Raw genomic sequence first — 57,671 nt, forward strand, 5'->3', positions numbered from 1 at the left:
TAATTTGTCTCGTCATACCTCGCTCTTCTACAGCTATTCGGTTTATCGTATGCCGAAGAACCGCTATCCTCACAGTATGGTCTACTCTAAGGATGGTACTTATACGAACAACTTGAATGTGGGTGTGATGTATGACTTCGATGGAACGGAACAACTCTTCGATGCTGCCAAGCAGTCTAAGTTCTTCTTCGAGTATGCTTTCGGTCCCTCTTATACGGGACGCACCTCTCTCGGTTTCAGAAACACGCGTGGCTTTGATGCCAATGTCGCTTTGGGTTGGTGGTTCTCTTCCGCTTTCGCTTTGCGTTCCGGTTTCCATGTAACCAATGCCGATTGGGCATCGAGCAGCTATGCCGGTCATTCCACCAAGTTGCTGGTGGGTACGCGTGGTGCCGCTTTCGACCTCTTGGTTAACCCCTTTGGCTTTGTGAGAGAATATAACTGGGAGCCTCGCTTCGGTGTAAACCTCTTGGGTGGTTACGAATTCGGCCATGCTAAGCGTACTGTGGACGGTTTTGTCAATTCTTATGAAGGGAACTACTCTGCTTTCCGTGTAGGGGCTCAGTTCTGGGCTCGCCTTTCCAATGGGCTTCGCTTCACGGTTGAACCGATTTACGCTCCTGTCACACAACATGGAAACGGTGGTATCGATTATAACGAATATGCTTTAAAAATGGGCTTCTCCATGTTGTTGAAGAATAAAGAGGAGCGCGTTTATGAAGAAGTTGACGAAGCCAATCGCAAGAACATTGCAACAAAGGGCTACTTCCTTGGTGCAGGTCTTGGTTGGAACAGCACGGTTTGGGATTGGCGCTTCACTGGTCACCAGCATGACCTCTTGAAGAATGCGACCATCTTTGGTGGTTATCACTTCAACACGTTGCACGGTGTACGTCTGCAAGCCGATTGGATGAAAGAAAAGGTTGCTTATCCCGGTCACAGTGATTTGACCGACTTGAATTATAACAACTATCTCTTATCACTCGACTATCAGCTCAACCTCTACAACCTCATGGCCGGATATGACCCTGCACGCCGTTGGAATGCCTATCTCTATGCAGGACCGACGTTGTTGATGGGTGATGGCGGAACAAAGGTTGCTGCCAATGTGGGTGGAATGTTCACTTATAATGTGACGCCGTCTTTGGGCTTGTTCTACAGCCATACAGTTTACCGTATGCCGAAGAACCGTTATCCCCACAGTATGATTTACTCTGAGAACGGAACCTACACCAACAACTTGAACATCGGTTTGATGTACACATTCGATGCACTCAGGAAACTCTTTGGTCAAGGTGAACCGAGTGATGATGAAGTCCGTCGCAGTCCGCTCTTCTTCGAGTATGGCTTTGGTCCGGCTTTCATGAGTAAAACACCGCTTGGAGCTTCTAAGACAACGGGCTTCGATGCCAAGGTTGCTTTGGGTTGGTGGGCCAATTCAGCCATTGGGTTGCGTGGTGGCTTCCGTGTCACCAATGCCAACTGGGACGAAGGCACTTATGCCTCCTATCCGGTCACCTATCTCATCGGTACACGTGGCTTCATGGCCGACCTCATGATCAATCCATTGGGCTTCAAGCCTAACTACAATTGGGATTCCGCTTTTGGATTGAGCCTCTTTGCAGGCTATGAATTCGGTCATTCAAAGAAGACCGTTGCAGGCTTTGTTGACTCTTATGAGGGCGGCTATACGGCATTCCGTGTGGGCGGACAGCTTTGGGCTAAGTTGACCAATGACTTGCGTCTGACACTCGAACCAACCTACACGCCGTTGAAGCTGAAGAATATCACTGACAACCGCCACAATCGTTTCGCTCTCCAAATGGGTATCTCGTTGTTGATGCGTAACAAAGCTGACAGAGACTATGACGAAAAAGATATTGAAGGTCGTCATAACCTGCCGCTCGAAGGTCTCTTTGTCGGTGCAGGCTTCGGTTGGAACAACACGCTTTGGCAGTGGAAGTTCTCTGAACAGAAGAGCGATTTACTCAAGAATGCCATGGCCTTTGCTGGTTACAACTTCACCACAGTTCATGCATTGCGTTTGCAGGGTGAGTGGATGAAGGAGAAGATGGTTTATCCCCATGTGTATGACCTCACGACGTTGAACTTTACCAACTACTTGGTTTCGCTCGACTATCAGGTGAACCTCTTCAATGCGATGACAGGCTACGACCCTGCACGCCGTTGGAATGTCTATCTCTATGCCGGTCCTACGTTGTTGTTGGGCGATGGTGGCACGAAGGCAGCCATGAACTTCGGTGGTCAGTTCAGCTACAGTGTTGCACGTAACCTGTCTCTGTTCTACAGTCACACGGTTTATCGCATGCCCGAGGGTCGTTACCCTCACAGCCTGCCTTATACCAAGAGCGGAACATTTACGAACAACATCAACATTGGTGTGATGTATAACTTCAATAGCTTCAGCAAGTAAGTTAAGTTGGCAAGTTGACGGGTAAATAAAGTTTACGAGTTGATTGCAATGCACCCATAAATTTATGCAAGCAACTTGTCTACCCGTCAACTTGTTTACTTATCAACCATATTTCGTAATAAGCAAGGAGGCGTGAGTCTGTTTGTGTTATTACTTTTTCGAGCCCTGTCTCCCGATGTGTGTGTGGGAGGGGGCTCTTTTTATGCTCTGCCGCTCTGAAGGAGGGAGAATGCGTTAGCAAGTAGTTTATTTAGGTTCGAGATACGTTTAGCATGAAGCAAAATAAGAGACCATTAATAAAAATAACGATTTCCTAAGCCTTTCTTCATACTTTGAGACCTCTGCAAAACCTACCACATTTTCAATTTTCATCTCTATAACCTTAAATGAGTGCATATTTATAAGCAACTGATACCATAGAAGATTACTTTAGTGCAAAATAGACCCTTTCTTTGGCGTATTTTCCCCTTATCTGATACAATTTGACACAATAATCCCAGGTGTTCGGTATAAGTTGTAGGCAATGGATTCCATAATATGCTGCGCATGTGTTTTTGAAAGTCCGACGTATCTTGCTATTCCAGTACCAAATCATCTATGCATAGAACCAAAGGTGCGTTCTACTTTGTAGCGTGTCTTACTCATAGTAATGTTGATACGTTGCTGCCTTTCAGTAATTTCATGTCCTCTTGTTCCCTTATGCATGATGCGACTTTTAAGTTTCATACGTTTGAGGGTTTTTTATTCTCAATTAAAGAGTCAACCAATAAAAAAAATGAAATTTCAGAGTAAATAACTACATTTGCAGTTGTGCACTTTTGTTTGACAACATACAAGCAAGTTTTTCTCTCTTTTATAACTTTTTTTTATATCTTTGCAAGCGACTCTAAAAAAGTTATTCTTATGAAACACCAAGAATTATCATTCTTCAAATTACTAAAAAAATACTTCAATATCAATGCTGACAAGGAAGATGAACAGACTACGATTGAGAATGTGGAAAGTTCCATTAGCTTCCATGGAGCACAGCTATGGATATTGATTTTTGCTATCTTCATTGCTTCTTTGGGATTAAATGTCAATTCTACGGCAGTTATCATTGGTGCCATGCTGATTTCTCCCTTAATGGGACCTATCATCGGTATTGGATTGGCTGTTGGTATTTATGATATTGGATTGTTGAAACGTTCGGCAATTAATTATCTGATAGCTACGGTTATCAGTGTGCTCACAGCCACCATTTATTTTTTAATTACACCTTTGAACGAAGCACAATCAGAATTATTGGCACGAACTTCTCCATCGCTCTATGATGTGCTGATTGCTCTTTTAGGTGGAGCTGCCGGATTCATAGCATTGGCTACAAAAGGTAAAGGTAATGTTATTCCGGGCGTAGCAATTGCCACAGCACTCATGCCACCACTGTGTACAGCTGGATATGGAATTGCAGTTGGAAATTTATCCTATTTCTTTGGGGCTTTCTATCTATTCTTTATCAATACCGTTTTTATTTGTCTGGCAACTTTCGTTGGAACCAGAATGATCAAATTCAGGCAGACCACCATCATTGATGCCGAAAAGATAGTCAAGGTTAAAAGATTTATTATGGCTGTCGTGGTATTGACCATGCTCCCTGCTGCATATATGACCATGCTTATCATTAAACAGAGCATTACTAAAAATAATCTAAGGAGCTTTGTAAGGGAAGAACTGACGTTTAAAGGTACACATATTTTATCACAGAATATCAATGAGCATGACAAAATGCTCAATATAGTTGCTTTGGGGAAAATAATTTCGCATGATACCATCAAGAAAGCAAGCAAGAAGCTATCCAAGTATCAGTTGGCCGACTACAAGCTTAATATTATTCAGGGAGACCAATCCGACAGCCTATTACTCATGAATAAAGAACTTTCGACAGTCACAATGTCAAGGGAAGCTAATGACAAAAAAATAATAGAACAATCACAACAAATTCATGAGTTGGAAAAACAATTGGAAACCTATACACGTTACGAGTCTTTAAGTTCTGAAGTTTCCGGTGAGATGAAACAACTTTTTCCTTCTGTTAGTCAAATCAGCATCTCAAATATCAAGGAATTTGAGACAGATTCAGCCAATCACAAAAGATATATAGTTGTAATTATAAACAGTAAGTTAAGATTTAGTAGTTCAAACAGACAAAGACTACAACTCTGGCTTAAGGAACGTTGTAAAGCAGATAGTCTCAGATTGATAATAACTCCATAATCATATCTTACATTATCGAGACCTCTACAAACCCTACCACCCTCTCAATTTTCACCCATATACTCTTAGAAGAATGAATATTTTTGACCAAAAGATGCCGTTGGAGGTTACTTTTTGAGTAGATAACAATCTTTATCGGTGTATTTTCATGTTATCTGATACAATTTGACACAATAATCCCCGGCGTTCGGTATAAGTTGTAGGCAATGGATTCCATAATATGCTGCGCATGTGTTTTTGAAAGTCCGACGTATCTTGCTATTCCAGCACCAAACCATCTATGCATAGAAGCAAAGGTACGTTCTACTTTGTAGCGTGTCTTACTTATCGCAACGTTGATGCGCTGCTGCCTTTCTGTAATTTCATGTCCTCTTGTTCCCTTATGCATGATACGACTTTTAAGCTTCATACGTTTGAGGGTTTCTTTGTTCTCCATCGAGTCATATCCTTTATCGGCATAAACAAGTGCTTTCCGTGGCAATTCAGCTTTCTTCAGGGGTGTTTCTAAGTGTTTCATATCACTTTCATTGGCAGCTGTCGTTTCCTCGGCAAGCACCATTCCGTTTTCATCCGTTACCGTGTGACGCTTGCAACGCCATTGCATTTAACTTTCCTTTTGGTTTGGCGTTTGCTCATGTTGAGCATTTAACTTTCCTTTTGGTTTGACGTTTGCAACGCCGGTGCAAGCCTCCCGCCAGTTGTCGTGGCGTCCGACTAAGCGAAAAAAAGTATCTACGTTAGGCTTGACAACTTCTTTGAGCATGGCTTTCTCCGAAGCCTCTATGTGTTCTTCCTCTTTTCTGTCCTCGACGACCTCATAGCTCTTACCTCCACGGGGGCGGCGGGGAGTATTCGTAATGCTGGCATCAATAATGGCACCACGCTTAACAATGATTCCTTTAGCTTCCAATTGCCTGTTAAACTCCGCAAGAAGCGTATCATACAAATCCGCTTCAACAAGAATGTTGCGAAAACGGCACACAGTAGTACTATCAGGGACGATATCTTCCATGCCAAGACCTGCAAAACGGCTGAAAGACAGGCGGTCGTTAACCTGATCTTCAACTTCTCCGTCACTCAGACCATACCAGGTGCGGAGTAATTCAATCTTGAATAAAACAAGGCTGTCATAGCTGGGCCGACCGGTAGACTTATAGCCTTTTGTATAAGCCACCTCTATTATAGCACGAATAGGTGCCCAGTCAATGACGGTGTTTATTTGTGAAAAGAATGTCTGCTTGACCTTTCTTTGTCCAAGGAACAGGTCAGCAAAACTGGGAGAGGATAACTTCTGTTTCATACGATAAAGGTACAAAAATATTTAAGAAAATTATGGGAAGAGTTTTGCAGAGGTCTCATATTGTTATTTTCCTGATGCGGGAGTCTTTTTATTCAACCTCTTGAACACATCCTTAAAATATTTGGCCCGTTGAGTTTCTTTTGCTTGTGGAGCTGGAGCCTTTTCTCTACTAAACCAGAAGGCATTAAGACCTTCCGGACTTTCCAGACTCCATCCTTGCCACTCGCGGAAAGCATGGAAGCACCAAGAGAAATTATTCTTCTCGAAGATATCTATAACATCTTTAAACCAATTGATAGCCGAATTTACAGGTGCCCATGTGATGACACTGAATTCACCGATCAAGACAGGAACTTTATATTCAGAGGCAAAATTTGTCAGGGGCTTGAGTTCAGCTTCTAAGGTTGCTTTGTTACAATAAGTTTCTTCCTTTTCCCACCAATGGTTTTTGGCCTTTCCCGGGTATTCTCTTTTGAAAGAGGCAATGGCTTCTTCATGAGTCATTGTTTTGGAATTGTATTCTCCTTTATATAATACTCCCTGACAAGCAAAGGTTTCAGGGCAATAGAAATGAAGACTGTATACCACCCGCTTGTCTTTCTGAATAATCTTTTTCTTTTCTTTTTGGAAGGTTTCTGCCACCAGACCGGGTTGGAAAACAATCCATACGTTTTTGTTAACAGTGCGAATTGCTGTTATGATATCGGGTACCATAGCCAACCATTCCTGCACCGCAGCTCTGCCTTTCTCGCTGGGCTCGTTGAAAAGATCATATCCCCATATCTCATTTTCGTATTCTTTTTTTGTAAAATGCTGTGCAATGTTCTTCCACATCCGGATAAGAGCATCTTTCATTTCCGGATGATTTGCCCAAAAACCACGCTGGTTGTGGTCGTCTAATGTTGGTACTTTTCCGTTTACATAGATAGGAGGCTCATGCAAGTCTAGAATAACTTTTACATTTACACTTTGTGCAGCACGTACTTTTTCTTCTACCAAATTCAGATATTCCGGCAAGGTTGCCCATAAATCTTTTCCCTTTTTCAAAGCATAAGTTGCTGGGTTAAGTTGCAATCTTATGACGTTGGCGCCCCAAGTACTCAAATCTTTGATTGTTTGTGGGTGTAGTCCGTTAGCAGTCTGAACCATGAAGCCTCGCACTCTTGGAGGGGACGTTACTACTACCGGTGGGTTAGGGGGATTTGGGTTGGGATTAGGTGCAGGAGGTGTGTCTGGGGTATTCTTATCACCGCAAGCAAATAGGATTGGCAACATAAACAACAATGCAATAATTTTTTTCATAATTACAGTTTTAAGTTAATAATTAAAGTATGAACAATGCTATGTTCTTCCTCATAATTTTAGTTCTAAGTATTGTTAATTAAAATGAGACTATAACCGTATTCTGTTCAACAGTCATATTAATTTTGATTAGCCTTTTACTAGTATATTAACGTGAGTTCGACGAATTCTCGTTATGTTAATAGCATCTTGAACATGAACGATAGCCTTCACTTCGTGCAGAACTTAAAGATGTGCGAGAGTAGTTTCCACGCCACAATGCAGGACAAGATGTTCGTGAATGGTAACAAGAACCTGTAGGAGTGATGTATACAACCCGACCTACTTTAACAGAGCGGGTAGATCTTTTCTTATGGACACTTGGCTTACGGGCTTTCGAACGCTTACAAGCTTTCCTCCCCTTATACTTCATTTGCGTCTGCAAACTAATGTTTTCTACGCGGGTTGTAGATGTAGTTTCATACGTAAAACTACTTGTGCCTATTAGTGTTGCCACGAAGAGAAGAATAGAAAATAGATGTCTCATAATTTTGTTTATATTTGTTATTAATAACGTGAGTTTGATGAATTATAAGTGTCTATAAATTTGGTGATTAGCGAAATTTGTTGTAATTTTAAGGTGTTGATATATAGAATTACAAACAAAAATCGCTATGATCTCCGAAGACAAAATTACTGAAATATTTTGTATGGCAGACGACTTCTGCAAGTTTTTTGACGCTATGATAGCAAAATATACGCTAAAACCTACCGGGAAAAGAAAATATCATCGCAGTTCTACGATGTCAAAGGCCGAAGTCATGCTGATAATGATTCTTTTCCACGACTCCGGTTATCGCTGCTTTAAACATTTCTATCTTGAAAAAGTATGCAAGCATCTTCATCATCTGTTTTCCAAAAGTTGTTTCTTATAACCGTTTAGTAGAATTGGAAAGGGAGGTAGCCGTACCCTTAACCTTGTTTATCAAGAAGGTCCTCTTGGGCAAATGCACGGGCATAAGCTTTGTTGACAGTACACCATTGCGTGTCTGCAAGAACCAGAGAATACATATTCACAAAGTTTTCAAAGGCATAGCCCAAAGAGGAAAATGCGCTATGGGTTGGTTTTTCGGTTTCAAATTGCATTTGATTTGCAATGAGAAAGGAGAGCTTCTCAACTTTATGATAACGCTGGGAGATGTTGATGACCGTAAGCCTTTGGAGTACAAAGCATTCGTAGATTTTATATATGGTAAGCTAATCGGTGACAAGGGGTACATCAGCAAGAACCTCTTTCAAAGGCTTTTCGTTGACGGAATACAACTTATTACCAAATTGAAAACTAACATGAAAGGAGCTTTAATGAGTGTTTCAGACAGACTTTTACTCAGAAAAAGAGCCATTATAGAAACTGTGAATGATGAACTTAAGAACATTGCACAAGTGGAACACTCCAGACATAGATGCTTTGACAATTTCATCGTCAACTTATTAGGGGCAATTGCAGCCTATTGCCTATTTCCAAAGAAGCCGTGCATTAATGTACAAAGGACCATTGATACACAGCTTGCATTGTTCTGAATTCGTCGAACTCACGTTAAAATATTTGTAAATCTTCAAATCCGCAACTAAGCCCTTGAACGTCCTTATTGCGTTTACACGTCCTCTCATTACTGAATTTGCAGATAATTTGAACTTGAAGCCCCACTTCTGCCTACAATATCCCCTTACCCCACAATGTGCCTTGAGGCAATACACAATATCATTCCCATAAGTTGTAGGCATTATCCAAAATCAGTCTGGAAAACATCTGCGTAAGCATTATTACAGGTATAGATATTCAGCACATACCGCCTTGATGTCCTGATCCACTTGGCTGGTACAGAGATAAACCTGAAGACAAACGCTTTTATGCGACTTGTTGCATTGAGTCCGAACTTCTTTACGTCAAGTCTTTGAATAATGGCCTTGTAAAAGTTACGGATAAGTGCTGTAAGAAGAAGGAACACTGTGTTCTCTGCCATGAAGGATTTGGGCAATCTGTCCCACCCGAAACCATTGTTCATATCATCGAAGATACGTTCCTTTTCTCCACGAAGGTTATAGAACTCGACAATTTCTCTTACGGAAGAATCATAGTCGTTAGTCAGAATACAACGGTATGTGTATTCTCCTTCCCAAAAATCCTGCACACCATCCATCCGTTTCTGTCTTTGAATCACAAGTCGATATGCCTTACCTTTCCACTTCTCAACAAGGATAGAGTTCAATTCAAACTCAATGCCATTGATTTCCTCTGTTTTCCAGCCTTTGAGAGCAAAGGTGTCATTGTAGATCGAACTGCATCGGTTAGCACGGATATAGAAGGACTTGCAGTGTTTTTCTATTTCCTCCACGATTTCCTCGGAACATGATCTACAATCAGCCCTGAAGCGATTGATAGTGAGCCCATTCTGTTCAAATCTCTCAAAGAACCTCTTCAGCGTGTCCTTCTGATGGAAACGAACATTTGTGTTACCATCGCTATTCTCTATACCGACTATCAAATCGCCAATAACCGCCACGCCAGGGCGATAACCAAGGAACTTCTTGTATGTAGGCTTTGCATCATACTTCTCTGTCTCTATGAACTGATGGTCGAAATAAACATCATACATCTCACCCTCTTTCAGTTGGCCAGAAGCAAATATACAATTGAGCAATAAAGTATTGAGAGTGTCAGCCGTATTGAAATCGTAGGTCTTGCCCATATCTGATGTGTATGAAATGTTTTCTTGCGTCAACTCCTTTATCGCTCTGAGGATAGTATCAGAGCTACAAGTGCGAAGTGTCGGATGAAGCGAGAGGTGGTTCATCAAATGAGTAGTGACATCCTCAATACATGAACCGCCACAGAAGTAGATACTCATAAGAGAACGGATGATTTCGCTGTACTGATAACCGAACGATCTACACCTTAGACCGAGGGTTGAGTCGATTACAGATGATAATGTGGAGTCAAATTGCTCCATGATTGAAAATAATCCCCCAAAAGGAGTGAGTCTCTCAGATTTAATTTGTATCTTCGCCATGTCTATCGTCGGATTCTCTTGTTTTTTTTGCAACACTAAGATAAGTGAAAATTCTGACATGGCAAAATCCTGAGCGACTTTTTGTTGCTCAGGTGCTTAAAAAGTTTAATTTATAATAGTGTTGCGGAATTAAAGTAAATTAGAAATTTATTATATACATTTGTGCTTGGGTGCTGGTTTTGTTCGTCACCTGTTATTGTAATAAACCATTTAATAAGTTTCCAGATATATGAATTATAGTCTTCCATTCTTTCGTTTATCCGCAGTTCTTACATTTGTTTTTAATGCATTCATAATGAAAGCAGAAGCCCCTGATACGGTATTGCTTCCCCATGTTATTCAATATTGCATTTCTCATGAAGACCTTATAAACAATCGTTGGTCGGAGCTTCAGGTGGACGGACCAGCCTTTGTAAAAGATGCGAATGGTGAAAAAAAGGCGACCACAGAGCTATATTTTTTATTACAAAAGAAGTCTGTAAGAAAGGAAATTGGGAAAAAGGCGCTTGCTGTTAAATGCGATAGTACGTTTATGCTTAATTTACGGTCTCTTCGTATTGGTTTGGTAGGAGCTATGGGGCGTGATTTTGCACGGGCATATCCTTTAAAAGACGGGCGATATGTCATAACTTACTATGACGTATCAAAAATGGGAGGAGTTTCCAGTATGGGTGTTATGGGAGGACTCATGGGGGCGACAATGATGTTGGCGGCTATTGAGAATATTCGCAGTAATTACGTTTGTTATCTTTTCACACCGGGGGTAAACAAAGTCGTGAGAATAAAGAATGATGTGTTGAAAGAGCTTCTTGTGGGGCATGATGATTTGTTTGATGAATACAGTAAAATCGACAGATATGAACGCAACTTTGAGGGCATAATCTTGCCATTACTAAAACGAGCTAATCTTTTTCGGTAAAATCCCAAACAGATATAGAGCTAATGACTGTTTGTCGTTACCAACAGCCTCTGATGAGTTATGCTGTTAGTGTTTGATAATTGAACCGGTTTTTATGTTTTCACAACAGGTTAAAATCCCTTAATTGTTTGACGAAAAATGAAAAGTCAAACAGAAGTTTAAATAAATTAACAAATGAGAACCTTGATAATCAGTCGGTTAGTCTTCCTAAGAACAAAGAACAAGAACAAGAGAAAAGAAAGACGACGATAGAAAGAAACTGAAAGCGTCGCCGCCGTCGTCGTCATTTTTTCTCAAGATGGTTTTTTATTTCCGTCGTCGTCGCCGGTTTATTTTTAGGGCGTAAAGTGCGTTGTTGGTCAGTCGGTTTGCAAAATAAATTGGAAAGGACTTGCAATCGCTTGCAAAATTTTGTATCTTTGCATAGGGCAGGATAGAAAAACACATTCATGGGTTCGCATGTTATTTCGCTTGGGGGAAGCGGTATAAGGCTTGGGCAAATTTGAATGTCGGGGCAAGCAAGACAATATGGCCCATATTGGCGTGCAAAATGGCTGGAACAACGGCGTAAAATGGGTGAAATAACAGCATAATATGGGTGAGGTTGTAAGTCAATATGGCCGGGATTGCGAGTAGGGACGCACGGCCCGTGCGTCCGTTCGAGGTGAAGGGAGACTTAAATGCATGGTAGTTTGAACGGACGCACGAGCCGTGCGTCCCTACATGCACATAAGCAATCAACTTGTTCACCCGTTTACTCGCCAACTGTCAACTGAAACAAGAAGCGGACACACGAACTGCACATCCCTACATGCACATAAGCAATCAACTTGTTCACCCGTTTACTCGCCAACAGTCAACTGAAACAAGAAGCGGACACACGAACTGCACATCCCTACATGCACATAAGCAATCAACTTGTTCACCCGTTTACTCGCCAACAGTCAACTGAAACAAGGAGCGGACGAACGGACCGCACGTCCCTACATGCATTCGATCCGTGTGTCCTATCAGTCATTTCACAGCGCAATATGGGCAGCTTTGGCAAGGTCCGGAGGGGGAGGAGCGCGTCACTCCACCTTGTACACAACGGCAGAGAACCCATCGAGCCGTAGTTCGTCACCCGTGTTAGCTTGTTTCACAGCTGTCTTTCCCGTTTCGAGCAGCTTGTGCAATGTCCCTGTGTGCGGAATGACAGCCTTCGTTTTGAACCGTGCGGGGTTGATAGCGACGACAATGGTTTCACCTTGGTTGGAACATTGATACACAAGCGGGTAGTTCTGTCCGTCTTTGTTCAGCAATGTCCACTCGCCATTGCCACGAAGTGCCGCCTGTTGGTGGCGCAAAGCGGTCAGTCGGCGCGTGTAATGAAGCAGCGAAGCAGGGTCTTTCAGCTGTGCTTCCACCGTGATGCGTCCGTTTTCGGTATCGACGGGCAGGTAAAGTTGCGCGGGTGTGCAAGAAGAGAAGCCTGCCGTTTCGCCCTTTGTCCATTGCATGGGTGTGCGTGTGCCGGCCCGATTGTTGCTTCCTTCCTTATTAGGCAAGTCCATTTGATACTTCATTCCGATTTCATCGCCATAATAAATAAAGGGAACCCCGGGCATGGTCAGGAAGAAGGTCATGGCCACTTTCAGCTGTTCGGGGGTGTTGCGCGTACCGATATTGGGGCGTTGGAAATCGTGATTGGCCGTTGGCAGGGCGATATAGCCCAACGATTTGGTGGCGTTATAAGCGCGTTCGTAGTTCTCGGCAAACTCCTTCGGGCTGCCTTTGCCGTCGCGGTCGAAATAGCAGAAGCGGTATTCTTTCTCATTCTCGGGCTTATAACCACGCTTTCCCCATGGCGTATCGCGCGAAAAGAACAGCGATCCATAGCCCTTGAGCCCAAACTGCATCATAAAATCGACGTTAAAACCTGCGGGAATGGCCTGTTCGGGATTGCTCCATTCAGAGATGAACACGCAGTGCGGATAATGCTTGTCCTTCCACGCACGCATCTCGTTCCACAGTTTCGATACCGCCTTCTTTCCTTTATCGTTCTTAATCAAGGAAGAAGCCATGTCTACCCTGAAGCCATCTATACCCTTGTCGAACCAAAAGGCGATGATGTTCTTCAGCTCTCTTCGCACTGCTTGCGGACCGGGTGCATCAACGGGCTGTTCCCAAGGATGAGCCGGGTCGGGATTGGCGAAACCGTAATTGAGTGCAGGCTGGCATTCAAAGAAGTTCTTTTCGTAATACTTCCCACGGGGCGCATTGGCTTCGACATAACGCCCGTAAGTGCTTGATGCGGGGTTTGCTGCTTGATGGCGCACAACAATCTTTTGCTGCTCTTTCGGGCTGATGCTGTCCGTCCAAATGTAATAGTCGGCATAGCGACTATTGCGGTCGCCCGTGGAACAGTCCCTGAACCAAGGCGATTTATCACTCGTGTGGCCTGCAACAAGGTCAAGACACACCTTTATACCACGGCGATGGGCCTCGTCTATCAGCTTAACCATATCGGTGTTGGTGCCAAAGCGCGGGTCGATTTTGTAAAAGTCAATCACGTCATAACCGCCATCGAACCAGCCCGACTCAAATACCGGGTTCAGCCAAATGGCCGTGATGCCGAGCGATTTAATATAATCGAGCTTCGAAACGATGCCAGGAAGGTCGCCTATGCCATTGCCATCGGAGTCCATATACGAGCTGGGATAAATCTGATAAAAGATGGCATTGTCCAGCCATTGCGGATTGTTTGCCACTTGTGCATGGGCTGCAAAGGACATGAAAGAGGCCAATGCCGCCGCGATGATAGTTTTTTTGTTCATGTGTTAAGTGTTGTTTGTCGTAAGAAATTATTTAGGATGGTTTGCGGTTTTGGTATAGACGTTCCCATAAGGGTCGGTTGCCCGCACGCTGATTTGCTTCCATGACTGGTTCTTTGGGTAATATACGAACATATGATCGTTGTTCTCCTCAGGTTCGGCCGACGGCCGTTTCTCCCAACTGTTGCTATATTGCAAGGTTCTCACGGCCTCGGGGTCGAGCCATTTGGTGTTATTGGTCAGGGGTGTCCATGCACCATCGTCTTCTTTCAGCTCTACGGTCCAGTCGGTGTGCCAGTTGAATACGTTTACCAATACCCTTTCCATGTCGGTTACCAAGGGACGGGCGTCAAACGGCGTTTTGATCGGCTCGTTGACACGCCCCCATCGGAAGGTGGCATCTCCGGGAACATAGACCTCTATCTGATAATTTCGGTCGGTATCACTGCCCATATAATACTCGTTCGTCAGTTCGTTGCCTTCAAATTCCAGTACGGCAAAGCCGCGCGGACTACCATCATTGCAGATTTTTCCATTCCAAAAGGCACCCATCACAGCCCCAAACGTGGTCTCGCGTATGTTGGGTGCGATGGTGGTGGTAAAGTTGTTATGGGTGTGTCCCGAAAGGATTTCGACCCGATGGTAGTCTTTCACCAAGTCGTATAAGGCCTTGTTGTTAGACACATGCGTTCCCGATGTCCTGCGTGAAGTGGGGATATGCACGCCAATGAGGATAGACTTATCCTTATCCACATAGGCCAAATCCTTTTTAAGCCAGTCGAGTTGCTGTTGCGTAATGGTGCCACTGTAATCATTTCGGCCATGAACACCGCTGTAAAGTATGTCATCGAGGGCCACAATATGCCAATCGCCGATGTTGCACGAATAATAAGTAGGGCCGAGAGCATCGCGATATTCCTTGTCCGATTCAGTGTCGTTCTTCACCTTTTCGTTGTGGTCGTGGTTGCCTATGACCGAAAATGTGGGGACTCCCGTGCGGGTCACCTGCTCGATATAGGTAGGATAAAGCGCCGGAACATTCCAAACAATGTCGCCCAAGGATATGCCATACACCGGACCGGACAGCGATTGAGCATACGAACTGATATTGCCCATCACCTCTTCGCGCAGTCGGCGTATGTCTTCTGCATCGCCTATTTGCACGTCGGCAAGGGTCAAGAGTTTGAATTTGGACAGTTTCGGACGCGCTTTCAAGTCGAAATTCATCTGAATAACAGCATCGGTGAAGGTCAATGTCTTATAAATTTTCGGCATTTTGTTCTCTATAGGTATCTCACAATCGGCTGGAACAGACACGAACACATGCTGCCTACCCACGGAACGCATTTGATATTCGCCCTTTTCGTCGGTGACAACAACATTCACTCCATCGCTCACAACGACGCCCGAACGAGGTTTTCCGTCAACAGTGACATAGCCCACAACGTTCATTCCGGGTTTATGACGAATGGTCAATTCACTGTTTTCCAATCCGGAACGCACTGCCACATTATTGTCTGCACACGAGAAGAGTCCCAATAGCAGCAGGATGGCATATATATATCTTATATTCTTGTACATAGGTCAATGATATGATGAATAATTATACTGAGATTCCCGTTTAATATCCGGGATTCTGTTTCAACTTCTTGTTTGCTACAAAGGCCTCGGCCGGAAGAGGAAACAAGTTTTTGGTGGCATCTGAAGCGGTATGCGCCCACCAGTCTTCGGTAGACCAAAGCCCCAAGCGTATAAGGTCGGTACGCCTTCTGCCCTCGCCCAAGAATTCTATCATCCACTCGTCTGCCAAACGATAGACATCAAAGTCATCGGGGACGGGATTGGGGTCGACATTATGATTGAAGTTGCGTTTGCGAACGGTGTTAATCAGTTGGGCCGCTTCGGCTTTTTTACCGGTTCGCCAATAGCATTCAGCTAGCATGTAATAGATTTCCGTAAGGCGGATAACAGGGCAATCGGGATTCCAAAGCAGGTTGATGTCCGTTTGGTTTGGAATAGGTGCTTTTACCAATCTGATGCCCGAATCTTCTGACCCGGCCAGCATGTCGGAATGCGTTCCCTTCACGTTGATATAGTCTTGGAAAGTCAAAGGCTGTCCCGATTTATCGGTCACGCCCACCACATGCTGCCCCGTTTGCGGATTGGTCTGGTCACCTACGCAAAACATTCCGCGATAACGTTTACCTCCTAAGTAGACATAAGGTTGCTTACGCAGGTCGGCATCGTTGAATTTCTCGTAAGTGTTACCCAACTTCCAGCGTGTGTACACTCCCGAATGGGCGTTCTCGCGCGATGGTGTCAGACAGAAACCGTTAAAGCAAGACGCAGGGAATGACACGTTGAAGTAGACTCGTGAATTACCATGGTAGAAGTAGCGGTAATACCAATTCCACTCTACCTTCGAGTTCTCTGAAGGTACGTTCCAAATGGCTTCGGGCGATTTATCGTTATCAAAGCCGTGTGGTCCATACCAAGTGTTGTCTAATGCGTATGTGCCGTAAGTTCCTGCAAGCAAGTCCTTACAAATTTTCGCACAAGCCTCGAAGTGCTCTTCGCCTATGTAGCTTTTGGCGTTGAAATATAGCTGGGCCAGCATCGCAGCTGCAGCACCTTGCTTGATGTAACCATCTTGGCTTTGATTTAGCGATGTTCGCTTGGTGAGGTGCGGAATGGCCTTTTGCAGAAGTTGCTCTATATATTCGAAGGTTTGCTTGGCCGTCGAGCGCCCCACAACGCCATCGTTCACCGAGCGATAAATGGGCATTCCTCCAAAGTAGTCGAGTCCGCGCATGTAGAAATAAGCGATGATGGCATTAAGCTGATTGAGCTGGTCTTGTTTTGCCTGTTCGTTCATACCGATAGCCGTGTAGTTTACTGCGCTAAGGTCTTCATAGGCCTCGAGTGCACGGGCTATTCCACCCACAGTTCCATTATAGGTGTTGGTGATGAAACGGTCGGTTGGTGCCCAGGTATGTTCTTGTAAACGAATGTATTCTCCGTTATTGTAGAAATCACTGCCACGAGTCGGGCACGTCATTTCATCAGATGTCAACTCCTGCAGATACCATCTGTCGGCCCCTATATACCATTTCCAGTGCGTAAAGGGGCGAGAAAGAATGGCGTATGTATTCTCTGGGCGCGTGATAAAGGTATCCGGAGTCACGCTGGAATAGAATTTCTCGCTCAGGTCGCATGCGCTGAGCAAGGAAGAGCAGATGATGATAAGGATACTTTTTGCTTTCATATTCGATATATAAAAAAAAGTTAGAATGTTAACTGCATGCCAAGCGTGCAATGAATGGTTTGCGGATAGGTGGTGTACGAACTACGTACGTATTCAAAACCGGGGAAAAGACCGTTGATGTTCACCTCCGGATTGTAGCCGTTATAGTTGGTGAAGCAAGCCACATCGCGCAATGTGAGATAAAAACGCGCACGCGATACATACTTATTAAATTTCGAAGCTTTGAGCGTATAGCCCAAAGTGATGGCATCAATCTTTAAGAACGTACCATCTGAGAGGAAATAGTCTGACGTAATACGTGTGTCGTTGATTTCCTTATTGTCAGTGTAGGCTATGCGTAGCACGTTATCAGACGATGCACTCTTTAATCCATGATAGAGATTGAGCTGGCTAAACACGTCGAACTTTATCCACGAACGCAACGATATTCCAAAATCGAAAGCACCATAAGTAAAATTATTGTCCCAAAAGAGTATTAATTTCGGAATGGCATTGCCCACATAATGCTTGTTGGCATCAACCAGATTATTCACGCCACCATTGCGTGCCGGGACTACATTACCGTCTTTGTCGTAGATAAGCCACTTACCGTTTGCATCCAGACCGGCATATTTGAAGAGCCAAAACTGGCCTATCCGCGCATTGTTCACTATCTTTGAGGCATAGCCCATCGACTGCGGGAAAGCATCGCCATAGAGATAAGACTCCGAGTCGCCAAGGTTCTTAATCCTCGTGGTGTTATGTGATGCACGGATTGTTGATGTCCAATTGAACTTTTTACCGACAAACACATTGCCGGAGAGTTCGGCTTCCCAACCCGTATTGGTGAGCGTGCCTACGTTTTTCATAATCGTTGGATAGACCATTGGCGGCATCGACGCGGGAACTTCAAAGAGCATGTCATCAACACGACGATGATAGTAATCGAATTTTCCGTAGATGCGATTGCCAAACAGAGAGAAATCGAGTCCCACGTCAAACTCTTTCTTTTCTTCCCATTTCAGATCGGGGTTGATGTTACGTGTAGAACCGTAGCCCGGTTGCCATATCCCGTTTGTGGGCCATAGGTCATTACTCTTATAAGTACGGACGGTATAGCCATTTCCAAAATCATTATTGCCCGTCACACCATAACCAACCCTTAGCTTTAAATCGTTTATAAATGTTACATTTTGCATGAATTTCTCCTTGCTGATGCGCCAACCGGCCGACACAGACCAGAAGTTTCCCCATCTGTTATTCTTGCCAAACCTTGAACTTCCTTCACGTCGATAGCTCAGGGTTGCCATATAAAGGTCGTTATAACCATAATTGGCCCGACCGAAGAACGACAGCAATCGCTCGCGAGGTTGCTTATGCGACCCCATACTTGCATAGCCATCGCTGAGATCAGTACCGGCACTCATATCCCAAGGACCAATACCGTCGACCGTGAAGTTGGCGTTACTCATACTGAAGCTCTCACCGTTCGTTTCATAAAAGCTCCATCCTAACACACCGTCAACACGATGTGTGTTGTTGAACTCATGAATATACGAAGCATAGCTTTCGAAGGTTTTGTTCCACGTTTTAGAAAAAGAATGATCGGCCTTGCCACGCTTATTCGAAGTGATACTCCAAAGATGGTCTTGTGAATAATAGTTATAGCTTTGGTATTCGCGCTGGTCTATGGCCATTGTTCCTTGAACAGAGAGACCTTCAAGGAGGTTAATCTTGAGGGTTGCATCACCCAACAGCCACTTGTCTGTTCCCTTATAGTCTTGCAATTCTATGTCGGCAACAGGATTCCATGTCGTACCGGAGAAACCAAGAGTGTTGACATTGTACTTCGTAGGACGGTTAGGATCCATCAAAGGTATCGTCGGATTAAGCATAAGGGCCTCTTGAAAGGAGTTAGAACTGTTACGTCTGTCACGGTCGGTTTGCCGTACTTGCAACTTCATTGTCAGTTCGGCTTTGCCATCAAACAACCGGTATCGACCGTTCAATCGTGCCGAATAATCGGTGCGGCCATCACCAATCACAATACCTTTCATGTCTTGATACATCAGTGAAGAATAGAGTTGCAATGCCTTGTTTCCACCACTTGCAGTCAAAGTATGCCGTTGCGAGAAAGGTGTATCACGTGTAAGCGACTTATACCAATCGGTGTCGTAGCCATAGTCTTGCCCCAGACCATACTCTATATATTCTTTAGACGACAGCATATCGAGGTGTTTGCGCACGCCTTCTACCGACAATTCACTATTGTATGTTACTTTCACCTTGCCTTCTTGGGCTTGTTTCGTGGTGACAAGTATCACACCAGCTGCAGCGCGCGTACCATAAATGGCACCTGCCGAAGCATCTTTCAATACATCGATTGATTCAACATCTTCTTGATTAATGGCCCGAAGGTCTCCGCCAGGAATACCGTCGATAATCACCAACGGACCTTTCCCTGCATTGACCGAAGCTACGCCACGTAACTGATAACCATTAGAGGCATTCGGACTGGCACTGCCCGATATGGTGAGCCCCGACACTTTCCCTTGCAAGGCTGTGGCAATGGTGGAGCCACCTAAACCCGAGATAAGGTTATCTCCTTTGATGGATGTGATAGAAGAAGTAACGCGTTTCTTCTCCATGGTACCATAACCCACCACAACAACATCCTTCAACATCTTGGCATCTTCCACCAATATCACCTTGAACGAACGCTTTTTCTCCACTTTAAACGTTTGGGATGCAAAGCCGACATAACTTACTTGAAACTTGCCTTTATCGTCTATTTCCATACTGAAAAGGCCGTCTACGTTGGTTGTAACACCATTTGTCGTGCCCATTTCCACAACCGACGCACCCATGATAGGCTCTCCTTTCTCGTCGGTCACGGTCCCAGAGATTTTCACACGGTCGGCAAATGCACTTATAGATAACAGGCATAGCCACACGATACATATTATTTTATGGAGGCTCATCGTTTGAGTTGTTTTATATTTTGCCATAGTTTTCTTATCCATTTATGTTTACGCGAGTCAGTTTGATGTTATCCAAGAACCAACGGTGATAGCCCGAAGTCTTCCATTGCGTAGAACGAATGATTATTTTCGTGCTTGCCGTGACCCCTTTGATAGTCACTTTGTGGCTATTCCATTGCCAATTCTTCGTTTTATCAGCATTGTTTATGGGTACGAACGCAGCACTTAACAAGGGCGTCTCGCCACCAACGACCCTACCGTCGCCTTCTATCTCTACGGTAATGGTAACGTTATCGGTACCGTTTTTAGCAATATCGAAAGACAATTCTACGTTTGCCATCTTGCCTGTTGCTATTGAAGACAGCAGATTATGGAGCATAACGCCCGTCTGATTATTCTTTCTGCCCATCTTGATATATCCATCGGCTACATACAAACAATTACCAGTCGGGTTAACATCATTGAGCTTTTTCTCGAATTCGGCTTTCACCGCGGTGAACTCCGCCCCATGAACAGGAATGGTCTTAGACTGAGAGCCGTCCACGCTTCCCACTTGGTCTTGACATAAATTGGGATATAACAGAGCCACTTGATGTGCCCAATCGAAACTTTCCTGAAAGTAAACGTGTCCCACAGGCTTATCGTCGGGTTGCAATCCTTGTTCTCCGTCTTGCGACAATGCAATGGATCCCTCCACACCATGTGCCGAGACCAATATCACTTCGCCATTACGCGGCTTCCCCGAATTGGCAGCTGCCGTTATGCGCATTACCGTATTCCCTGCCAGACCCTGCGTGGGCGAACAGGTAATCCACGTAGGCTTCGCTTTCACCGTCCATGCTTCCACTGCCAAAATGTTGATAACAGGTTGCATGCCATCGATGGTTGTGATGCCTGCTTTTGCCAATTGCAACGACGTTGCAGAAAGCTTCAAAGCCTCGGCTCCCTGCGTAACCCGCACCTTCTGCGATATCTCGCCGGCCTGAATCACAATCGTAGCCGTGCGTTGTACCTTGGCCAGGTTAGCTTCTACGGTGAGTGTAATCTCCGCTTTGCCTGCTTCGCCCTCCATTATTGATGGAGTTATCCAACGCTCTTGCTCTGTTAGCACCATCTTCCATGGATAATTGCTTTTCAGTTTCAACACGGGCGACATACCCTTATCGGTCAGCCCCAAAATATTCAACGAAAATTCTTGGGGCGTTAGCTGCAGGTTCTCCTTCAGACGATGCTGGAATACTGAAACTTGTTCGGGCTTGCCGTTGGCTAATTCCAATTCGATGTAGCCCACTCTGTCATGTCCCGTTAGGTTCTTGGTCCCGGTAACGCTAATCGTTATACGCCCCCTACTGCCTTGGGTATGACTGACCTGCACCCAATCGGGCTTCGAAACGATTTGCCAATTGTCGTTGGCTCCCAATTCGAACATACCCGGTTGCCCTGCTTTTGTCAAACCATCGTACTGCAATTCGATATCGCTTTCTGAAGCCGAGATGAAAGCATCCATATTCGTTTCAGACGAACAACCCGACCATACGCTAACCAATAGGGCCAGGCAAACATGCAATAGGGCGTATTTTATATGCTGTGTTTTCTTCATTTGGTGTTCTAATTTAAGCTTTACTTTTTGAATTCTTTCAATTTTATGTCGTCAAGAAACCAACGGCAATACTTATTTTTACCACCTCCTGCCGTATGAATGGCAAGCCGTGTCGTCGCACTGAACCCATAGACCTTCACTTCCATTGGATTCCAAGCCCATGTGTTGTTGGGATACATCACTTCACTACGCTTCACATTGGGGTCGTCGGCCGAAAGAGAGCCTGTACCTTCCGTTATTTCCACGACGAGAGGAACGATATCCGGGCCACTGCCATCTGAACAAGTGGCAAACGTGAGTGAGGCATTGGCCGTATCGGTCATTGATAAGGCCGGTAGAACGACACCACTGTCATAATATCCGTTCGAATTGAAGTGAATGTAATGTGCATAAGCGCTGATGCAATTCTTTGCCGCATTCCAATCGGTTAATCCTGTGGCGGCCCATGCGGCTTTCAGCTTTTCATCGGTTACACTTGTGCGATTACTATTGCCTGCCCCGGCCGCAACGGGGTCGGAGTTAGGTTTCGCAAAGGGCTTGGCCCAGTCGAAGTTCTCTGAATAAAAGGTACGTAACTTGGCTTCCTCGGCCGGATCTTGAAGGGTCTGCCTCACCATAACCGTTTCTTGTAATCCATGACTTTCTACTGTGAAGTTCCCAACACGAATGCTGTTGCTCTGATTTTCATCGGCCACAATGGTCACAATGGCCCATCCTGCACCTTGCGGCCTGTCTACACGCAACCACGTTTGGTTACTCGTGATTCCATAGCCCTTGTTGGCCGTCACTTGAAAGGTGGCCTGACTGCCATCGGCAAGTGTTCCGGTCTTGGCTATCTCTATCACTGCAGGCGTAACTTTAAGCCTTGGCACGGCTTCGTCGGCCTTATCGTCCATGCTACAAGCAACGATGGACAAGCCACACAACAATAACACACCCAGTCGTGCAAGTGTAGACACATGACGTGTTGGACTTGAACATACAAAGGCTGCCTTTTTCGTTTTCCAGTTTTTCATCTCATTATTTTTAGGTTTTAAACGATCAATAGCTTGTTTGCCGCTTCATATCTGAAAGCGACATACAAAGATGGTAAAAAAACAGCGGTTTTAAAACCCCTTATCCATAAAAAGTAAACACATAACGATGCTGAAAAGCAACAACCCTTTTATATTCAAGCTTTTATAAAAAGCCATCATTGTTAAAAATATAAATGCCATGTAAACACCAACCGGGTCAATTTGGCCTACATTCTACCTATTTCTCGCAGGCGTTGTGCGAACAATTCCTTATCAATAAGCGTGGCAGCACGAAACCTTGCGCGGTAATTATAGATGGTATGGATAGAGCAATGCAAGAACTCGGCTATCTTTCTGCTGTCGTCAATGCCCAATCGTATGAGTGCAAATATGCGCAGTTCGGTCGTCAATCGGGCTTTGTCTTTTCTGAAAACACGGGCTTCGGGCACGAGCATCGCATTGAACTCGTCGATAAAACGAGGGAAAAGTGAAAGGAAAGTGGCGTCGAACTGAGCATAAAGTTCGTTCAGTTCGCGGGTTTTAAGCTCGGTTGTCCGGGTTTGTTCGTACAGTTCTTTCTGTTTACCGTTCTTCAATTGGCGGTTCACCTCCTGCCGGAACTTATCCAACTTGTTCACATATGTGTTGCAACTATTCAGGAAACGGCCGATATACTCCTCTTTAATGCGATTGGCATCGTTCAGACTTTGGTTGGCAGTTTGCAGGCTTGCATTGAGCTGATGCAGCCGTTTTTTTTGCCGATAAAGATAGAAAAACAGCAAAAGAAGCAATAAGAACAACACGCCCATGGCACATAATGCCATGCTGAGGTAGGTGTTAGACCTTCGTATCTGCTGCTGATAGTTGTTGTCGATCATTGACAAGAGGGGCGAAAAGGTCCACGTTCGTCTACGAGTGTTGAAGTGTTTGTTGCATTGCCATGCAAAATGTACGTATCGAAATGACCGTTCTTTCTCGCCTTTCTTTTGCAGATAACGCGACAAGAACAGCAACGAGGCTTGGTCCATCACACCATTGCGCACATCAATAATAGCCGACTTGATGAGGCACGGAATGGCTTCGGCCTCGCGATGGGTTTGATGGTATATCTGATAACGGTAGAAATAAACGATGGCAACCTGATGCGAGCTCGCAGGTATGGCCTTCAACCAAGCGTCGTTCAGGCGCAGTGCCCGTGCAAAGTCGCCCGCCCCGATGGCCATTTTCTCTTCAGTCATTCGGTAATCATCGTCGTTTGGTGTTCCGTATGCAAACAATGCGTCGCGATGGCTGTGTGCCTTTTCGGAATAAAGCCGTTTGGTATCGGCCAAATTCGAATGGTTTGCCATCTCTTCGTAGGCAAAATAGCAGGCTTTGTGGTAGTGATAGCGTTCTTTGGGCGTGCGAACCGATAGCGGAGGTATATCGTTGAGCAACGTAATGGCCTCTGCATAATAGCCCACACGGGCGCAACACTCGGCGATAAGTTCGTTACACAGACTTGCACGGGCTATGTCTCCACCCTTCGAAGCAATAGCCACACATCGCCTGAGATAATGAATGGCCGAGTCGTTCTGATAGGCCTTGTTCTCTACGTACAGTGCAAAGGCTGCCGCATACTGCTGTTCGGGGCGTCGTGCCCGATGATATGCATCGCGCAGCCGCTGCAACTTGCATTCTTTGGCAGCGACAACAGAAGGCGACTCGGCTATGGCTTGGTCGAGTTCGCGATACAATTGCGAAAGGTTGTCTGCTCTTCCGCCCGTGCAAAGGGCAAGAAGCAGCAGCATAAAGGATATTCTATACGTTATGAATGTCATGGGTAAAGGGGCATACACAGGGAATTATGGCCTTAACACCGGCAATATCAGCTTCGAAGCATGCGTGGCATCATGGAAGATACGCACCGTCGTCGGCACGAAATCGCCCGGCCTGCAGCGATAGATATTCACGAACTGCTGCGGATTGCGGTCGGCCAAGGGGAACCACGAGCTTTGTATTTGCACCATGATGCGGTGACCTTTCGGGAATGTATGTGCCACATCAGCCAGAGAGAACATGATGCTTGCCATCTTATTTGGCGCAAAAGGCTCGGGCTTTGTGAAGCTGTTGCGATAGCGTCCACGCATGATGTCGCCCCTGACGAGCATCTCATAGCCCGCTTGTTTGCTGTCTTCGTCGGGAAACACGTCAATCAGCTTGACAATATAGTCGGCATCGGTGGTCGATATGCTGGTACTTAGGTCTATTTCTATCGGTCCGCACAGGGTTAAAGCTTCTGTCAAGGGCGACGTGGAGAAGCAAATCACGTCGTTGCGACGCGACGCGAAACGTTGGTCTTCCACCATATAGGCGGCATCTCTGTTCCTATCAATCCGGTTGGTATAAGGAACGGGGTGCGCAGGGTCCGACAGATACTGGGTGTACGACAGCTTCTCGCGTGGCTTTTCAAAGCGCAATGCACCGCCTTTGTGCAGATATATCGGTGTTAGAACAGTCTTCTCGGCAGGCAGTTTGGCAAAGGTGCGCCAGCTATTCTCACCGGTAAAGAACAGCGTTACGGGCGGAAAGTCCATCGTTCCCACATGGTCGAGGTAGTAATCGAAGAAGCGTTGCTGCATGGAGCGAAACCGTTCGCTCAGGTCTTCATGACCAAACGACATCTCTCCCAGCCTGTTTGCCCCCTTGGCATGCCAGCCTCCGTGCCTCCAAGGCCCAATCAACAAGTATAGCGGGGCCTTTTGGCGTGCAGCCAAAGCCTTATAGCTGCCCCATGTGCCGTAAAGGTCTTCGGCATCAAACTGTCCGCCGACCACCATCACGGGTATATCGATTGCCTTGTATGCTTGGATTGGACTCCTCTGCTGCCACCATTCATCGTAATCGGGGTGCTTGAGCATGGCATTCCAAAAGGGCAACGAGTCGCGTTGCAAGGCCGACAGCCCGCCAATGGTTGCCGTGCGGAGGAAAAACGAATACTCATCGGTGAAATAATAGGGTTTCAAGCCCTCCACTTTCTGTGAAGGTTTGGAGCGATAACGCCCGAATCCCCAAAGAAAACGAAAGGCATCCGTCAGCATCAGTGCCCCGTTATGGTGTACATCGTCGCCCATGAACCAGTCACCGATAGGTGCTTCGGGACACACGGCCTTGATGGCCGGATGCTTACAAAGGGCAGCGGTGAGCGCATAATAGCCCAAATAGGAATTGCCCGTGAGCCCTATCGAACCGTTATTCCATGTGTTTTTGACCAACCACTCGGCCGTATCGTAGGCGTCGGTGACATCGTTGGCACGCTCTCCGGGCTGCAACACTACCGGACGCACATTTTCGTATTCGCCCTCGCTCATGTATCTTCCGCGCACATCTTGCTGAACGATGATGTATTGCCGGGTCACATAATGTGCCAATTCCCCCTCGATTGCGCCGCTGAAAGACTCTCCATAGGGTCTGCAACCATAGGGGGTGCGAAACATGAGTATAGGGTGTCGCCGCGAGTTGTCCTTTGGTTCATACACGGCCGTATAGAGTTTCGCGCCGTCGCGCATGGCAATCATCACCTCGCGCTTGGTATATGTCTCGGCAACCTGCCCTTTCACATGAAGCGTCATGCTTAGTATTGCGAAACATAACGCGGTGTATCTCAATGAAATCCGTTTCACTTTCATTATTTTATGCTTTCAATCGATGCAAAAATACAAAAAAACAAACATATAAAGAAATTCCTCAAGCGGGATTATAGCAGGTCAATGCGAAATCACCTGCATGGACCCTCTTTTTCAATCTCAGCCATTTTGCCTTGCAATATGGCTGGAATTTGAGATGTGAGTGGCAGATATGGCGGGGTAGGGACGCACGGTTCGTGCGTCCGTTCCGGGTGAATGCCAAGCGAATGTATACGGCTGTTTGAGCGGACACATGAGCCTTGCATCCCTGCATTCGCTCAAATGATTTTTGTGTTTTCCCTATTGATAATCAATAACTTGCACTTTGTATTCCAATCTCTGCCATATTACCGCGCAACCTCAGCCATTTTACCGTGCAATATGGCTGAGGTTGCACGGTGAAATGGCTGGAATAGGCCGGCGATGTGATGCGTCTTGCGGCACAGAACGGAAAAAGGAGGGGCTATATGGCCCCTCCCTGCATGCAAAGGTTGCGGATTTCGCAATCTGTTGCACATTGACATGAAAAGTATTTACTGCTTTCCTTTGATTGCCGTCACGCTAATGGCACCCAACAGCAGGCAAGCGGCGGCCACAAACATCATGTTGGTCTGGTTCGATCCTACCAATGTGAGAATGCTACCACCGCAGATTGCCGCGATGATTTGGGGCATACAGATAGTTCCGTTGAACAATCCAAGGTAGGCACCCATGTGCCCATAGCCCTGAAGGGCATTGGTAACGAAGGTGAAAGGCATGGCCAACATGGCCGCCCAAGCGCAACCGATGAGCACGAAAGCAATGAACTGAACATACGGATGACTGATGAATGGCACCAAGGCGAAGCCGATTCCGCCGAGCACAAGGCTCAAACCATAACCCAATTTCCGGTTTTTGAACTGCGGAAGCACCATGGCCCAGATTACACTTCCGATGGCTTGGACGGCATAAAGAATGCCGACCCAGTTTCCGGCCACCTGATATGCCTTGGTGGATGTGGCTTCGGGCGACATCATGTCAACGCCCCAACAAGTGTCGGCAATGGCTCCGTTGGTGTAGGTCCACATATACATGAAGGCAGCCCAACAGAAGAACTGCACCAATCCCACGCGCCAGAAGGTGGCAGGTGCCTTTTTCAACAGGGTAATCCAGTTGCTTTTCTCCTCCAATTCGGGCTCTTCGGCCTCGTCAACGCTGTTGTATTGAGCATATTCCTCGGGGTTCCACTCCTTCACTTTGACCGTGGTATAGAGCACACATAGTATCAATATGGCCGCTCCGATATAGAAAGACCAAATCACGGAGTCTGGAACAACGCCCGGAGCTGCCGTGATTGCCACGCCAATGGCAGTGAAGAAGTAGGGGAAAACGAAGCCCGCTACACTGCCGGCATTGCAAAGAAAGCTCTGAATACTGTAGGCCAAGGCCTTTTGTTTTTCGTTGACCATGTCGCCGACAAGCATCTTAAAGGGTTGCATGGCCATGTTGATGCTGGTGTCAAGGAACATCAGTGAGACCAGACCAAAGGTCATTGCGGCACTCAATCCCAGTCCGAATGAACCGGCATTTGGCAGCAGACACATCACGAGTACGGCGATAGCGGCTCCTATGAACAAATAAGGTACGCGACGACCGAAGCGACACCACATCTTGTCGCTCAGTGTTCCGACCACGGGTTGCACGAGAATACCCATCAACGGTGGCAGAATCCAGAAGTAACTCAGGCTGTGTGGGTCGGCACCGAGCGTGGCAAAGATGCGCGAAATGTTTGCACTTTGCAGGGCGTAGGCTATCTGTACGCCGAAAAAACCGAAGCTGAGGTTCCACAATCCCCAGAACTTCATGTCGGGTTTTTGTTTACTTTGAACGTTGAACATTGGTGTTTGAACTTTGAAGATTGATGTTTGAACTTTTATTCGCTTTGAACTTTGAACATTGACCTTTATGACATGTTGCCTTTGTTTTTAGATTTATATATTTCCTTTCCATATTTTTATTCCTTTCTTTTATTCAAGTCATATCATAAGGTTCAATGTTCAAAGGTCAAACTTCAAAGATTAAAGGTCAAGGTTCAAAGTCATCGCGTTGTTCCCCGCACGATCAGGCGAGTTCTTACCACGCGTTTTTCGACTTTGTCTGAAGGAATCGAGCCTTCGACCTGACCAATCAAGATGTTCGCGGCCTCCTCTCCAACGACGAAACCGCGCTGCTCTACGGTCGTAAGCATGGGGTCGCAGGCTATCGCCCTCTCCCCGTTTGTAAAGCCACAGATGCTGATATCCCGCGGAATATCGAAGCCCATGCGCTTCGCTGTGTAGAGGATTCCGATGGCTGTGTCGTCATTCACGGCGAAGAAAGCATCGGGATGGTCATCTTCGTTCAGCAATTCGGGCGTGATTTGTTCGGCATCTGCACGGTTGTCACAGTGTTTGATGAACCGCTCTTCGGGCTTTAATCCGTTGTTCACCAAGGCATCATGATAGCCGTTATAGCGGTTTTTCGTAATCTCGAGCTTCATGGGAGTGCCGTAGAAAGCTATCTTTTTGCACCCCGTTCCAATGAGATGGTTCACCGCAGTATAGGCACCCATGTAGTCATCTACAACCACTCTGCTGCAATTAATGCCTGTACAAATGCGGTCATAGAACACAACTGGCACGCCACGATCCATGAGATTGCTGAAGTGTTCGTATTTGGTTGTGTTCTTGGCTTGCGAAACGATGATGCCACAAGCTTTGTTTTCAGAGAACGATTTGCATATTTCTACCTCGCGTTCATACCTTTCATTGCTCTGTGCCACCATGATTCTGTATCCCCGGGCAGATGCTTCTTCTTCGATACCGCTAAGGATTGAGGAGAAATAAAAATGCGTTAACTGAGGTATAATGACTCCGATAAGCTTCACAGGTTTCGTGCGACTGTTGCGCAAACTCTCTGCAATGACGTTGGGAAAGAAGTTATGTTCTTGTGCAAAAGCCTTGATTCTTGTACGCTTTTCCATGCTGATGCGTGGGCTGTCTTTAAGCGCACGAGACACCGTAGCCACAGAAACGCCAAGCTCCCGAGCTATGTCTTTCATTGTTATAGGCGCAGATTCTTTCATGGTTCACGTCAGTTATGCAGCAAAGATATGCAAAACTACTAAATTTTATTTTAGAAAACAACATTTAATTTGCAAAAGATTGCGCAAACGTTTGCATTTATTAAAGAGCAGATTTAACGTTAAAATATTACAACGTAAGGTGAAGTGAACTACTTTTGTAGCATCAACCTTGGTGCAATATAGCATGGCATGAACACGAAAACCTAAGCAAATACGACACAAAAGGGTTGACCTAAATGACGAAAACTGAACCAATATATTAACGTTAACTTAACAATCAAAGCAAATGATGAAGCAGGTAAAATTCAAATTGCCGCTAAGGGGCTGGGCCATCGCTGGTGGTTTGTTCCTTTCGGCAGCGGTCTTTGCACAGTCAGGAACTGTCAAAGGTCATGTCAAAGATGCTTCCGGAGAGCCTATCATCGGTGCCACGATCATGGCAAATGGTAAGCCTGTGGGCGTGACCGACCTCGATGGAAACTACACAATCAATGTTCCTAAGGGCACAGAAATCACAGTTACCTATGTAGGAATGGCTCCTAAGAAGGTGACTGCGGCTGAAAACCTTACGATAACTCTCGAAGATGACAACAAAACCTTGAACGAAGTGGTGGTCATCGGCTATGGTGTTGCGAAGAAATCAGACCTGACCGGCTCTGTGTCGGCATTGAAACCCGACAGCAAGAACAAGGGTCTCGTGGTGAACCCGCAGGACATGATCTCGGGAAAAGTGGCCGGTGTGAGCGTCACCAGCAATGACGGAACGCCCGGTGGCGCAGCAACGATGCGCATTCGTGGCGGCTCTTCGCTGAATGCTTCCAACGATCCGTTGATCGTTATCGACAATGTTCCTATTGATAATACGGAAGTGAAGGGTGTCTCGAATATCCTTTCGAGCATCAACCCGCAGGACATTGAGAGCTTCAATGTGCTGAAAGACGCATCGGCAACGGCCATCTATGGTTCGCGTGGCTCGAATGGTGTCATCATTATCACCACGAAAAAGGGGCGGAAAGGGCAGGCTCCGCAGGTTTCCTACAGCGGGAGCTTCACCTTGAGCACCCATAAGAAGACCTTAGACGTGATGGATGCCGATGAATACCGCACGTTTGTGCGCAATCTATTCGGCGAAAACAGCGACCCATATAAGGCACTTGGCACGGCAAACACCGATTGGCAAAAGGAGATTTTGCGCACCGGTTTGGGCCATGACCACAATGTCACGGTGTCAGGTTCGGCCTTTGATGTGCCCTATCGCGTGTCGGTTGGCTACACCAAGCAGCAAGGTATTGTCAAAACCTCAAGTTTTGAACGTGTCACAGGAGCCGTAAACCTGAACCCGTCTTTCCTGAATGACCACCTGACATTGAACCTTAATGGTAAGGGAATGTATGCCCATAGCGTGTTTGCCGACAAGGCTGCCATCTCCAACGCGGTCAGAATGGACCCGACGCAAGACCCTTATCGCTACACATCAGCCTATCATCGTGCGCTATTTGGCAACGATATGGCAAAGACATTGAATAACTTCGGCGGCTATTTCGAGTGGACAACGAGTGGAATCGACGACGATAAAGATGCTTGGCCATTCTCTTTCAACAGTACCGGCCCGCTGATGAACCCGCTTGCCGTGCTGAATACGCGCCGAGAAAGTGCTTATAGCCGCGAGTTTATCGGTAGTGCTGACATTGATTATAAGGTACATGGCTTCGAAGACTTGCGCTTGCATGCCACCTTAGGAGCCGACGTTGCAAAGGGAACGCAGCACAGAAACGCATCTCCGGCATCGCCTCAATTCATCTATTACGGCAGTTATGGCTATGAAACCATCTTGAAGCGCAACCTCTCTTTGAGCATGTATGCCCAATATTTCCATGATTTTAACGATAAACTCAAGAACCATTTCGACATCATGGGCGGCTATGAGTGGCAGCATTTCTATAATACCAAAGACAACGATTACATCGGTTACTACTCATCGACCATCACAACGAACGATAAGAACGGTAAACCATTGCGCAATACTGCCCGTCCTCACACGCCTTATGAGTTTGCAACAGAGAACTATCTGGTGTCTTTCTTCGGCAGAGCCAACTGGAGTTTGATGGATCGTTACTACATAACGGCCACCGTTCGCGATGATGGTTCGTCACGATTCAAAGACCATTGGTCCGTATTCCCGTCGTTTGCGTTTGCATGGAAGGTCAACCAAGAGAATTGGTTGAAGCCGGCAAGCTGGCTGTCCGACCTTAAATTGCGATTGGGTTGGGGTAAAACCGGTCAGCAAGATGTAAAGAGTGACTATGCTTGGATACCCACTTACTCGATCAATACGGGCACAGATAGCTTCTATCCGCTGGTGGGTGACGGTACTCTTTACCGTCCGAATAACTTCACACCCGACCTGAAATGGGAGACAACCACAACGTATAACGTCGGCATTGACTGGGGCATTATGGACCAAAGACTAAGCGGTACGTTGGATTGGTACTACAGAAAGACGACCGATTTGCTGAACTATGCCCCCGTGATGGTGCTGTCTTCCTTCCGAAATCAGGCTTGGCAAAACATCGGCGACCTGTCGAATACGGGCTTCGAAGCCACGGTTAGCTGGAAAGCCATACAGACAAAGGACTGGTTTTGGACCTTGGATTACAACCTAACTTACAACAAGAACAAGATAACCAACCTGTCCGGAGTGAGCAGCGACGGCTCTCCTGTGCCCAATACCGACATAAAAATAGGTACGGACAAGAACCTTGAATACAATCAAGTGGGCCATCCGGCCAACTCATTCTATGTCTATCAGCAGGTGTACGACAAGAACGGGAACCCCATCGAGGGCGCAGTTGTCGACCGAAACCGTGACGGAAAAATCACCGATGCCGACAGATACTTCTACAAGAGCCCTGCGGCTCCGGTCATCATGGGCTTGTCTTCACGCCTTGAATACAAGAGATGGGACCTCGGTTTCGGTCTGCGTGCCAGCATCGGAAACTATGTTTACAACGGCGTTGCACAGAGTTTCAAGAACGTAAGCGCCAATGGTATTTGGTCACAAAGCCGATTGGTCAACACAACTTCGGCTGCTGTGGCACGCGGTTTCATCACCGACGACACCAAAAACACCGTTACCGACTACTGGGTAAAGAATGCAAGCTTCCTGAAATGCGATAATATCACCCTTGGATATAGCTTTAACCTCTTTAAGACAGGCAGCTACAAAGGCATTAATGGCCGTCTTTATGCCACGGCAAGCAATGTTTTCACCATAACCAAGTACGACGGACTCGACCCCGAAGTCTATAATGGCTATGATGATAACATGTATCCGCGTGCTTTCTCAATGATTTTCGGTGTCAACCTGAACTTCTAACCCTAAAAATAAAGTCATGAATAAATATCTTAAACATATCATTCCCTCGGCAATCCTGTTGCTTTCGTCAGGGATAACGGTCTCTTGTGTGGGCGATTTGGACGTTACTCCCATCGATCCCAACGTCAAACCGGAAGTGAGTGCAGCCGCACTTTTCAATAAATGTTATGCAAATCTCGGTGTTGCAGGGAATGGCGGAGCCAACGGAGACTGTGATATCGACGGCTTAGATGGCGGTACCACCGGGTTTATCCGGCAGATGTGGAACTCCAACGAACTGACGACCGACGAGGCAATGTGCCACTGGAGCGATGCCGGTGTCGAGCAATTCGACTATAATACCTATGATGCCAGCCACCCGATGCTCAATGGTTACTTCGCACGTTTAACCACCGGAATCACCTATTGCAACGACTATCTGGCCAAAGAAAGCGATTATAATGCTGCCATGACAGCCGAAATACGCTTTGTCCGCGCCTTGGAATACTATCTGTTGATGGATGCTTTCGGGAATATTCCATTTGCCGAAACCCTCACAACGCCTACGATGAAGACGCGTGCAGAGGCTTACGACTGGATAGTCAAGGAACTTCTTGCCATCGAACCGGCCCTTTCGGCCGCACAACCCAAGAAGTCTTCCGACGCTAACTACGGGCGGGTTGACAAGGCTGCAGCGTGGATGCTGCTCGCACGGCTATACTTGAACGCTCAAGTTTACACCGGAACGCCGCAATGGGCCAAGGCTGCCGAGTATGCAAAGAAGGTGATGGACTCTCCTTATCGGCTCAACACAGTCGGCAAAAATGGCTGGAGTGCCTATCAAATGCTGTTCATGGGCGACAATGGAGAGACCGATGCAGCCTATGAAAGCATCTTCTCTGTCCTGCAAGACGGTCTGACCACCACCTCATGGGGCACGACAACCTTCCTGACGGCGTCTGCTTTCGATGACAATATGCACGCCAATCCCCACGACGCAAGTGCTGTTAACGGACTGAGCGGACAGAACTGGGGTGGCAATCGCTGCCGTACTGACTTGCTGAAACGCTTCTTTCCCAACAACGATGCACCCAATTTGGCCTGCACAGACATGCCAGCTGCGGCCCATGATGACCGTGCCATCTTCGACGGAAAGGACAGAACGCTCGACAACGGAAAGGGAGTTAACGGCAAATTCACTGATGGTTTCGCCACAGCCAAGTTCGTTAACTTCAAGACCGACGGCTCCGCTGGCCACGATTTGACCTTCTCCGACGCCGATTTCTTCTTCTTCAGAAAGGCCGAAGCCTATCTTATTTATGCTGAGGCAACAGCTCGCAGCAACGGAAACCGACTGACTCCTGACGGTATTGCAGCCGTGAACACCCTGCGTGCACGTGCCAATGCCGAGACAAAGACAAGCTACACGCTCTCCGATTTGTGCGACGAATGGAGCCGGGAGTTCTACTTCGAAGGTATCCGCAGGCCCACTTTGATTCGCTTCGGACGCTTCGGTGGCGACGTAAACTACAACTGGAGCTACAAAGGAGGCATCAAAGAGGGACGCAATTTCCCTGCAAGCAAGAACATATTTGCCATTCCTTCGGCCTATGTAAAGGGTGCTATCAAACAGAACCCCGACTATTAAATGTCATGATTGAATAGGAATAAAACGACAGAACAATGAAAAATATCATAAAATCTTCAGTCTTGTTGTTGTTCAGCCTGCTGGCTTTGGCCGCATGCAGCGACGACCGTGACTCGAATCCCACGGTACAATCGCCGACAACATTCAGTTTGAACACGCCTGTCTACGCGTCTTCAACCATCGATTTGGCCTCGTCTTCGGCCATCAACTTCTCGTGGTCGCAGCCCGATTACGGTTTCCCTGCCGTGGCAAACTACCAGATTGAGTTCTCATTGAACAACTCTTGGAAGGTTTCCACCACGAAGGCACGGGCCGATAAGAGCGGAAAAACGATTGCAGACTACACGACTATCGAAGATGTTTATAACATTTGCAAGGCCCAAGTGAATGCCGCAAAGATTGCACGGGGCCTTGAAATGATTGCAAGATGGGAAGAGGGGAAAGTCCCCGCCACCCAAAAAGTCTATGCACGCTGCGTGGCTTCGTATGCCGGAGACACCATTTCGTCGAACGTTGTTACCCTCACCGTCGCTCCATATTACGTGGAAGTGAAAGACCATGCACCCGTTTTGTGGTACATGACGGGTAATTGTATCGCCAACGGAAAATGGGGAAATAGCGAAGATGCAGTCGGTGTGTCGATGATTCCACTGCTTCCTCTGGCCGGAGAAGAGTATGATGTGAACACAGGAACAGGCACTATAGGCTACACAGGCTACTTCCCTGCAAACGCAGAATTCAAGATTATCGAGAAACTTGGCAGCTGGGACAAAGGCATTTGCAGCGATGGTTCACCGTTAGGTACCAAATATCGTGACGGAGGAAGCGACCCTGGGAACATCAAGATTGACCAAGCAGGTTACTATTCCATCACGTTGAACACCAAAACCCACGCGTGCACGATTAAGAAACTCACCGCAACGACGATGCCTCTTTATGCAAAGATGGCCATGCCGGGCAGCTATCAGCCGGGCAGCGGCTGGGATCCGACGGCCAATTTTATGAGGAAATGCACCACGGCCGCAGGTGTTGAGAACCACGATTGGACGGCAACCGTCACACTGGACACTGGCCATCAGCTGCAATTTGCAGCCAACGGGGCACTGACCGACACGTGGAGTGCGAGCGACTTCCCCTATGGAACGGGCGTGAAAGGCGGCACCGCACGTATCACGGTCATCGAACCGGGCAAATATACCGTATTCTTCAACGATATCACCGGGCAATATTATTTCTTGAAGTAAGTTTTATCAAACGTCGGGGGAGGGCAACCTTTGCCGCTTCCCCGGCCAAATAGCATCCGAATATGAAAAAAACATTTGTCTTGATGGGGCTGGCCGTGACTGCACTGACGGCTTGTTCCGACGATTATACCGACTGGGCTGCACCGCAGTCCAACCCGCAAGAGCCCGCAAGAACGGTCTCGTTTGCTGCCACTGCGGCTGCCGCTATCGACTATAACAGCGTAAAGAGCGACTCCGTTCAGCTGTTCAAGCCCTCCATAACGGCCTCTTCTGCACAGAAATCCCGCGGCTATCAGAGCCGCAACCAAGAGTTCAAGCCTTCCATAACGGCCTCTTCTGCCGTTGCTGTTCAGCGTTTGGCGGCCACTATTCACAATGCCGCAAAGACCAAACAGCGCGTGATTGAGGCCAATGCCGCGGGCAAAGTGAGTGCCAATGACCTGAAAACCGCCGTCATCGCCCTGTATGGTAAGAGCGATGTTGTGCGCGATGTGCCCGTCACGGTGGCCGATACTATCCGCGTAGCCGAGGGAGAAAGCTTCACGAAAACGGCCGACATCACCTGTAAAATCAATCTGGTGAAGAACGCATTCCCTGAATTCTTCTATGAAATCGGGGCCGAAAGCGGTTGGAACACGGCGCATGCGCTGCGCGGTCCCGACTTCGATGGCAACTTTGAAGGCTATGCTTATCTCAACGGAGCATTCAAATTCCGTCCCAATACAGCCAATAACAGCAACGACCTTGAGTATGTTTCGCCCGGCAAGATTGCTGATAATGCGTCGGGAATAAGCTGCCCCAACCCCGGAGCTGGGTTCTACAAGATGAACATTGTGCTGGAGAAAGGCGCGAAAAAAGGCACATATTCGCTCACGAAAATCAACACGGTGTCGCTCATCGGCGACTTCAGTAACGACGGATGGAGCACGGATATCGACCTTACTTACAATGTTTCGACCGGTGTTTGGGAGCGCGATAACGTGCAACTTGGCAAGAGTGGTGCGCTGAAACTGCGGGCCAACCACGATTGGAGCCTCTCTTGGGGCGGCAATGACAGCCCAGAAGCGTTTGATGACTTGACGTCCAACAACGGTAAAAACCTCAATGTTGCGGCCGGAACCTACAAAGTTCAGCTCACCCTTTCCTATGAAGGAGCCTGCAAAGTGGTTTTCACGAAGAAATAACCACGGCTCGATAAGCCGTTAAACCAAGCTTAAACGGTCCTCGGAACCACTTTCCGAGGACCGTTTTGCATAGATAAAAGTAGGGACGTACGGCTCGTGCGTCCGCCCATGTTATGGTTCCCAGTTGACAAGTAAACAGGTTTGACAAGTTAATTGTTGTGCAGTATGTAGGGACGCACGGCTCGTGCGTCCGCTCCAATGCCCTGTTTCCCGGTCGATTGTCTTCCACTCGTCCCCTTGTTCACTCATCTTACGTGTCAACCGTGTTGAGCGGACGCACGGTTCGTGCGTCCCTACTTTCCAATCTCAGCCATATTGTACGGTAAAATGGGTGAGATTGGACGCTAAAATGGGCCATATTGCGCGACAATAGGGCTGAGATTGGAAAGCTGGGTGCAAGTAGTTGATTTTCAATAGCTCTTGAATGGGATTGAAAAGCGGACTGTTTACAATCGTTTACTGCCCACTTGTCCACTCGTAACCCCGCCTGCTTGTCAACCATGTTGAGCGGACGTACGAGCCGTGCGTCTCTACATTTCCAACACATGCCACCCGTTTTTGCGGAATACATCACTTCGTTTGGCGGGAAATATCCATGACAACGGCTCCTTTTGACATTTTTTCAAGAATAAAAGAACCCAAATGTTTGGTTGTTCGGATATTTACTTTTACCTTTGCATCACATGCTTTGCGGGAATAGCTCAGTTGGTAGAGCACGACCTTGCCAAGGTCGGGGTCGCGGGTCCGAGTCCCGTTTTCCGCTCATTTCAATCATTTAGCACCCAAGCCGCAATGGTGGAATTGGTAGACACGAGGGACTTAAAATCCCTTGGCCAGTAATGGCTGTGCGGGTTCGAGTCCCGCTCGCGGCACATTTCCTTTAATTTAATTCACATTTATGCGCACAAATCACATTCTTACGCTATTCGGTTGCTCGTTGTTTCTGATGACATCGTGCTCGAAATTAGGCAAACTGTCTGCCGATAACTTTTCCGTTACGCCCAATCCGCTTGAGGTGACCGGCGGAAAGGTCACGGCTACCGTCGAAGGTCAGTTCCCCGAGAAATACATGAACAAGAAAGCCACGGTTACCGTGGTGCCCGAACTCCACTATGCGGGCGGACAAGTGGCCAAGGGACAGCCCATGACCTTCCAAGGTGAAAAGGTTATGGGCAACAACAAGACCATTTCCTATCGTCTCGGTGGCCGTTATACGATGAAGACCACGTTCGATTACGTGCCCGCAATGCAGAAGAGCGACATGTATCTGGCCTTCGACGCCTATCTCGGTAAGTCGAAAGTCGAGGTGCCCGCGGTCAAAGTGGCTACGGGAGTGATTGCCACTGCCGAGCTTTATCGCGAGGCTATCCGGCATGAAGGAGCTTGTTTGGCCCTCGATTCGTTCCAAAGAGTGATCGACAAGAAGCAAGAAGCCAACGTGAAGTTCCTCATCAACCAAGCCAATCTGCGCAGCAGCGAACTCAAAAACAACAGTGTGCAGGAGTTCGTCAGCATGCTCAAGCGCATCAATGCCGACCGCGAAAAGCTGGCTATCAAGAATGTTGAGGTGCAAGCCTACGCTTCTCCGGAAGGCGGTTTCGCCTTTAATGACAAGTTGGCCGGCAAGCGTCAGGACGTCAGTGAGGGCTATGTGAAACAGCAACTCAAGGGAACAAAGCTCAAAACCGACATCGATGCCCACTATACGGCACAGGACTGGGAAGGCTTTATGAAGCTGGTTAAGGCCAGCAACATTCAGGATAAGGATGTTATCCTGCGTGTATTGTCGATGTATAAAGACCCGCAGGAGCGCGAACAGCAAATCCGTAACATGAGCGAAGCCTTCCGTGAGTTGGCTGATGGCATTCTTCCGGAACTCCGTCGCAGCCGTCTGATCATCAATTATCAGGTAGTTGGTCGCAGCGATGAGCAGATCCAGCAGCAGTATGCAGCCGATCCTGCGAAGCTGAGTCTTGAAGAATTGCTCTATGCAGCATCGCTCACGAACGACGTAAAGGCCAAGAAAGGCATCTATCAGAAGGCAACCGAGCTTTATAACAAGGACTATCGGGCCTACAACAACCTTGCCGCATTGGCACTGAACCAAGGCGATGAGGCCACGGCCAACACCTATTTGGAAAAGGCTTTGCGGGTCAATCGCAAGGCACCCGAGGCTTATGCCAACAAAGCTTACATCTTCTTGACTCACGGACAGGTTGACAAAGCCGAGCATGCATTGGCAGATGCCACCGAAGCTAACGGCTTTGATGAGATCCTTGGCAACTTGAATATCGCCCGAGGCAACTATGCCAACGCCACGGACGAGCTTTATAACAACAACAACAGTGCGGCCTTGGCACAGCTGCTCAACAAGAACTACGTGGCTGCGGAGCAGACATTGAAGGCCATCAAGGCCCCCAATGCACTCACGCTTTACCTCTTTGCCGTGCTCAATGCCCGGCAGGGAAAGAACGATGCAGCCGCAACCTATCTGAAAGATGCACTGCGCAAGGACCCGTCTTTGGCCGAATATGCCAAGAACGACCTTGAATTTGCCAAGGTAAATCGATGAAGAAACTCTGTTTACTGCTACTCACGCTGATTTTAGTTGCTTGTGGTACCGACCGTCATCACTTCGAAATAGACGGTAGACTCACGAACTTAAATCAGGGTGAGTTTTATGTTTACAGCCCGGATGGGGGCATCGAAGGCTTGGATACTATTAAAGTGGAGGGCGGACGCTTCTCTTATGAAATCCCATGTGAGCGGGAATGCCTGCTCGTGGTGGTCTTTCCGAACTTCTCCGAACAGCCCGTTTTTGCTCAACCCGGCAAATCTATCGATATCAAGGGAGACGCTTCGCATCTGAAAGAGCTTGAAATCACGGGCAGTGATGACAACGAACTGATGACGAAGTTCCGTCATGCGATAGCCAATGCCTCGCCTCCGGAGATTGAAAAGCATGTGGGTTTGTTCGTTTCCGACCATGCCGAGTCGCCCGTCGGCCCCTATTTGGTCAGCAAATACCTGCTGCGTAAACCGCAACCCGACTACAAACAAGCTTATCGTTTGCTCCTTTCTCTGCAGTCTCATCAGCCACGCAACGCCTATCTGAACCGGCTTTTGGTTCAGACAAAGCCCTTGACGGAGGCCTCATTCGGCACACTTCCCGCATTCACGGCTACCGATGTCAACGGCAAGCACGTCTCTTCGGCCTCGCTTTCCTCGGCTCCCGTGGCCGTTATCTACACGTGGGCTACGTGGAGTTATGAAAGTATCGAACTGCAACAACGCCTGAACGACCGCTCTAACAGTGCCGACGGAAAGCCCCAAGTGCTGGGGATTTGCCTCGATGCCGACCGCAAAGAGTGCCTGAAAGGGCTCGAGAACCGAGGCATCGACTGGGCTATCGTCTGCGACGAAAGGCTCTTCGAGAGTCCGTTGGTGCGCAAGTTGGGTCTTACGGCCGTGCCCGATAACCTGCTTTTGCAGCACGGACGCGTCGTGGCCCGCGGCCTTTCGACCGACGACCTGATGAACCGATTGGAGAAGATGCACTGAAAATGGACTGCTTCCCGACCTGAAAAACAACCTTAAACCACGAATACCATGCTCGTAAAAACCTATTGTGCCGCCGTAAACGGACTCGAAGTGACCACCATTACCATTGAGGTAAGCATGAATCCCGGCGTGGTTTACCACCTCACGGGACTGGGGGACAAAGCCGTACAAGAGGGACGTGACCGCATTGCCGCAGCCCTTTTGTACTGCGGTTACAAGTTTCCGAAGGCCGATATCACCGTGAACATGGCACCGGCCGACCTGAAAAAGGAGGGCAGCAGCTTTGACCTTCCGTTGGCAATTGCCCTGCTTTCTGCCGGAGGAAGCATACAGGCAGACGGTCTTGACCGCTATATGATGGTCGGAGAGCTGGGGCTTGACGGTCGGTTGCAGCCCGTCAAAGGCGCCCTTCCCATTGCCATCAAGGCGCGGGCCGAGCGTTTCAAGGGGCTGATTGTGCCGAAAGACAACGTCAGAGAGGCGGCCGTGGTGAACAATCTCGAGGTCTATGGCATGGAAAGCATCGTCGATGTCATCAAGTTCCTCACGGGAACGGAGGCCTTTGCACCCGTGGTTATCGATACGCGAAAGGAGTTTTACGAGCAGCAGACACTGTTCGACTTCGACTTCAGCGATGTCCGAGGGCAGGAAAACGTGAAGCGTGCACTCGAAGTTGCAGCCGCCGGCGGGCATAACCTCATCATGGTGGGACCTCCGGGCAGCGGCAAATCGATGATGGCCAAGCGACTTCCCTCGATACTTCCGCCCCTTTCGCTCTCCGAAAGCCTTGAAACCACCCAGATACACAGCATTGCCGGCAAGTTGGGCACGGGCACTTCGCTCATCAACCAACGCCCTTTCCGCTCGCCGCATCACACGATTTCCGAGGTCGCACTCGTCGGCGGAGGTGCCAATCCTATGCCGGGTGAGATATCATTGGCCCACAACGGCGTGCTCTTCTGCGACGAACTTCCCGAGTTCAACAAGCACACTTTGGAGGTACTTCGGCAGCCGTTGGAAGACAGAAAGATTACAATCAGCCGCGCAAAATACAACATCGAGTTCCCTTGTTCATTCATGTTCGTGGCCAGTATGAACCCTTGTCCGTGCGGATATTACGGCGACCCGACTCACCACTGCGTCTGTACTCCGGGCCAAATCCAGCACTATATGAACAAGATTTCAGGTCCGTTGCTCGACCGTATCGATATTCAATGCGAGATAACCCCCGTACCTTTCAAGGATATCAGCAAGGTTTCGCCGGGCGGACCGAGCGAGGCTATCCGCCAACGTGTCATTCGTGCGCGTGAAATCCAGACCGAACGGTTCCGCAACGTCAAGGCCGTTCACTGCAATGCCCAGATGTCCGAGCGCATGATTCACACGTATGCCGAACCCGATGAGGCCGGTATTGCCATGTTGCGTATGGCCATGGAGCGCCTATCCTTGTCGGCCCGGGCCTACAGTCGCATTCTGAAAGTGGCCCGAACCATTGCAGATTTGGCCGCTTCTCCTGCCGTCACGTCCGACCATTTGGCCGAGGCCATCAGCTATCGTCAGCTGGATAGGGGCGATTGGGCTGAAAGATAGGGACGCTCGGGCTTGCAACAAGCCAACCAAAAGGCAGGAAACACTGCGCCTCCGCGAATGATGTTCATTGCCTTTATATAAGGGTTTGCGAATTATCTTCACGACGAGAAATATTTATCATCATGAAGAGACGAATTTATCATCGTGAAGAGAAATATTTCTCGTCGTGAAGATAATTCGATATGCCTTATATATCGAGGGTGAAAACTACGTTTATCAAGGGCGAGGATTGCGAGAGGAGTTCCGCTTGTCCGTAGCAATCATGTGCAAGGCGCTCATGGTTGGCAAACGGAGGGCCTCATTTCGGTCGGCTCGCTCGCCCAAAAAGGACGGAGGAGACGCACGGTTTGTGCGCCTCCTCCAGTGATATGCCTTGCTTTGGCCCAGCCGACCGCGTATGACTTTGTCACTTGAGCGGCCGATGATGGACGGGACGAGGCTTGCTTGCAATGGTGTTTTGTGGGAAGATGACCGGGTATCGGTTTTGACGGAAGTATAAGTTGTGCACTACGAAAGTATAAGTTGTGCACTACGGAAGTATAAGTTGTGCCCCACGAAAGTATAAGTTGTACTCCACGGAAGTATATTCCGTGCCCGGCGCAGCTTTTTCCTCATCTCATTCGGTAGGCGTCGATGTCCACCCAGCCCCCCTTCTCCTCCGTGGCATAGTTGAAGATGGCGAAACGCGTGCCCATGAAGAAGCGACGATAGTCGAACCGCATCTTGTAGTTGCCACCGACAGGCTGCCATCTTCGGCCGTCGAAGCTGTAGAAGAAGCGGGCCGTGTCGCGACCTTTCACAAAATCGGCCGTCATGCGCAGGTAGATGACGTTTGATTTGACGGGGATTGGCTCTTTGAGCACGAACTTACAATCGATGCCCGTAACGGTTTTGGTGTCTTCACTCAGTTGCACGCTTTCGTCTGTCAGCATAAGGTGCTTTGTCTTGTCCGCACAATAGACCGTGAGCACGCCCGAATCGCCGTTGAAGGCGGCTATCCCTGCCCGGTCGCCCGGCTTCATGTGGCTCACGTCCATGCGAACATAGCCATCGCTCACGGGCCCCATGAGGCGTTGCGACAGCGTGTTCAGCGCTTCATAGAGGTTGTCGACAATGCGACTTGTCTTGAGTCGCAACCACCCCGGCCGTTCGGTCAGCGTCCAAGCCGTGTCGATGGGGTTGTGGTTCCACTGCCAGTCGAGGCTCATTCGGCCGTTGAAGTCGTCGCTGCTCACGATACTTGTGGCGGGATATCCTTGAATGGGCTTGCGCATCACCTTGGGCACGCGTCCTTGTTCATCGCCCAACATGGGCCAACCGTCGCTCCATTGGCAGTCTTCGAGGGTCAGAACGCGACCTATTCCCCCGCGGTCTTGGAAGATTAAACCATACCAACGGCCGTCTTTAGTGTCTATGATTGTGCCCTGACCTACGCCTCCGAAGCCGTCGAAATCGGTCTCCAAGATGACCCGTTTCTCATAAGGACCGTGGATATTCGAGGCCCTGTAGCACACTTCGCGGCGTGGGTGACCCGCTATCCACGAGATCATGAGCAGGTAGTATTGCCCATTGTGCTTCACCATTCGGCTGCCTTCCAAGAGTCCGTTCTCCTCTTTGTCGCGCTCGAAAAGCTTAGCGTGAGAGCCTTCCTTCACGCCTTTGAGGTCGGAAGTCAGCTCGCACAGCTCTCCCGTGGCGTAAATAACGTAGGCACGGCCGTCATCGTCGAAGAAGAGCGAGGCGTCATGGAAGTGGGGGAGGCGTGAAACGAGCGTCCATTTCCTTTCGGGTCGGGTCGCACTATAGATATAGGTGTCGCCTCCGGGATTGTCGTTGGGCGAGAAAAGTGCATAGAACTTTCCGCCATGATACTTGAGCGAAGTGGCCCATTGCCCCCGTCCATAGACGGTACCGTCCTGCATGTCGTACCTTGGAGAATCGGTCAAGCGGTCGAAGATATAGCCAATGGTCTTCCAATTCACAAGGTCTCGCGAGTGCATGATGGGCGCTCCGGGCATCAGGTGCATCGTGGTGGTCACCATATAGAAGTCATCTCCCACGCGAATCACGTCCGGGTCGGGCACGTCGGTCCACAATACGGGGTTCGTGAAGAAGTGTGCCGTGTCGATGGTTTGCGTGGTTTCGGCCTTCATTTTAGGTCGCTTGACGGTCTTGAACGGCCGTTTTTGTGCCCCTGCATGACCCGCCATGCAAGTCAATAGCATGAGGAACACGATGCTTTTGAGGTTATTTTTCATTTGCTTTTTAGGTTTTCAAAGGCAAATATACGGAATTTCTGCCGTCTGACCATGGCTTTTTGTCTCATAATCTTTGCATGGTCTGTCAAGAATTCCCTGTTGGTTGTCCGTTCATTCACCCCCGCAAGCCCACTCTCCCTTCCCTTTGTGAGGGGTAGGGGGTGGGTATTAGAGGGTTTGGGACGGGGTGTTTCCGCTAAAACCAGAAGCCGGCGTCGCTGTGTTTACTCTCTCCGTGCAGGTTCCACCAGAATTCAAGGACGGCAGTCTTGATGTCTTTTAAGCCGAAAGCCTCCATCAACGAGCGAATGGACACCAAGTCTTTCTGCGAATAGTCCTTCTCGTCGTTGCTGATTTTGGTCAGGTCGGCCTCTAAAACCTTCGATTCGAGTTCGCGTTCGTCGCTGTCCATGTAGATATTCATCGGCACTTTGATGGTCGGCATCCATGCTTCGTCGTTCCATTGTCGGCTGGTTGGTTCGCAGAAACCGCTTGCCTTGTCGTCTATGAACTTGGAGCATCGGGCACGCATCAGGCAGATTTCGAGGTCGAAACGCTTGTGGGTGCGCAGGAACTTGAAGTAACCTTTCACGCCGATGGGGTTCTTTTCGCCTGTGAATTTGGCCCCGTCGAAATGGTTGGTCTTGTTCCATGGGCTCGTATCGCAGTAGAGATAGTTGAAGAACGCAGTTGAGTTCTTGTCGGTATCTTCCTTCTTTCCGCCGTATGAAGGACGGATATTGTCCACCATGAAGAAGTGTTGATAGTGCCGATCTTCGTCATTTTCGACGATTTGAGAGGTGATATCGTTACCCGATTTGTCGTAATAATGAATGACGAAAGCCGACACATAATGGTCTTGGTCACTACCCATAAGGTTGACACATGGGGCATTTTGCGCGTCAGCAACCCACTTTCCGCCTTCCAAAGTGTACGTCAGTTTGTAGTTCTTTCCCATATATTTGAGCTCTTTCGGCGTGGGGTTCTGATGGAAGGCACGTGTTCCGTGCAGGTGTCCGTTGTAGATTTCGATTACAACCTTGGCCGGTTTGAAGAGCGAAGCATCGAGCCCTTCGTTGCCTTCTGCCTGACCATCAATCACAATAGGCAGCTTTACGTTGATATCCCACTGCCCCGTGCTGACCAATTTTGGTGCAGGATTGTAGAAAGGAGAAGGCTTTCCGTCGGCTCCGAACTTGCTTTCAGCGGCGTGAAGCAGGTCTACTGAGAGTTCAAAACGACGGCCGGGCTTCACGAATTTAATGAACCCTTGGAAGCCCATCGGGTTAGTTTCGCCGATAAAACTGCCGTTCAACTCGTCGGCATAGTGGTAGTCATAGGGCAACTCTGCCTTGTTTGTGACACGGACGGAGCTCATCTTACCTTCGTATTCCACCTGTTTGTACATCTGGAAGAAGTGCTGATGGATCTTGTCCTGACCGAGATTGAAGAACTGACTGTTCATCATTTCGCCCTTGTCGTTGTAGTATTCCATCTTTAAAAGGTAGACCGTGGAAGGATTGTCCACGCTATTCTTCACGTTGAATGCCGTCGTCGGGCTCGTCACGTGCCAGCCCTTGCCGGCCGTGGTCTGCCATTCTATCACCTGTGCAGGGGCAGCCGAGGCCTTGAAATCAGCCATCTTCGGCGTTGCATCAAACTTCCCGGCACCATTAAGCGTGCCTTCCTGCAACGTAAAGACGGCCCGAACGGGGTCTTCGTGCAACTTGTTGTTCTTCTCATTTTCCGGCTGTTCGGGGTTACAACCCACGATGATGCCTGTCAGGAAAACACTCATGGCAAGCAAAAAGCCATTGAAAAAATTCTTTGTATTCATCGTTTTATGTTTTAATTAAAAGTTCCATGTAATGATACAGCGTATATCTCGCCCCATGTCATGGGCGTAATAGCGGCTGCGGTTGGTGTATTCTTTGTATTCGCGGTTGAAGATGTTGTCGCCCATCAGGCTCACTTTTAACGATTGTCCCTCGCTGACAGGCACCGAAACGCCCGCCTCGAAGCCCACGAGGTGGTAGGCATCAGGCGTGAAAGCAACCAAATCCGTAGCGGGATTGAAGCGCGTCTGCTTGGCCACATAGCGGTGACTGATGCTGATTCTTGGCGACAGCGACCGGCAAAACGGTAGCGACCACGCCAAAGAGTGGGTCAGTCGGAAACTCGGAATGTAGGGAAGATAGTTATGGGTAGACTGCTCTTGCGCCCAAATCATAGCCGAAACAAGATGATAGTCGAGCGACGAAACGGGCCGAATGTGGGCATCCAGGTCGATACCTCGGAAGAAAGCGCGCGTCTGTCTGTACTGAAACACGGGATAAGCACCCGACACCACGACGATATTCTTGCCCGTTGGCTGGTCATAAATATAGTTCCTTATCCACTGAAGATAGCCATCAAGCTGTACAGAACAGCGACTATCGGCATACTTTATCGATGTAATCCACTTGTAACTCTGCTCAGATCGGAGCGTTGAATCACCCTTAACAAACATGCCAGAGCTTAGTTCATTGCCGTTACTATAAAGCTCATAGACATGCGGAGCACGCCATGCTGCACCGAAATGTGATGTAAGTTTGAGGTGAGAATCAATGTGATAGTGACCCCCGATGCTGTAGGTGAAGTTCGTAAAGTTGCGCTTTCCGCCATATCGTGTGCCCGTCCAGTCATAGCCATCGGCCTTGGTTTGCTGGCCATCGAGGCGCATTCCGCCCTCCAATCCCCAGCGGTCGGCCGTGTATTTCTGCAAGGCATAGAGCCCAAAAGCCACCTCTGTGTAATTGGGAATGATAGGCACCACACCCGTTCCGCGTTCATTATGGTTGTCGGTGGCAAGGAGTTGAGCACCTGCTTCACTCAACCATCGCCGGTAAGTCTTGCTCCATGTCAGTGCATTTTGCAGCGAACGGAGGTGCAGACTGACCGTCGGAATGTCCGAATGATTCATGCGTCGAATGCGGTTTTCGCGGCGATCGTCTTGCTGAAAGGTCGATTGCCAAGAGAAATTCCCCAAGTTTGGGTGGTCATAAAAGGCTTTGAAGAAAACCGTCTGATGGCTGATTCGCTGAAAAGGATAGCCGATGTGCCGGCTGAAGGGGGTAAAATAGACGGGTCGACCGAGCCTGATGCGCTCCTTAAGCAGCTGCTCATTGCCCATCTGCGCACTCTGCATGACGCCCAGTTTCTGTGCAAACAAACTGTAACCGGTCTCAAAACGCCACGCCTGATGCCTGTAACCAAGCGTCAAAGAGAGGTCGTTCTCGCGCAAACTTGTGTTGTTCAGCAGGTAATGGGCAGTGCTTCTGTCACCTCCGTTCTCTGTGTTTGCATGCAAACGCCACGCCCAATTGCCATGCCATTTGAATGAACTTTCAATGTAACCCGACGTACCTAAACGCCTTCCATTCGTGCCATAGAGAGCTGAAAGCATGCCATGTAGACCGCTATCATAGGGCAAAGGCGACTGTTGCATGAGGATAATACCGCCAAGGGCCTCTGATCCATACTTCACGGCCTCTGCTCCTTTCACTACTTCTATATCGCTATAGCTGTTCTTATCAACCTCTGGAGCATGGTCGGCCCCCCATTGTTGCCCCGTAAGTCGCGCCCCATTGCTCACCATAAGAATGCGGTTGCCATACATTCCGTGGATAACGGGCTTCGAAACTATCGTACCTGTCTGGATAGAACTCATGCCGCTGACTCCTTCGAGCAGTGACCCAAGCGAACGACCCATGGCCCCCGTGATGGCCGTTTGGCCGATTTGACTGCCCACATGGTTGGCTCCCAACACCGAACGTCGGGCGGTTACCACGACTTCATGCAGGCAAATGGAGTCGTGAACGGGCTTTTTGGGGCTCACATCTTGTGCCCCTATAGGCATACAACCGGCCATATATACGCCGAAAACGGGTATCAGCCGACGGATGCCTGACTTAAAATTGAGCATCATATCTTGTAAATTTGAAATTCTGTTGCGCGTTTTCTACCCACAAAACGGCAGAAAAAGGCACCTATAAGCTACGGCATGACTGCGCACACTTGCGTCTGTGCACACCTATACCTTATTATATAAAAAGGGAATCAGCCCACCGTAGGGGGAGAATGGCTGTTGACGGACGCAACAGTCTGATAAACGATTTGTTCGGATTTGGTAGGACGAACGATCCATTTCACCACGGTAATGGGTACAAAAACGGTGGACTTGACCGCTGCGGCTTCGTGCATCGTGAATTCACAGACGCTGCAAAGCTGCCCGACGGAAGCCTGATGACTGGCCGAAACCTTTGCTTGTCCGTGGTAACTTGTGTCATGGAAATGGACAGCTTTGAGTGCAAGCACCGACGTGAACACTGCAATCAGTGTCCAAGCATAGATACATTTTATCGTTTGTCTTGCTTTCATCTCTGTCCTTATGCCTGATATCGATAGCCTAAATCACATTGCAATCGATATATTCGCGGTAAAATTAGGCAAAAAGATGCTATCTTCCACCATGCTTTCTAAGTTTATAAGTAGATTTAACGCGCGTTAACAGGCTGTCCAGCGGTGGTGAAATGCGGGGTCATGTCACTATTACTGAAGAGCCATGTCGGTCTTTTCTTCTGTTAAAATACAATAAAACCCGCCCTTTCGTCACATATGTTACCCTTCATAGGGAGCCGTTTTCCTATCTTTGCACCCGATAATAACATCTAAAAGAAACAGATTATGACACACGGACACGAAGTTCTCCACATGATGGAGGGACACAGTTACGCTTCAAAACAGGAGCTTGTTGATGCAATTATTGCCAAATTCGGGGCCGAAGAACGCTTCTGCACGTGCTCTGCAGAGGACCTTGACGCTACCGAACTCGTTAATTTCTTGGCCGATCGCGATAAGTTCATGTCCACGCCTGACGGAGGTTTCACGGTGAATTTGGGGCGCATGTGCAATCATTAAAGCTGCGAAGGAAGACCATATGGGAAAGAAACTCGATTTAAGTAGGTCGGTCTACGACCTCACGAAGCAATATCCGGAACTCATCGACATCATGGTGGGCCTCGGATTCAGCGACATCACGAAGAAGTTCTTGCTCAACTCGGTAGGCAAACTGGTCACGATTTCCAAGGGAGCTGCCATGCGTGGCATCGATATGACAACCATTGTGACGACCTTGATGGCCCATGGTTTCGAGTTGGAAGGCGAGGCTCCGCAATCTGCATCGCCCGTATCGGCCCCCGAAGAGACCCATGCCGACCGCACAAACCGCCTGAAAAGCTATTTAAAACGGCTTGGCGAGGGCGAAGACTTGGAGCAGGTGCGCAAGGAATTTGCCGAGAACTTCAGTCAGGTTGAGGCTTCTGAGATTATGCAGGCCGAGCAGGAACTGATGGCAGAAGGTGTTCCTTTGGAAGAGGTGCAGCGACTTTGCGACGTTCATTCGGCTCTTTTCCATGGTGCAACAGGCGAGGAACAAACTTCCGGGAGCCATAGTGGAGCCGGACATGCGCACAATCACGACGCTATCCACGCCATGGCTGAGGCCAACAGTGGGCGGGCGGCCGACCTGTCACGCATTGATGGGCATCCCATTCAGACCCTCATGCGCGAGAACGCCGCTATGGAAGCGTTGCTCAACGAGGCATTCGGTCTCGAAGACCGTGAGCAAGTGGCCGCATTGTTGCCGCGATTGCGCGAGATAGCCATTCATTATGCCAAGAAAGGTGACCTGCTTTATCCGCATCTAAAGGTGAAATATGACATCAGCGGCCCCTCACAAGTGATGTGGACCATCGATGATGAGATACGCAACGAGATGGGAATTCTTGCACGAAAGTCAGTGCATGACGAGTTATGGTGGGGCAGATTGCAGGCTGTTCTGACCCGTGCAAAGGAGATGATTTACAAGGAGAACAACATTCTGTTGCCCATTTGTGCGGCTAACTTCACGCAGGCGGAGTGGCAACATATCTATCGCGACGGCAAGGACTATGCGGTTTGCCTCGGTGTGGAGCCGCTCGTGTGGGCCGAAGCCGAGCGTAATGAGACGCCAAATGGCCGAGAAGGCGAGATAGTTATGCCGGGTGGACACCTCACTTTGGCCCAATTGACGGCCATGCTCAACACGATTCCGCTCGAAATAACCTTTGTTGATGCCGACAACATCAACCGTTATTTCAACGAAGGTCCCAAGGTTTTGAAACGTCCTTCGATGGCTATTGATCGCGAAGTCTTTAGTTGTCATCCGCCAAAGATAGAGCCTATGGTGCGCAGCATCATTGACGATTTGCGGTCGGGTAAGCGCGATCAGGTGCAGATGTGGATGGAGAAGCTGGGTCGAACGATGCTCGTTAACTATATGGCTGTGCGCGATAAGGCCGGAAACTACGTGGGAACGGTCGAAGTGGTGCAGGATATGGAGTTCGCCAAGCAGCATTTTTTAAGATAAGTGCATGGCATTCGGGTGTCCGCTCACATGGAAAAAAGAGTCCATATACACGGTTGCAGGAGCAAACGCACGTGTTTATTGGGGCGGACGCACGAGCCGTGCGTCCCTACATGCGCTTGAGCGGCTCGTCATTTCAGCCATTTCACGTATCGATTGGGCCATGATAGGTATGTAGGGACGCACGGTTCGTGCGTCCGATCACATGAAAAAGAGAGTCCATATACGCGGTTGCAGGAGCAAACACACGTGTTTGTTGGAGCGGACGCACGAGCCGTGCGTCCCTACATGCGCTCGAGCGGCTCGTCATTTCAGCCGCATTGATAACCAACGACTTACGCTTTGCGTTTCAATCTCACCCATTTTGCATGGTAATCTCACCCATTTCGCCGTGCAATATGGCCCATTTTACCGCGCAATATGGCTGGTATGAAAAACCGATATGACCGTTTATCCTGTTTTGCATGCGTTTATTTGCAGGTGAAGTTTTTTTTGTTTATCTTTGCCACACAGCTGAGATACCTATAGAAACTTCAAACAATCGATACATGAATAAGAATTTTTTGATGGTAATGCTTGCTTTGGTAGGCTCCTTATGCAGCCGGGCCCAGCAGCAACCTACGTTCACCGAGTGGCACGACTGCGCCGTTAACGAGGTGAACCGCTTTCCGTTGCACACGAGCTTCTTTGCTTTCGAAACCAAAGACAAGGCGTTGAAGGGCGACAAAACCGTTTCTGACAACTATCTTTCGCTCGAAGGAGACTGGAAGTTCCGCTGGGTGGCCAACGCCGATGAGCGACCTACCGACTTTTTTCGGCCTGCGTTCGACGATGCTTCGTGGGGACGGATGGCCGTTCCGGCTTGTTGGGAACTCAACGGCTATGGTGACCCGGTCTATCTGAATATAGGCTTCGCTTGGCGCGGCCATTTCAAGGACAATCCCCCCGAAGTTCCCGTGAAAGACAACCATGTGGGGAGCTATCGCCGCGTGATTACGCTCCCGAATACATGGAACGGTCGGCAGATTATAGCACATTTCGGTTCGGTTACGTCGAACATGTATCTCTGGGTCAACGGACGATATGTTGGTTACACTGAAGACAGCAAGGTAGCTGCCGAGTTTGACATCACGAAATACTTGAAACCGGGCGATAACCTCATTGCTTTTCAAACGTTCCGTTGGTGCGATGGCTCTTATAGTGAGGACCAAGACTTCTGGCGTTTGAGCGGAGTTGCACGCGAATGCTACCTTTATTCACGCGACAATAACGTGCATATTGATGACTTACGCATTACACCTGACCTCACAAACCAATACACAGATGGCGACGCAATGATTGCCGTTACAGCGAAAGGTAACCCGATTATCGACTTTGAACTGCTGAATGCAAATGGCATGGCAGTGGTGAAAACCGAGTCAAACTTCAAGGGACGACAAAGAGGTAACGTGCATTTTGTGGTACGAAACGTGAAGAAATGGACGGCAGAGACACCTTATTTATATACGCTGGTGGCTACGGTGAAAAACCAAAAGCGCCAGGTAAAGGAGGTTATCACACAGAAAGTGGGCTTCCGCAAGGTTGAAATCAAGAATTCACAGCTGCTGGTTAACGGTCAGCCGATACTCGTCAAAGGAGCCGACCGCCACGAGATGGACCCCGATGGAGGCTACGTTGTGAGCACTGAACGCATGATACAAGACATCAAGATCATGAAACGTCTGAACATCAATGCCGTCAGAACGTGTCACTATCCCGATGATCCACGCTGGTATGACCTGTGTGATGAGTATGGACTTTACGTGGTTTCAGAGTCTAATCAAGAGAGTCATGGCTTTGGCTATGGCAAGGATTCGAAGATGACCGACCCGATGTTTGCCACGCCCGTCATGGAGCGTAACCAGCATAACGTGTCGATGCACTTCAATCATCCCAGCATCATCGTGTGGAGTTTGGGCAATGAAAGTAAGCATTGCGACCACTTTGTGAAGGCCTACGCATGGGTAAAGCAACAAGATCCGTCGCGTCCTGTGCAATATGAACGGGCCATTTGGGGTGGCGAAAAGGCTTCGGATATCTTCTGTCCGATGTACTATTCTGTCGCCGATTGCGAGAAATACTGTCGCGATACGACGAAAACCATGCCGCTTATCCAATGCGAATACAATCACACAATGGGTAATTCCGGGGGCAATCTTGCGGAATATTGGCAGCTTGTTCGACGCTATCCGAAGTTCCAAGGAGGCTTCGATTGGGACTTTGTTGACCAAGGATTGCACCGCAAACCCGACTATAAAGCGGGCCGAACGCTGGCAGATTATGAGGCAAAAGCAGCTTCGTTGGAGCTCGGAACAGGCAATCAAGAGGAGTATTGTTACGGTGGTGACTACAATAACTACGACCCATCAGACAACAACTTCAACTGCAACGGCATCATAGGTCCCGACCGTCAGCTCAATCCTCACGCCTATGAAGTGGCTTATCAGTATCAGAATATATGGACAGAGCCTGTAGACTTGCTGGCTGGAAAGATACGGATTAAGAACGAATACTCCTTCCGTGACCTCTCCAACTACCGCTTGAAGTGGACAGCCTTGGATGAATACGGCTATGAACTTGCATCAGGAAACATCGACAATCTGAATGTTCAGCCACAGCAGACGGCTGAAATTCAGTTGGCATTAGATGAAAAGTCCAGCCGATTCATGTACTTAAATGTGGATTATCTGCTGAAAGAAGCCGAGCCACTCATGGCTAAAGGACAGTCTGTTGCACATCAGCAATTCAAGTCAGACGCACCTGTTGCACATGCCATGTACGAGCCTTCACCCGTGAAAGTGAAGTTCATCGACAAGAAGAATGAACCGGTTATCCGTGTTGCAGGCAACAACTTCACCCTTGGTTTCGACCGAACAACAGGCTGGTTGACCCAGTATGAGGTTGGCGGAACCAACATGTTAGGCAATGGCGGCACGTTGAAAGCTAACTTCTGGCGTGCTTTAACAGACAACGATATGGGTGCTGATTTCCAGCATAAGCTTGGTGTTTGGCGCAATCCTGAAATGAAATTGATTTCGTTAACCACCCAAACGGTAGCTAATGGAACAATGAAAGCGCATCCAACTGTCATTGCATGCTATGACATGCCAGCAGTTAAAGCGCAGTTAAAGCTGACCTATACCGTCTTCGAGAAAGGCAAACTAAATGTCAAGATGCAGATGACGACCGACAAAGAGGCCAACATCAGCGACATGTTGCGTTTCGGAATGGTGATGCAGCTTCCCTATGACATGGAGCAGAGTCGCTATTTCGGCCGTGGCCCGATAGAGAACTACAGCGACCGCAAGGCATTTGCACGCATCGGCATCTATAAGCAAACAGTCGATCAACAGTTCTTCCCTTACATCCGTCCACAAGAGACTGGCACGAAACAAGACATCAAGTGGTGGCAGCAAACCAATGCCTCGGGCACGGGAATTGAAATCCATGGCCTGTCGGGCGACCTCTCCATGTCTGCTCTCCACTACGCCATTGCCGACCTCGACGAAGGACAGAAGAAGCACCAACGCCACAGCTATCAAGTGCCTAAGTCGCCTTTTACCAACCTTTGCATAGACAAAGAGCAGTGCGGATTGGGCGGAACCGACAGCTGGGGTTCGTGGCCTTTGAGGCCCTACCGCCTTTCTTATAAAGACCGCAGCTTTGAGTTCTTGCTGCGTCCCCGTGTGGAATAACTCCGAATATCCACCTTTTAACTCATAAAATCCACCTCCTTGGGGGTGGATTTCCTTATTTTTGCAAGCATAACACCGTTTCCTTAACAACAACCTCAAATGAAGACAAAGAAAATCTTGACAACTTTGCTATTGACGGCACTGGCCGCAGTAGGCGTCAACGCGCAACATCAGTTTACCATCAACACGAAACCCGGACCGATGATACAGCCCTCGATGTACGGTATCTTCTTCGAAGACATCAACTTCGGGGCAGACGGCGGCCTTTATGCCGAGATGGTGGAGAACCGTTCGTTTGAGTTCCCCGACCGATTGATGGGTTGGAACACTTTCGGCGACGTCACCGTGAGCGACTTGAAACCCGCTTTCGACCGCAACCCCCATTACGTCACGCTTGCTCCTTCAGGACACCGCGAGAAACAAACGGGACTCGAGAACCGAGGTTTCTTCGGTATGGGACTCAAAAAAGATATGTGTTACGACTTCACGGTCTACGCTCGTTTGCACACCTTGCAAGGTAAAGAGGCAAAGTTCCGCATAGAACTTGTCGACGAAGGCAACCGACCCATCTGCCGCGACACCATCACCGTGACAAACAACAAATGGCAGAAGCACACGGCAACGCTCATATCCAAGAAAACCGTTGAGAAAGGTTTGTTGCGTATCTTTCTCATGCCAGGAGAGTCGGTCGATATCGACCACGTGAGCCTGATACCCGAAGACAATTGGCACGGCATGCGCGCCGACCTTGTGAAAGACTTGGCCGACCTTCACCCCGGCATCTTCCGTTTCCCGGGCGGTTGCATCGTCGAAGGCACCGATCTCGCCACGCGCTATCAATGGAAGAACACCGTCGGACCCGTAGAAAACCGCCCCTTGAACGAGAACCGTTGGAATTATACCTTCCCCCATCGCCTGTTCCCCAACTACTATCAGACGCTCGGTTTAGGCTTCTACGAGTTCTTCCTCCTTGCCGAAAGAATCGGAGCCGAGCCGCTTCCGGTCTTAAGTTGCGGCCTTGCCTGCCAGTTTCAGAACGCCGATAACGATAAGAACGCCCATGTTGCCGTGGACGACCTGCAGCCTTACATCGACGACGCACTCGACCTCATCGACTTTGCCAACGGTCCCGTCACAAGCAAATGGGGCAGTCTTCGCGCCGAAATGGGGCATCCCGCTCCCTTCAACCTCAAACAAATCGGTATAGGCAACGAGCAATGGGGACCACTTTACCCCGAACGGCTCGAACGCTTTGTGAAACAGCTCCGCGCAAAGTATCCCGACATCAAGATATGCGGCTCGTCGGGTCCTTCGGCAAGCGGAAAAGACTTCGACTATGGCTGGGAACAGATGCGCAGGCTCAACGTCGACCTCGTAGACGAGCACTATTACATGCCGCCTGAATGGTTCTTGAACAACGCCTCCCGTTACGACGCCTACGACCGCAAGGGTCCAAAGGTCTTCGCAGGCGAATATGCCGCCCACGTTCCCCGGCTCGGCAACCAACCCACTGTGGCCATGAACAACTTCGAGGCCGCACTTGCCGAAGCAGCATTCATGACCGGCCTCGAACGAAACGCCGATATAGTCCATCAGGCCACCTATGCGCCCCTCTTCGCCCACGTCGACGGCTGGCAATGGCGCCCCGACCTCATCTGGTTCAACAACCTCGAGAGCGTCCGCACGGTCAATTGGTACGTCCAGATGCTCTATGCCACGAACCGAGGCACGCACATTCTGAACCTCACCGAAGGAGGAAAGCCCGTCGAAGGCCATGAAAAGCTCTACGCCTCGGCCGCATACGACAAGACAACGAAAGGCTACATCGTGAAGATCGTCAATGCAGGCGAAAAGGAACAGCGCGTCGACATCACCTTTACGAACCTGAAACGTCTCGGCAAAGGCCGTCTCACCACGCTCCACAGCAGCGACCCCCGCGCAACGAACACGCTCGACAACAAAACCCGCATCGTGCCGCAAACCACCGACATCGAGGCCTCCGGCAACGTACTCCAGACCACGATACCGGCAAAAACCTTTGCCGTCTACAGGTTCTGAAACCGCCCTCCGACAGCATTCCGCCAAACACAAACTGCCCATCTCCCGACGCTCGTCCGGTTGATGGGCAGCTTTTTTCCGCCTTGCGCAGCGCACGGAAGCCTAAACCTTCCCGTCCACGAACACTTTTCGATAAGGCGAACCGACGTTCCGTAGCCTTCCTTCGGCCTCAAGCCGGCGTGCAAGCCGATAAGCCACAGTCGACGAGAGGTGTAACTCGGCCCGAAGGTCGCCCACAAAGATACAGACCGACTCGGCAAAAAGCCTTTTGAGCGCGGCCTCTACCTCTGCTTCCGTGGGCAAGGCGTGCGGTTTCGTCCGATAAGTCACGTTCTCAAAGCTTGTCTCCCGCAGCGTTCTCATCAGCCCTTTCTCAGGCCTGAAGTTCACCGTCCGCACGTAAGGGTTGCGCAATCTGAACTTGTGCGTCTTCGGATTTTCGTAGAGTTCGCCCTTCACCGCCAGCGAGAAGTAGCCCAGTCCGGGCAGATACACGCGGTTGCCCTGCATCAGCTGCTCGGCCAGCTCATACGTCAAGGCATCGAGCGTGCCCACGATGTCGGCCACGGTCATTGCCGTTGCCTTTTCAATTAGTCGGGCTATCCGTTTGAGCCCCACCGTTTCATGCTCTTTAATCACGGCCCGGAATGCCCTGCTGTGCGTAATCCGCCCGTTTGTCTTCAATAGTTTGTAAGGTACTGCCATAGTCTTCTGTTTGATGAAAGCTTGTTTATGATTATTCCTTTAGGGAGGAAAGACATTTCTCTTAGGGTCTCCTATCCTTTTCCTTCTATCTCCGTTGAATTATCTCCGTGGAGAAAAATATTTATCTGTATGGAGATAAGAACTTTTCTCTATGGAGAAAAATATTTTTCTCCACGGAGATAAATTATTTTCTCTATTGCAAAGATAAT

General features: G+C 48.5%; 32 protein-coding genes, 2 tRNA genes and 3 pseudogenes. 18 read left to right on the plus strand and 19 right to left on the minus strand.

Annotation, left to right across the window (positions count from 1 at the left end; genetic code table 11):
* Window positions 1-2,434 (plus strand): porin family protein (locus tag HMPREF9944_RS08645; RefSeq protein WP_008565799.1); only part of this gene is annotated, 2,434 nt, incomplete at its 5' end.
* Between the two features lie 468 nt (window positions 2,435-2,902).
* Here HMPREF9944_RS08645 and HMPREF9944_RS13215 read toward each other — a convergent pair.
* Window positions 2,903-3,169, minus strand: a pseudogene (locus HMPREF9944_RS13215) (transposase); the annotation flags it as partial.
* 168 nt (window positions 3,170-3,337) lie between these two features.
* Between HMPREF9944_RS13215 and HMPREF9944_RS08650 the strand changes: the two are divergent.
* Entirely contained in the window at window positions 3,338-4,687 is a 1,350-nt protein-coding gene (locus HMPREF9944_RS08650) for a DUF389 domain-containing protein (RefSeq protein ID WP_008565801.1), read from the plus strand.
* 151 nt (window positions 4,688-4,838) lie between these two features.
* Here HMPREF9944_RS08650 and HMPREF9944_RS13485 read toward each other — a convergent pair.
* Window positions 4,839-5,987: pseudogene (locus HMPREF9944_RS13485) on the minus strand (IS5 family transposase).
* Between the two features lie 63 nt (window positions 5,988-6,050).
* The gene (locus tag HMPREF9944_RS08660) at window positions 6,051-7,289 is read right to left on the minus strand and encodes a glycoside hydrolase family 5 protein (RefSeq protein WP_008565804.1); all 1,239 of its coding nucleotides are present in this window, start codon (window positions 7,287-7,289) and stop codon (window positions 6,051-6,053) included.
* Between the two features lie 653 nt (window positions 7,290-7,942).
* Here HMPREF9944_RS08660 and HMPREF9944_RS08665 point away from each other — a divergent pair.
* Window positions 7,943-8,849, plus strand: a pseudogene (locus tag HMPREF9944_RS08665) (IS982 family transposase).
* Window positions 8,850-9,052: 203 nt separating this feature from the next.
* Here HMPREF9944_RS08665 and HMPREF9944_RS08670 read toward each other — a convergent pair.
* Window positions 9,053-10,339, minus strand: a complete 1,287-nt coding sequence (locus tag HMPREF9944_RS08670; protein ID WP_044113575.1) for an IS1380-like element ISBf12 family transposase — start codon at window positions 10,337-10,339, stop codon at window positions 9,053-9,055.
* Window positions 10,340-10,634: 295 nt separating this feature from the next.
* Between HMPREF9944_RS08670 and HMPREF9944_RS08675 the strand changes: the two genes are divergently transcribed.
* Window positions 10,635-11,258 (plus strand): DUF6563 family protein, encoded by a 624-nt coding sequence (locus HMPREF9944_RS08675; RefSeq protein ID WP_244861145.1) that lies wholly within the window; start codon window positions 10,635-10,637, stop codon window positions 11,256-11,258.
* Window positions 11,259-12,328: 1,070 nt separating this feature from the next.
* On the opposite strand, the gene HMPREF9944_RS08680 is transcribed toward HMPREF9944_RS08675, so the two are convergent.
* The 10 genes from HMPREF9944_RS08680 to HMPREF9944_RS08725 all read right to left on the minus strand — a co-directional run bounded on the left by HMPREF9944_RS08680 (window position 12,329) and on the right by HMPREF9944_RS08725 (window position 29,680).
* Complete coding sequence (locus tag HMPREF9944_RS08680) at window positions 12,329-14,074, minus strand: alpha-amylase family glycosyl hydrolase (protein WP_008565810.1); 1,746 nt, start codon at window positions 14,072-14,074, stop codon at window positions 12,329-12,331.
* Window positions 14,075-14,101: 27 nt separating this feature from the next.
* Window positions 14,102-15,652: a calcineurin-like phosphoesterase C-terminal domain-containing protein gene (locus tag HMPREF9944_RS08685; RefSeq protein WP_008565812.1), complete on the minus strand. Its 1,551-nt coding sequence runs from the start codon at window positions 15,650-15,652 to the stop codon at window positions 14,102-14,104.
* Between the two features lie 40 nt (window positions 15,653-15,692).
* The gene (locus HMPREF9944_RS08690) at window positions 15,693-17,336 is read right to left on the minus strand and encodes a RagB/SusD family nutrient uptake outer membrane protein (RefSeq protein ID WP_008565814.1); all 1,644 of its coding nucleotides are present in this window, start codon (window positions 17,334-17,336) and stop codon (window positions 15,693-15,695) included.
* Window positions 17,337-17,356: 20 nt separating this feature from the next.
* Complete coding sequence (locus HMPREF9944_RS08695) at window positions 17,357-20,323, minus strand: SusC/RagA family TonB-linked outer membrane protein (protein ID WP_244861146.1); 2,967 nt, start codon at window positions 20,321-20,323, stop codon at window positions 17,357-17,359.
* A 7-nt stretch (window positions 20,324-20,330) separates the two neighbouring features.
* The gene (locus tag HMPREF9944_RS08700; protein ID WP_008565816.1) at window positions 20,331-21,896 is read right to left on the minus strand and encodes a BACON domain-containing protein; all 1,566 of its coding nucleotides are present in this window, start codon (window positions 21,894-21,896) and stop codon (window positions 20,331-20,333) included.
* 20 nt (window positions 21,897-21,916) lie between these two features.
* Window positions 21,917-22,912, minus strand: a complete 996-nt coding sequence (locus HMPREF9944_RS08705; protein WP_008565817.1) for a BACON domain-containing protein — start codon at window positions 22,910-22,912, stop codon at window positions 21,917-21,919.
* Between the two features lie 227 nt (window positions 22,913-23,139).
* Window positions 23,140-24,732 (minus strand): protein regulator of cytokinesis family protein, encoded by a 1,593-nt coding sequence (locus tag HMPREF9944_RS08710; protein WP_244861147.1) that lies wholly within the window; start codon window positions 24,730-24,732, stop codon window positions 23,140-23,142.
* A gap of 24 nt (window positions 24,733-24,756) precedes the next feature.
* A complete protein-coding gene (locus tag HMPREF9944_RS08715) occupies window positions 24,757-26,580 on the minus strand; it encodes a CocE/NonD family hydrolase (protein WP_008565819.1) in 1,824 nt (607 codons plus the stop codon).
* A 530-nt stretch (window positions 26,581-27,110) separates the two neighbouring features.
* Window positions 27,111-28,454, minus strand: a complete 1,344-nt coding sequence (locus tag HMPREF9944_RS08720) for an MFS transporter (RefSeq protein ID WP_008565821.1) — start codon at window positions 28,452-28,454, stop codon at window positions 27,111-27,113.
* A gap of 200 nt (window positions 28,455-28,654) precedes the next feature.
* Window positions 28,655-29,680, minus strand: a complete 1,026-nt coding sequence (locus HMPREF9944_RS08725; protein WP_044113563.1) for a LacI family DNA-binding transcriptional regulator — start codon at window positions 29,678-29,680, stop codon at window positions 28,655-28,657.
* Window positions 29,681-29,966: 286 nt separating this feature from the next.
* Here HMPREF9944_RS08725 and HMPREF9944_RS08730 point away from each other — a divergent pair, with 286 nt between their 5' ends.
* The 9 genes from HMPREF9944_RS08730 to HMPREF9944_RS08770 all read left to right on the plus strand — a co-directional run bounded on the left by HMPREF9944_RS08730 (window position 29,967) and on the right by HMPREF9944_RS08770 (window position 42,262).
* Complete coding sequence (locus tag HMPREF9944_RS08730; RefSeq protein ID WP_044113564.1) at window positions 29,967-33,056, plus strand: SusC/RagA family TonB-linked outer membrane protein; 3,090 nt, start codon at window positions 29,967-29,969, stop codon at window positions 33,054-33,056.
* Window positions 33,057-33,072: 16 nt separating this feature from the next.
* On the plus strand, window positions 33,073-34,683 hold the full coding sequence (locus tag HMPREF9944_RS08735) for a RagB/SusD family nutrient uptake outer membrane protein (protein ID WP_008565824.1): 1,611 nt from the start codon (window positions 33,073-33,075) through the stop codon (window positions 34,681-34,683).
* A gap of 35 nt (window positions 34,684-34,718) precedes the next feature.
* A complete protein-coding gene (locus HMPREF9944_RS08740) occupies window positions 34,719-35,927 on the plus strand; it encodes a SusF/SusE family outer membrane protein (RefSeq protein ID WP_008565825.1) in 1,209 nt (402 codons plus the stop codon).
* A gap of 62 nt (window positions 35,928-35,989) precedes the next feature.
* Window positions 35,990-37,111 (plus strand): DUF5115 domain-containing protein, encoded by a 1,122-nt coding sequence (locus HMPREF9944_RS08745; protein ID WP_044113565.1) that lies wholly within the window; start codon window positions 35,990-35,992, stop codon window positions 37,109-37,111.
* Between the two features lie 690 nt (window positions 37,112-37,801).
* A tRNA-Gly gene (locus HMPREF9944_RS08750) sits at window positions 37,802-37,874 on the plus strand.
* Window positions 37,875-37,897: 23 nt separating this feature from the next.
* Window positions 37,898-37,983: transfer RNA gene (locus HMPREF9944_RS08755), tRNA-Leu, on the plus strand.
* A gap of 26 nt (window positions 37,984-38,009) precedes the next feature.
* Window positions 38,010-39,683 (plus strand): tetratricopeptide repeat protein, encoded by a 1,674-nt coding sequence (locus HMPREF9944_RS08760; protein WP_008565829.1) that lies wholly within the window; start codon window positions 38,010-38,012, stop codon window positions 39,681-39,683.
* The gene (locus HMPREF9944_RS08765) at window positions 39,680-40,672 is read left to right on the plus strand and encodes a DUF4369 domain-containing protein (RefSeq protein ID WP_008565830.1); all 993 of its coding nucleotides are present in this window, start codon (window positions 39,680-39,682) and stop codon (window positions 40,670-40,672) included. The genes HMPREF9944_RS08760 and HMPREF9944_RS08765 overlap by 4 nt, the downstream gene beginning before the upstream one ends.
* 48 nt (window positions 40,673-40,720) lie before the next feature.
* The gene (locus HMPREF9944_RS08770; RefSeq protein WP_008565831.1) at window positions 40,721-42,262 is read left to right on the plus strand and encodes a YifB family Mg chelatase-like AAA ATPase; all 1,542 of its coding nucleotides are present in this window, start codon (window positions 40,721-40,723) and stop codon (window positions 42,260-42,262) included.
* A gap of 611 nt (window positions 42,263-42,873) precedes the next feature.
* Here HMPREF9944_RS08770 and HMPREF9944_RS08775 read toward each other — a convergent pair.
* The 4 genes from HMPREF9944_RS08775 to HMPREF9944_RS08790 all read right to left on the minus strand — a co-directional run bounded on the left by HMPREF9944_RS08775 (window position 42,874) and on the right by HMPREF9944_RS08790 (window position 48,939).
* Window positions 42,874-44,520, minus strand: coding sequence for a glycoside hydrolase family 43 protein (locus HMPREF9944_RS08775; protein ID WP_008565832.1), 1,647 nt, complete (start codon window positions 44,518-44,520; stop codon window positions 42,874-42,876).
* A 196-nt stretch (window positions 44,521-44,716) separates the two neighbouring features.
* Window positions 44,717-46,357 carry a hypothetical protein gene (locus HMPREF9944_RS08780; RefSeq protein ID WP_008565833.1) on the minus strand — a complete coding sequence of 547 codons (1,641 nt, stop codon included), beginning with the start codon at window positions 46,355-46,357 and terminating at the stop codon, window positions 44,717-44,719.
* A 15-nt stretch (window positions 46,358-46,372) separates the two neighbouring features.
* On the minus strand, window positions 46,373-48,487 hold the full coding sequence (locus HMPREF9944_RS08785; protein WP_008565834.1) for a TonB-dependent receptor: 2,115 nt from the start codon (window positions 48,485-48,487) through the stop codon (window positions 46,373-46,375).
* Between the two features lie 131 nt (window positions 48,488-48,618).
* Window positions 48,619-48,939: a hypothetical protein gene (locus tag HMPREF9944_RS08790; protein WP_008565835.1), complete on the minus strand. Its 321-nt coding sequence runs from the start codon at window positions 48,937-48,939 to the stop codon at window positions 48,619-48,621.
* A 306-nt stretch (window positions 48,940-49,245) separates the two neighbouring features.
* On the opposite strand from HMPREF9944_RS08790, the gene HMPREF9944_RS08795 reads away from it, so the two are divergent.
* The 5 genes from HMPREF9944_RS08795 (at window position 49,246) to HMPREF9944_RS08810 (ending at window position 56,757) form a co-directional block, all read left to right on the plus strand.
* Window positions 49,246-49,479, plus strand: a complete 234-nt coding sequence (locus HMPREF9944_RS08795; RefSeq protein WP_008565836.1) for a YecH family metal-binding protein — start codon at window positions 49,246-49,248, stop codon at window positions 49,477-49,479.
* Between the two features lie 19 nt (window positions 49,480-49,498).
* Window positions 49,499-50,968, plus strand: a complete 1,470-nt coding sequence (locus tag HMPREF9944_RS08800) for a DUF438 domain-containing protein (RefSeq protein ID WP_008565838.1) — start codon at window positions 49,499-49,501, stop codon at window positions 50,966-50,968.
* A 4-nt stretch (window positions 50,969-50,972) separates the two neighbouring features.
* Complete coding sequence (locus tag HMPREF9944_RS12985) at window positions 50,973-51,143, plus strand: hypothetical protein (RefSeq protein WP_155814651.1); 171 nt, start codon at window positions 50,973-50,975, stop codon at window positions 51,141-51,143.
* Between the two features lie 370 nt (window positions 51,144-51,513).
* Window positions 51,514-54,699: a glycoside hydrolase family 2 TIM barrel-domain containing protein gene (locus tag HMPREF9944_RS08805; RefSeq protein ID WP_052300158.1), complete on the plus strand. Its 3,186-nt coding sequence runs from the start codon at window positions 51,514-51,516 to the stop codon at window positions 54,697-54,699.
* Window positions 54,700-54,798: 99 nt separating this feature from the next.
* On the plus strand, window positions 54,799-56,757 hold the full coding sequence (locus HMPREF9944_RS08810; RefSeq protein ID WP_008565842.1) for an alpha-L-arabinofuranosidase C-terminal domain-containing protein: 1,959 nt from the start codon (window positions 54,799-54,801) through the stop codon (window positions 56,755-56,757).
* Between the two features lie 102 nt (window positions 56,758-56,859).
* Here HMPREF9944_RS08810 and HMPREF9944_RS08815 read toward each other — a convergent pair whose 3' ends face one another.
* Window positions 56,860-57,462, minus strand: coding sequence for an HU family DNA-binding protein (locus HMPREF9944_RS08815; RefSeq protein ID WP_008565843.1), 603 nt, complete (start codon window positions 57,460-57,462; stop codon window positions 56,860-56,862).
* Window positions 57,463-57,671: the final 209 nt, after the last annotated feature.

Source organism: Segatella maculosa OT 289 (genome assembly GCF_000243015.1).
Taxonomy (GTDB): Bacteria; Bacteroidota; Bacteroidia; order Bacteroidales; family Bacteroidaceae; genus Prevotella; species Prevotella maculosa.

Bases quoted from the DNA above. Each gene is read 5' to 3' on its own strand.
- HMPREF9944_RS08650 (WP_008565801.1), top strand. From the start codon at position 3,338: ATGAAACACCAAGAATTATCATTCTTCAAATTACTAAAAAAATACTTC.
- HMPREF9944_RS08660 (WP_008565804.1), bottom strand. From the start codon at position 7,289: ATGAAAAAAATTATTGCATTGTTGTTTATGTTGCCAATCCTATTTGCT.
- HMPREF9944_RS08670 (WP_044113575.1), bottom strand. From the start codon at position 10,339: ATGGCGAAGATACAAATTAAATCTGAGAGACTCACTCCTTTTGGGGGA.
- HMPREF9944_RS08675 (WP_244861145.1), top strand. From the start codon at position 10,635: ATGAAAGCAGAAGCCCCTGATACGGTATTGCTTCCCCATGTTATTCAA.
- HMPREF9944_RS08680 (WP_008565810.1), bottom strand. From the start codon at position 14,074: ATGAACAAAAAAACTATCATCGCGGCGGCATTGGCCTCTTTCATGTCC.
- HMPREF9944_RS08685 (WP_008565812.1), bottom strand. From the start codon at position 15,652: ATGTACAAGAATATAAGATATATATATGCCATCCTGCTGCTATTGGGA.
- HMPREF9944_RS08690 (WP_008565814.1), bottom strand. From the start codon at position 17,336: ATGAAAGCAAAAAGTATCCTTATCATCATCTGCTCTTCCTTGCTCAGC.
- HMPREF9944_RS08695 (WP_244861146.1), bottom strand. From the start codon at position 20,323: ATGGCAAAATATAAAACAACTCAAACGATGAGCCTCCATAAAATAATA.
- HMPREF9944_RS08700 (WP_008565816.1), bottom strand. From the start codon at position 21,896: ATGAAGAAAACACAGCATATAAAATACGCCCTATTGCATGTTTGCCTG.
- HMPREF9944_RS08705 (WP_008565817.1), bottom strand. From the start codon at position 22,912: ATGAAAAACTGGAAAACGAAAAAGGCAGCCTTTGTATGTTCAAGTCCA.
- HMPREF9944_RS08710 (WP_244861147.1), bottom strand. From the start codon at position 24,732: ATGACATTCATAACGTATAGAATATCCTTTATGCTGCTGCTTCTTGCC.
- HMPREF9944_RS08715 (WP_008565819.1), bottom strand. From the start codon at position 26,580: ATGAAAGTGAAACGGATTTCATTGAGATACACCGCGTTATGTTTCGCA.
- HMPREF9944_RS08720 (WP_008565821.1), bottom strand. From the start codon at position 28,454: ATGTTCAACGTTCAAAGTAAACAAAAACCCGACATGAAGTTCTGGGGA.
- HMPREF9944_RS08725 (WP_044113563.1), bottom strand. From the start codon at position 29,680: ATGAAAGAATCTGCGCCTATAACAATGAAAGACATAGCTCGGGAGCTT.
- HMPREF9944_RS08730 (WP_044113564.1), top strand. From the start codon at position 29,967: ATGATGAAGCAGGTAAAATTCAAATTGCCGCTAAGGGGCTGGGCCATC.
- HMPREF9944_RS08735 (WP_008565824.1), top strand. From the start codon at position 33,073: ATGAATAAATATCTTAAACATATCATTCCCTCGGCAATCCTGTTGCTT.
- HMPREF9944_RS08740 (WP_008565825.1), top strand. From the start codon at position 34,719: ATGAAAAATATCATAAAATCTTCAGTCTTGTTGTTGTTCAGCCTGCTG.
- HMPREF9944_RS08745 (WP_044113565.1), top strand. From the start codon at position 35,990: ATGAAAAAAACATTTGTCTTGATGGGGCTGGCCGTGACTGCACTGACG.
- HMPREF9944_RS08760 (WP_008565829.1), top strand. From the start codon at position 38,010: ATGCGCACAAATCACATTCTTACGCTATTCGGTTGCTCGTTGTTTCTG.
- HMPREF9944_RS08765 (WP_008565830.1), top strand. From the start codon at position 39,680: ATGAAGAAACTCTGTTTACTGCTACTCACGCTGATTTTAGTTGCTTGT.
- HMPREF9944_RS08770 (WP_008565831.1), top strand. From the start codon at position 40,721: ATGCTCGTAAAAACCTATTGTGCCGCCGTAAACGGACTCGAAGTGACC.
- HMPREF9944_RS08775 (WP_008565832.1), bottom strand. From the start codon at position 44,520: ATGAAAAATAACCTCAAAAGCATCGTGTTCCTCATGCTATTGACTTGC.
- HMPREF9944_RS08780 (WP_008565833.1), bottom strand. From the start codon at position 46,357: ATGAATACAAAGAATTTTTTCAATGGCTTTTTGCTTGCCATGAGTGTT.
- HMPREF9944_RS08785 (WP_008565834.1), bottom strand. From the start codon at position 48,487: ATGATGCTCAATTTTAAGTCAGGCATCCGTCGGCTGATACCCGTTTTC.
- HMPREF9944_RS08790 (WP_008565835.1), bottom strand. From the start codon at position 48,939: ATGAAAGCAAGACAAACGATAAAATGTATCTATGCTTGGACACTGATT.
- HMPREF9944_RS08795 (WP_008565836.1), top strand. From the start codon at position 49,246: ATGACACACGGACACGAAGTTCTCCACATGATGGAGGGACACAGTTAC.
- HMPREF9944_RS08800 (WP_008565838.1), top strand. From the start codon at position 49,499: ATGGGAAAGAAACTCGATTTAAGTAGGTCGGTCTACGACCTCACGAAG.
- HMPREF9944_RS12985 (WP_155814651.1), top strand. From the start codon at position 50,973: ATGGCATTCGGGTGTCCGCTCACATGGAAAAAAGAGTCCATATACACG.
- HMPREF9944_RS08805 (WP_052300158.1), top strand. From the start codon at position 51,514: ATGAATAAGAATTTTTTGATGGTAATGCTTGCTTTGGTAGGCTCCTTA.
- HMPREF9944_RS08810 (WP_008565842.1), top strand. From the start codon at position 54,799: ATGAAGACAAAGAAAATCTTGACAACTTTGCTATTGACGGCACTGGCC.
- HMPREF9944_RS08815 (WP_008565843.1), bottom strand. From the start codon at position 57,462: ATGGCAGTACCTTACAAACTATTGAAGACAAACGGGCGGATTACGCAC.